Source organism: Ruegeria sp. THAF33, assembly GCF_009363615.1.
GTDB lineage: Bacteria > Pseudomonadota > Alphaproteobacteria > Rhodobacterales > Rhodobacteraceae > Ruegeria.
Map to the genome: position 1 here is coordinate 1442922 of NZ_CP045384.1, position 55558 is coordinate 1498479.

General features: G+C 57.6%; 62 protein-coding genes and 1 tRNA gene (2 of these 63 only partly in view). 35 read left to right on the forward strand and 28 right to left on the reverse strand.

Annotated features, from left to right (window positions below):
* From bamA to FIU92_RS07260, 8 genes are all read left to right on the forward strand, one after another.
* On the forward strand, positions 1–1306 hold the 3' portion of the coding sequence (gene bamA / locus FIU92_RS07225; RefSeq protein ID WP_371419737.1) for an outer membrane protein assembly factor BamA. 947 nt of this gene lie to the left of the window's left edge; the window shows 1306 of its 2253 coding nt (coding positions 948–2253); its start codon lies beyond the left edge, outside the window; it ends in the stop codon at positions 1304–1306.
* Between the two features lie 6 nt (positions 1307–1312).
* Positions 1313–1891, forward strand: a complete 579-nt coding sequence (locus tag FIU92_RS07230; RefSeq protein WP_152457927.1) for an OmpH family outer membrane protein — start codon at positions 1313–1315, stop codon at positions 1889–1891.
* A gap of 73 nt (positions 1892–1964) precedes the next feature.
* The gene (gene fabZ / locus FIU92_RS07235) at positions 1965–2438 is read left to right on the forward strand and encodes a 3-hydroxyacyl-ACP dehydratase FabZ (RefSeq protein ID WP_152457928.1); all 474 of its coding nucleotides are present in this window, start codon (positions 1965–1967) and stop codon (positions 2436–2438) included.
* Complete coding sequence (gene lpxA / locus FIU92_RS07240) at positions 2435–3220, forward strand: acyl-ACP--UDP-N-acetylglucosamine O-acyltransferase (protein WP_152457929.1); 786 nt, start codon at positions 2435–2437, stop codon at positions 3218–3220. Before fabZ ends, lpxA begins: the two co-directional genes overlap by 4 nt.
* 4 nt (positions 3221–3224) lie before the next feature.
* Positions 3225–4019, forward strand: coding sequence for an LpxI family protein (locus tag FIU92_RS07245; RefSeq protein ID WP_152457930.1), 795 nt, complete (start codon positions 3225–3227; stop codon positions 4017–4019).
* The gene (lpxB, locus tag FIU92_RS07250) at positions 4019–5185 is read left to right on the forward strand and encodes a lipid-A-disaccharide synthase (protein WP_152457931.1); all 1167 of its coding nucleotides are present in this window, start codon (positions 4019–4021) and stop codon (positions 5183–5185) included. The genes FIU92_RS07245 and lpxB overlap by 1 nt, the downstream gene beginning before the upstream one ends.
* A complete protein-coding gene (locus tag FIU92_RS07255; protein WP_152457932.1) occupies positions 5178–5753 on the forward strand; it encodes a hypothetical protein in 576 nt (191 codons plus the stop codon). Before lpxB ends, FIU92_RS07255 begins: the two co-directional genes overlap by 8 nt.
* A 99-nt stretch (positions 5754–5852) precedes the next feature.
* The gene (locus FIU92_RS07260; protein ID WP_152457933.1) at positions 5853–6398 is read left to right on the forward strand and encodes a carboxymuconolactone decarboxylase family protein; all 546 of its coding nucleotides are present in this window, start codon (positions 5853–5855) and stop codon (positions 6396–6398) included.
* Here FIU92_RS07260 and mnmA read toward each other — a convergent pair.
* Entirely contained in the window at positions 6395–7540 is a 1146-nt protein-coding gene (gene mnmA / locus FIU92_RS07265) for a tRNA 2-thiouridine(34) synthase MnmA (RefSeq protein WP_152457934.1), read from the reverse strand. The two genes, FIU92_RS07260 and mnmA, sit on opposite strands and share 4 nt — an antisense overlap.
* A 128-nt stretch (positions 7541–7668) precedes the next feature.
* Between mnmA and FIU92_RS07270 the strand changes: the two genes are divergently transcribed.
* The 5 genes from FIU92_RS07270 (at position 7669) to FIU92_RS23125 (ending at position 13463) form a co-directional block, all read left to right on the forward strand.
* Complete coding sequence (locus tag FIU92_RS07270; RefSeq protein WP_152457935.1) at positions 7669–7962, forward strand: DUF1153 domain-containing protein; 294 nt, start codon at positions 7669–7671, stop codon at positions 7960–7962.
* Between the two features lie 86 nt (positions 7963–8048).
* Positions 8049–8765 carry a response regulator transcription factor CtrA gene (gene ctrA, locus FIU92_RS07275; RefSeq protein ID WP_152457936.1) on the forward strand — a complete coding sequence of 239 codons (717 nt, stop codon included), beginning with the start codon at positions 8049–8051 and terminating at the stop codon, positions 8763–8765.
* A gap of 123 nt (positions 8766–8888) precedes the next feature.
* A complete protein-coding gene (ligA, locus tag FIU92_RS07280) occupies positions 8889–11141 on the forward strand; it encodes an NAD-dependent DNA ligase LigA (RefSeq protein ID WP_152457937.1) in 2253 nt (750 codons plus the stop codon).
* Entirely contained in the window at positions 11138–13228 is a 2091-nt protein-coding gene (recG, locus tag FIU92_RS07285; protein WP_152457938.1) for an ATP-dependent DNA helicase RecG, read from the forward strand. Before ligA ends, recG begins: the two co-directional genes overlap by 4 nt.
* A 112-nt stretch (positions 13229–13340) precedes the next feature.
* Positions 13341–13463, forward strand: a complete 123-nt coding sequence (locus FIU92_RS23125) for a hypothetical protein (protein WP_256367496.1) — start codon at positions 13341–13343, stop codon at positions 13461–13463.
* Positions 13464–13646: 183 nt separating this feature from the next.
* Here the strand turns inward: FIU92_RS23125 and FIU92_RS07290 are convergent, their stop codons facing one another.
* Positions 13647–14285 carry a MarC family protein gene (locus tag FIU92_RS07290; protein WP_152457939.1) on the reverse strand — a complete coding sequence of 213 codons (639 nt, stop codon included), beginning with the start codon at positions 14283–14285 and terminating at the stop codon, positions 13647–13649.
* Between the two features lie 59 nt (positions 14286–14344).
* On the reverse strand, positions 14345–14797 hold the full coding sequence (locus tag FIU92_RS07295; protein WP_152457940.1) for an iron-sulfur cluster assembly scaffold protein: 453 nt from the start codon (positions 14795–14797) through the stop codon (positions 14345–14347).
* Positions 14798–14845: 48 nt separating this feature from the next.
* Here FIU92_RS07295 and hisI point away from each other — a divergent pair, with 48 nt between their 5' ends.
* Complete coding sequence (gene hisI / locus FIU92_RS07300) at positions 14846–15235, forward strand: phosphoribosyl-AMP cyclohydrolase (protein ID WP_152457941.1); 390 nt, start codon at positions 14846–14848, stop codon at positions 15233–15235.
* A gap of 10 nt (positions 15236–15245) precedes the next feature.
* On the opposite strand, the gene gluQRS is transcribed toward hisI, so the two are convergent.
* The 4 genes from gluQRS to FIU92_RS07320 form a co-directional block, all read right to left on the reverse strand.
* The gene (gene gluQRS / locus FIU92_RS07305; protein WP_152457942.1) at positions 15246–16127 is read right to left on the reverse strand and encodes a tRNA glutamyl-Q(34) synthetase GluQRS; all 882 of its coding nucleotides are present in this window, start codon (positions 16125–16127) and stop codon (positions 15246–15248) included.
* Positions 16124–16738 (reverse strand): class I SAM-dependent methyltransferase, encoded by a 615-nt coding sequence (locus tag FIU92_RS07310; protein WP_152457943.1) that lies wholly within the window; start codon positions 16736–16738, stop codon positions 16124–16126. Before FIU92_RS07310 ends, gluQRS begins: the two co-directional genes overlap by 4 nt.
* Before the next feature lie 37 nt (positions 16739–16775).
* Positions 16776–18116, reverse strand: coding sequence for a methylenetetrahydrofolate--tRNA-(uracil(54)-C(5))-methyltransferase (FADH(2)-oxidizing) TrmFO (trmFO, locus tag FIU92_RS07315; RefSeq protein ID WP_152457944.1), 1341 nt, complete (start codon positions 18114–18116; stop codon positions 16776–16778).
* A 253-nt stretch (positions 18117–18369) separates the two neighbouring features.
* A complete protein-coding gene (locus tag FIU92_RS07320) occupies positions 18370–19155 on the reverse strand; it encodes an enoyl-CoA hydratase (RefSeq protein ID WP_152457945.1) in 786 nt (261 codons plus the stop codon).
* Between the two features lie 58 nt (positions 19156–19213).
* Here FIU92_RS07320 and FIU92_RS07325 point away from each other — a divergent pair, with 58 nt between their 5' ends.
* Positions 19214–19657, forward strand: a complete 444-nt coding sequence (locus FIU92_RS07325; protein WP_152457946.1) for a PaaI family thioesterase — start codon at positions 19214–19216, stop codon at positions 19655–19657.
* A gap of 61 nt (positions 19658–19718) precedes the next feature.
* Here FIU92_RS07325 and FIU92_RS07330 read toward each other — a convergent pair whose 3' ends face one another.
* A complete protein-coding gene (locus FIU92_RS07330; RefSeq protein ID WP_152457947.1) occupies positions 19719–19946 on the reverse strand; it encodes a DUF1127 domain-containing protein in 228 nt (75 codons plus the stop codon).
* 99 nt (positions 19947–20045) lie between these two features.
* Between FIU92_RS07330 and FIU92_RS07335 the strand changes: the two genes are divergently transcribed.
* Positions 20046–21449 carry a PLP-dependent aminotransferase family protein gene (locus FIU92_RS07335; protein ID WP_152457948.1) on the forward strand — a complete coding sequence of 468 codons (1404 nt, stop codon included), beginning with the start codon at positions 20046–20048 and terminating at the stop codon, positions 21447–21449.
* 3 nt (positions 21450–21452) lie between these two features.
* Here the strand turns inward: FIU92_RS07335 and FIU92_RS07340 are convergent, their stop codons facing one another.
* The gene (locus tag FIU92_RS07340) at positions 21453–21818 is read right to left on the reverse strand and encodes a nuclear transport factor 2 family protein (protein ID WP_152457949.1); all 366 of its coding nucleotides are present in this window, start codon (positions 21816–21818) and stop codon (positions 21453–21455) included.
* Positions 21819–22061: 243 nt separating this feature from the next.
* Here FIU92_RS07340 and rplM point away from each other — a divergent pair, with 243 nt between their 5' ends.
* Together rplM and rpsI are read left to right on the forward strand one after the other, a co-directional pair.
* Complete coding sequence (gene rplM, locus FIU92_RS07345) at positions 22062–22520, forward strand: 50S ribosomal protein L13 (RefSeq protein ID WP_152457950.1); 459 nt, start codon at positions 22062–22064, stop codon at positions 22518–22520.
* Between the two features lie 6 nt (positions 22521–22526).
* Positions 22527–23012, forward strand: coding sequence for a 30S ribosomal protein S9 (gene rpsI, locus FIU92_RS07350; protein WP_152457951.1), 486 nt, complete (start codon positions 22527–22529; stop codon positions 23010–23012).
* Between the two features lie 70 nt (positions 23013–23082).
* Here rpsI and FIU92_RS07355 read toward each other — a convergent pair whose 3' ends face one another.
* The 9 genes from FIU92_RS07355 to FIU92_RS07395 all read right to left on the reverse strand — a co-directional run bounded on the left by FIU92_RS07355 (position 23083) and on the right by FIU92_RS07395 (position 31880).
* A complete protein-coding gene (locus tag FIU92_RS07355) occupies positions 23083–24243 on the reverse strand; it encodes an ABC transporter substrate-binding protein (protein WP_152457952.1) in 1161 nt (386 codons plus the stop codon).
* A 25-nt stretch (positions 24244–24268) separates the two neighbouring features.
* Positions 24269–26155, reverse strand: a complete 1887-nt coding sequence (locus FIU92_RS07360; protein WP_152457953.1) for a long-chain fatty acid--CoA ligase — start codon at positions 26153–26155, stop codon at positions 24269–24271.
* 5 nt (positions 26156–26160) lie between these two features.
* Entirely contained in the window at positions 26161–26934 is a 774-nt protein-coding gene (locus FIU92_RS07365; RefSeq protein WP_152457954.1) for an ABC transporter ATP-binding protein, read from the reverse strand.
* A complete protein-coding gene (locus tag FIU92_RS07370; RefSeq protein ID WP_152457955.1) occupies positions 26931–27695 on the reverse strand; it encodes an ABC transporter ATP-binding protein in 765 nt (254 codons plus the stop codon). The genes FIU92_RS07365 and FIU92_RS07370 overlap by 4 nt, the downstream gene beginning before the upstream one ends.
* Positions 27692–28789: a branched-chain amino acid ABC transporter permease gene (locus FIU92_RS07375; protein ID WP_152457956.1), complete on the reverse strand. Its 1098-nt coding sequence runs from the start codon at positions 28787–28789 to the stop codon at positions 27692–27694. The genes FIU92_RS07370 and FIU92_RS07375 overlap by 4 nt, the downstream gene beginning before the upstream one ends.
* A gap of 3 nt (positions 28790–28792) precedes the next feature.
* Positions 28793–29668, reverse strand: coding sequence for a branched-chain amino acid ABC transporter permease (locus FIU92_RS07380; protein WP_152457957.1), 876 nt, complete (start codon positions 29666–29668; stop codon positions 28793–28795).
* Positions 29669–29743: 75 nt separating this feature from the next.
* Positions 29744–30772 (reverse strand): zinc-binding dehydrogenase, encoded by a 1029-nt coding sequence (locus FIU92_RS07385; protein ID WP_152457958.1) that lies wholly within the window; start codon positions 30770–30772, stop codon positions 29744–29746.
* A 200-nt stretch (positions 30773–30972) separates the two neighbouring features.
* The gene (locus tag FIU92_RS07390; RefSeq protein WP_152457959.1) at positions 30973–31530 is read right to left on the reverse strand and encodes a hypothetical protein; all 558 of its coding nucleotides are present in this window, start codon (positions 31528–31530) and stop codon (positions 30973–30975) included.
* 260 nt (positions 31531–31790) lie between these two features.
* Positions 31791–31880: transfer RNA gene (locus tag FIU92_RS07395), tRNA-Ser, on the reverse strand.
* Positions 31881–32003: 123 nt separating this feature from the next.
* Between FIU92_RS07395 and FIU92_RS07400 the strand changes: the two genes are divergently transcribed.
* The 9 genes from FIU92_RS07400 to FIU92_RS07440 all read left to right on the forward strand — a co-directional run bounded on the left by FIU92_RS07400 (position 32004) and on the right by FIU92_RS07440 (position 39458).
* Positions 32004–32846: a DUF2059 domain-containing protein gene (locus tag FIU92_RS07400; protein WP_152457960.1), complete on the forward strand. Its 843-nt coding sequence runs from the start codon at positions 32004–32006 to the stop codon at positions 32844–32846.
* A complete protein-coding gene (locus FIU92_RS07405; protein ID WP_152457961.1) occupies positions 32846–33646 on the forward strand; it encodes a DUF2059 domain-containing protein in 801 nt (266 codons plus the stop codon). The genes FIU92_RS07400 and FIU92_RS07405 overlap by 1 nt, the downstream gene beginning before the upstream one ends.
* Positions 33647–33865: 219 nt before the next feature.
* Positions 33866–34477 (forward strand): 50S ribosomal protein L21, encoded by a 612-nt coding sequence (locus FIU92_RS07410; RefSeq protein WP_152457962.1) that lies wholly within the window; start codon positions 33866–33868, stop codon positions 34475–34477.
* 11 nt (positions 34478–34488) lie between these two features.
* Positions 34489–34758 carry a 50S ribosomal protein L27 gene (gene rpmA / locus FIU92_RS07415; RefSeq protein WP_039535512.1) on the forward strand — a complete coding sequence of 90 codons (270 nt, stop codon included), beginning with the start codon at positions 34489–34491 and terminating at the stop codon, positions 34756–34758.
* 95 nt (positions 34759–34853) lie between these two features.
* On the forward strand, positions 34854–35462 hold the full coding sequence (locus FIU92_RS07420; RefSeq protein ID WP_152457963.1) for a LysE family translocator: 609 nt from the start codon (positions 34854–34856) through the stop codon (positions 35460–35462).
* Complete coding sequence (locus FIU92_RS07425) at positions 35459–35995, forward strand: GNAT family N-acetyltransferase (protein WP_152457964.1); 537 nt, start codon at positions 35459–35461, stop codon at positions 35993–35995. Before FIU92_RS07420 ends, FIU92_RS07425 begins: the two co-directional genes overlap by 4 nt.
* A gap of 38 nt (positions 35996–36033) precedes the next feature.
* On the forward strand, positions 36034–37068 hold the full coding sequence (gene obgE, locus FIU92_RS07430; RefSeq protein ID WP_152457965.1) for a GTPase ObgE: 1035 nt from the start codon (positions 36034–36036) through the stop codon (positions 37066–37068).
* Complete coding sequence (gene proB / locus FIU92_RS07435; RefSeq protein ID WP_152457966.1) at positions 37056–38162, forward strand: glutamate 5-kinase; 1107 nt, start codon at positions 37056–37058, stop codon at positions 38160–38162. Before obgE ends, proB begins: the two co-directional genes overlap by 13 nt.
* A 33-nt stretch (positions 38163–38195) precedes the next feature.
* Entirely contained in the window at positions 38196–39458 is a 1263-nt protein-coding gene (locus FIU92_RS07440; protein ID WP_152457967.1) for a glutamate-5-semialdehyde dehydrogenase, read from the forward strand.
* On the opposite strand, the gene FIU92_RS07445 is transcribed toward FIU92_RS07440, so the two are convergent.
* The gene (locus FIU92_RS07445) at positions 39455–40051 is read right to left on the reverse strand and encodes a histidine phosphotransferase family protein (protein WP_152457968.1); all 597 of its coding nucleotides are present in this window, start codon (positions 40049–40051) and stop codon (positions 39455–39457) included. The genes FIU92_RS07440 and FIU92_RS07445 overlap by 4 nt on opposite strands.
* A gap of 43 nt (positions 40052–40094) precedes the next feature.
* Between FIU92_RS07445 and FIU92_RS07450 the strand changes: the two genes are divergently transcribed.
* The 5 genes from FIU92_RS07450 to tsf all read left to right on the forward strand — a co-directional run bounded on the left by FIU92_RS07450 (position 40095) and on the right by tsf (position 43901).
* Positions 40095–40277 carry a DUF3553 domain-containing protein gene (locus FIU92_RS07450; RefSeq protein WP_050602459.1) on the forward strand — a complete coding sequence of 61 codons (183 nt, stop codon included), beginning with the start codon at positions 40095–40097 and terminating at the stop codon, positions 40275–40277.
* A 108-nt stretch (positions 40278–40385) separates the two neighbouring features.
* A complete protein-coding gene (locus FIU92_RS07455; RefSeq protein WP_152457969.1) occupies positions 40386–41141 on the forward strand; it encodes a GNAT family N-acetyltransferase in 756 nt (251 codons plus the stop codon).
* Positions 41128–41982 carry a 1-acyl-sn-glycerol-3-phosphate acyltransferase gene (locus FIU92_RS07460; protein WP_152457970.1) on the forward strand — a complete coding sequence of 285 codons (855 nt, stop codon included), beginning with the start codon at positions 41128–41130 and terminating at the stop codon, positions 41980–41982. The genes FIU92_RS07455 and FIU92_RS07460 overlap by 14 nt, the downstream gene beginning before the upstream one ends.
* A 166-nt stretch (positions 41983–42148) precedes the next feature.
* The gene (gene rpsB, locus FIU92_RS07465; protein WP_152457971.1) at positions 42149–42949 is read left to right on the forward strand and encodes a 30S ribosomal protein S2; all 801 of its coding nucleotides are present in this window, start codon (positions 42149–42151) and stop codon (positions 42947–42949) included.
* 76 nt (positions 42950–43025) lie between these two features.
* On the forward strand, positions 43026–43901 hold the full coding sequence (gene tsf, locus FIU92_RS07470; protein WP_152457972.1) for a translation elongation factor Ts: 876 nt from the start codon (positions 43026–43028) through the stop codon (positions 43899–43901).
* Positions 43902–44268: 367 nt separating this feature from the next.
* Here tsf and FIU92_RS07475 read toward each other — a convergent pair whose 3' ends face one another.
* Both FIU92_RS07475 and aroQ read right to left on the reverse strand, forming a co-directional pair.
* Complete coding sequence (locus tag FIU92_RS07475) at positions 44269–45024, reverse strand: autoinducer binding domain-containing protein (RefSeq protein WP_152457973.1); 756 nt, start codon at positions 45022–45024, stop codon at positions 44269–44271.
* A complete protein-coding gene (gene aroQ / locus FIU92_RS07480; protein WP_152457974.1) occupies positions 45021–45470 on the reverse strand; it encodes a type II 3-dehydroquinate dehydratase in 450 nt (149 codons plus the stop codon). Before aroQ ends, FIU92_RS07475 begins: the two co-directional genes overlap by 4 nt.
* Before the next feature lie 456 nt (positions 45471–45926).
* Between aroQ and FIU92_RS07485 the strand changes: the two genes are divergently transcribed.
* Positions 45927–46745: an SDR family oxidoreductase gene (locus tag FIU92_RS07485; RefSeq protein WP_152459854.1), complete on the forward strand. Its 819-nt coding sequence runs from the start codon at positions 45927–45929 to the stop codon at positions 46743–46745.
* 28 nt (positions 46746–46773) lie between these two features.
* Here the strand turns inward: FIU92_RS07485 and FIU92_RS07490 are convergent, their stop codons facing one another.
* On the reverse strand, positions 46774–47403 hold the full coding sequence (locus FIU92_RS07490; RefSeq protein ID WP_152457975.1) for a 2-hydroxychromene-2-carboxylate isomerase: 630 nt from the start codon (positions 47401–47403) through the stop codon (positions 46774–46776).
* A 217-nt stretch (positions 47404–47620) separates the two neighbouring features.
* Between FIU92_RS07490 and FIU92_RS07495 the strand changes: the two genes are divergently transcribed.
* The gene (locus tag FIU92_RS07495; protein WP_254705363.1) at positions 47621–48835 is read left to right on the forward strand and encodes a serine hydrolase; all 1215 of its coding nucleotides are present in this window, start codon (positions 47621–47623) and stop codon (positions 48833–48835) included.
* Positions 48836–48886: 51 nt separating this feature from the next.
* Positions 48887–49756, forward strand: coding sequence for an acyl-CoA thioesterase II (locus FIU92_RS07500; RefSeq protein ID WP_152457976.1), 870 nt, complete (start codon positions 48887–48889; stop codon positions 49754–49756).
* Here FIU92_RS07500 and FIU92_RS07505 read toward each other — a convergent pair.
* From FIU92_RS07505 to pstC, 6 genes are all read right to left on the reverse strand, one after another.
* Entirely contained in the window at positions 49753–50520 is a 768-nt protein-coding gene (locus tag FIU92_RS07505; protein ID WP_152457977.1) for an SDR family oxidoreductase, read from the reverse strand. The two genes, FIU92_RS07500 and FIU92_RS07505, sit on opposite strands and share 4 nt — an antisense overlap.
* Before the next feature lie 185 nt (positions 50521–50705).
* Positions 50706–51395, reverse strand: coding sequence for a phosphate regulon transcriptional regulator PhoB (gene phoB, locus FIU92_RS07510; RefSeq protein WP_152457978.1), 690 nt, complete (start codon positions 51393–51395; stop codon positions 50706–50708).
* 12 nt (positions 51396–51407) lie between these two features.
* Positions 51408–52109 carry a phosphate signaling complex protein PhoU gene (gene phoU, locus FIU92_RS07515; protein WP_152457979.1) on the reverse strand — a complete coding sequence of 234 codons (702 nt, stop codon included), beginning with the start codon at positions 52107–52109 and terminating at the stop codon, positions 51408–51410.
* Positions 52110–52125: 16 nt separating this feature from the next.
* Positions 52126–52923, reverse strand: a complete 798-nt coding sequence (gene pstB, locus FIU92_RS07520; RefSeq protein WP_152457980.1) for a phosphate ABC transporter ATP-binding protein PstB — start codon at positions 52921–52923, stop codon at positions 52126–52128.
* A gap of 12 nt (positions 52924–52935) precedes the next feature.
* Positions 52936–54267 carry a phosphate ABC transporter permease PstA gene (gene pstA / locus FIU92_RS07525; protein ID WP_152457981.1) on the reverse strand — a complete coding sequence of 444 codons (1332 nt, stop codon included), beginning with the start codon at positions 54265–54267 and terminating at the stop codon, positions 52936–52938.
* On the reverse strand, positions 54264–55558 hold the 3' portion of the coding sequence (gene pstC / locus FIU92_RS07530) for a phosphate ABC transporter permease subunit PstC (RefSeq protein WP_152457982.1). It continues 178 nt past the right edge of the window; the window shows 1295 of its 1473 coding nt (coding positions 179–1473); its start codon lies beyond the right edge, outside the window; the stop codon is at positions 54264–54266. The genes pstA and pstC overlap by 4 nt, the downstream gene beginning before the upstream one ends.

Consider the following 55558-nt stretch of genomic DNA (forward strand, 5'->3'; position numbering starts at 1 on the left):
CCGCGATCTGACTTTGGATGTCGAATTTGTTCTGACAAAAGGTCCTCGGATCTTTGTCGAGCGGATCGATATTGAAGGCAACACAACCACCCTGGACCGAGTGATCCGGCGGCAGTTTGACACTGTCGAAGGTGACCCGTTCAACCCACGCGAAATCCGTCAGGCTGCGGAGCGTATCAATGCCTTGGGCTTCTTTGCTGTTGCCGAAGTCGAACCACGCGAGGGATCGTCGCCAAGCCAGGTCATTCTGGATGTAGACGTTGAAGAACAACCCACCGGCTCCTTGAGCCTCGGAGGCAGCTACTCGGTTACGGACGGTTTCGGGATTGCAATTGGTCTGAACGAATCCAACTTCCTGGGCCGTGGCCAGAACCTTGGTGTCTCGATCTCCACCGCGCAGGACTCGGAACAATATACGCTCAGCTTTACAGAGCCCTATCTGCTGGGCCGCAAGCTGCGCTTTGATCTTGGTCTGGGGCTGTCGGCTACCAATTCCGGGTTTGCAAGCTACGACACAAGCAGTCTTTTCTTTGCACCGCAGCTGACCTACGCGATTGGTGAATTGTCGGCTCTGCGGGTTCGCTATGGCTGGGACCGCAGCGAGATGACGCAGCAGGACAATGAAGTTAACGGTGCGGTGATTTCTTCTGAAATTGCGCAGGGCAAACGGACGTCCAGTTCCTTGGGACTGTCCTACATTTATGACAGCCGTCTCGGCGGCCTGGACCCCAACACTGGCGTTCTGTTTGAAGTAGGTGTTGATGCTGCTGGGCTTGGTGGGGACAACAAATACTTCAAGACCACGGCGCGTGGTATCGCGCAAACCCGGGTTTGGAACGAAGAGGTGGTGCTTCGGGCAACGATGGAACTGGGCGCTCTGCACTGGCGCGGAAACGATTTCAGCCGTACCGTTGACCGGTTTGTGCTGGGCCCCAATACTTTCCGGGGTTTCGAACCTGCGGGTATCGGACCGCGTGACCTGTCCAACGGTCAGGATGACGCGATCGGGGGCAACTACTACTGGGTTGCCCGTTTCGAAACCGACTTCCCGCTGGGTCTTCCCGAGGAACTCGGTCTACGCGGTGGCTTGTTCTATGATGTTGGCAACCTCTACAACATCGACAACGTCAATACGGCAGGTGCAACTATTGTCGGTGCAAACGGATCGATCCGGCACGTGATTGGGATTTCGGTGCTCTGGGAAACTCCATTCGGGCCGTTGCAGTTCAACTTTTCGCAGCCTCTCAAGAAAGAATCTTTCGACAAGGAGCAGAACTTTGACTTCACGATCCAGGCCCGGTTCTGATCCGCGATGCTGAACAGATTGCTTGGCAGAACACGGGGCCCGCTTTGGGCCCTGTGTGCATTTGTGACGATGGTCTCGGCGCCTTTGGCAAATGCACAGCAGCTTGGTGTGCCACAAGCCAGTGTTGTCACCCTGTCCAGTGAAGAGCTGTTTGCCAAGTCCGCCTTTGGACAGCGCGTTTTTCGCGAAATTGAAAAGGAAAGCGCCTTACTGGCCGAAGAAAACCAACGGATTGTCGCGGAACTGAGCCGCGAAGAAAAGGAACTCACCGAGCAGCGCGCCACCATGTCGGCCGACGAGTTCCGCCCCCTGGCCGAGGCGTTTGATCTCAAGGTTCAGTCCCATCGCGAGGGGCAAAGGGCAAAGCTGGATGTTCTGGCCCGTCGCAGCGAAGAAGCCCAGCAGACCTTTTCCGAAATTGTGCGCCCGGTGCTTGTCGATCTGTTGCGCGAAATCGGGGCCAGCGTGATGATCGAGCGATCCAATGTCGTCGTCAGCACGTCCGACATCACCGAAGCCGCAATCATCCGAATAAACGCTGCGATAGGTGACGGAAGCGATTTACAAGAGGGTCAGGGCGAATAGGTTCGCTTGCCCTTGCAGTGCTGTATTGCTAACCACGCAAAAAAAGAAACATCCAAAACGGGATATCTGCATCATGAGCACTGAAACCAAAAGCGCAGACATTCAGCTGATCCAGAGGATCCTGCCGCACCGCTATCCGTTTTTGCTGGTCGACAAGGTGGTAGATATCTCGGGCTATCAGTCGGCGCGTGGAATCAAAAACGTCACCATGAACGAACCGCATTTTCAGGGGCATTTCCCCGGTACGCCTATCATGCCGGGTGTCACGATTGTCGAGGCGATGGCGCAGACCGCCGGTGTGATGCTGGGTGTGGGAATGGACGTCATCGACACCGAGTTGTTGATTTACTTCATGAGCATCGACAAGTGCAAATTCCGCCGCAAGGTTGTGCCCGGTGATGTGCTGGAAATGCATGTGGAAACCGTACGTGGGAAAAAAGGCGGAAAGCTGTTCAAATTCAGCGGCCGTGCAACTGTCGAAGGCGAAGTCGCCGCCGAGGCGGAATTCTCGGCCTATGTCGACTGGGATATGGAAAAAACAACATGAACGGAGTCCATCCCAGCGCAATTATTGAAGAAGGTGCGCAGATTGGGCAGGATTGCATCATCGGTCCATTCTGCCACGTGGGCCCACAGGTGAAACTGGGCGATCGGGTCGAGTTGAAATCGCATGTGGTCGTGACGGGCGACACCTCGATTGGCGAAGATACCGTTGTGTTCAATTTCTCGGTGATTGGTGAGATCCCTCAGGATCTGAAATTCAGTGGCGAAAACACCCGGCTTGAGATTGGCAAACGCAACCGCATTCGCGAGCATGTGACAATCAATACCGGGACGGAAGGTGGCGGAGGGGTCACGCGGATCGGTGACGACTGCTTGTTGATGGCGGGTGTTCACGTGGCCCATGACGTTCAGATCGGCAACCGTGTGATCATGGTGAACCATGCCGGCGCGGCGGGGCATTGCATCGTCGAAGACGACGTGATCGTCGGTGGCATTTCGGGGTTGCATCAATGGGTGCGCGTTGGACGCGGGGCCATTATTGGCGCGCTGACCATGGTGCCGAAAGATGTTATTCCTTACGGTCTGGTACAGGCGTCGAGGGGTGAGCTGGATGGCCTAAACCTCGTCGGTCTCAAGCGCAAGGGTGTATCGCGTGAAGATATCTCGGCGCTGCGTGCGGCCTTCAAGGAATTGTCCGACGGCGAAGGCACCTTTATGGATCGCGCCAGCCGGATCGGTGAAGGCAACGAAAGCGACTATGTGCAGCAGATCGTGGATTTCGTCACCGGCCACAGTGACCGATCCTTCCTGACCCCGAGGAAATAGGGTCATGCTTGCGTTGATTGCGGGAACCGGGGCGCTGCCGACCGAAGTTGTTGCGCAGTTGACAGAACGCCCTTTGATCTGCGCGATGGAGGGGTTTCTGCCGGACACCCTGAGTGCGGATGTCGTGTTTCCTCTGGAACAGCTGGGCAGTTTCATCGCTGACCTGAAGGCGCGGGGCGTGACCGATATCTGTCTGGCTGGCGCTGTTCGGCGCCCGCCAATCGACCCCTCGCGCATTGACGCCGCGACGCTGCCATTGGTTCCGATCATCCAAAAGGCCATCCTGTCCGGGGATGACGGCGCTTTGCGCGCCGTGATCGGAATTCTTGAAGGGGCCGGCCTCACCCTCAGGGCCGCGCATGAGATCGCGCCCGGTTTGTTGCCGCCTGTGGGATGTCTGACCGAAGCCCAGCCCTCGGACGCCGACATGGCCGACGCTGACCGCGGCGCCGGGATTCTTCGGGCAATGGGGGCGGCGGATACGGGGCAGGCCTGCGCCGTGTCCAAAGGTCAGGCGCTGGCCATCGAGGGGGTGTTCGGCACCGCGTGGATGCTGCAATCCCTGACCCAACGCCCCGACGCTGGCGGCGGCATTCTGTTCAAAGGTCCCAAACCCGATCAGGATCGGCGCGCCGATTTGCCCGCCATCGGGCCGGAAACTGTTACCGACACGGTTGCGGCAGGTTTGTCCGGGATCGTTTTGGAAAAAGGCGGTGTACTGGTTCTGGAAAAAGAGCGTGTCATCGCTGAATGCAACCGTCTGGGTCTGTTTCTCTATATCCGCGAGCGGGCGGTCTGATGCGTGTCTTTCTGGTCGCCGGTGAACCTTCGGGCGACCGGTTGGGCGGCGCGCTGATGGAGGGGTTGAAAACCCTGGTGCCCGAGGTTGAATTCGACGGTGTGGGAGGCCAGCTGATGCAAGCGCAGGGCCTGCGCAGCCGGTTCCCGATGTCCGAACTCTCGGTCATGGGGCTTGTCGAAGTGCTGCCGAAGTTTTTTCACCTGAAACGGCGGATATCCGAGACGGCACAGGCGGTGCTGGACACGATACCTGATGTATTGATCACCATAGACAGCCCGGATTTCAGCTTGCGCGTCGCCAAAATCGTAAAAGCCAACAGCAAAATCCGAACCGTGCATTATGTTGCCCCCAGCGTCTGGGCCTGGCGCCCCGGGCGTGCAGACAAGATGGCAAAGGTCATCGACCATGTGCTGGCGCTTCTTCCTTTTGAACCTCCGTACATGGAGCGGGCAGGGATGGAATGCGACTTTGTCGGCCATCCAGTGGTTGGCGAACCGATAGCAACACCTGACGAGATCGCCGCCTTCCGCCACCGCTTTGATCTGGGCAATGCGCCGATCCTGCTGGCCTTGCCAGGGTCTCGGCGGGGTGAGATTGAACGTCTGGCAGAGTCTTTCGGCGGCGCGTTGCGGTTGTTTTTCGATGACCACCCGAATTACCGCGTGGTGATCCCGACCGTAGGTGCGACAACCGATCTGATAAACGACCTGGTGCCAGAATGGCCAGGCACTCCCGTGGTGCTGGACCCCCGCCAGGTGGGGGCAGAGCAAGCCACGGCCGACAAACGAGCAGCCTTTGGCGCCGCAGATCTTGCGCTTGCTGCTTCGGGAACGGTCTCGCTGGAACTTGCGGCGCAGAATACACCGATGGTCATTGCGTACAAACTCAACTGGCTGACGCAGAAAATGGCGGAACGGATGGTCAAGCTGGACACCGTTACACTGGTCAATCTGGTTTCGGAAACACGCGCCGTGCCGGAATGCCTGCTGGATGACTGTCAGCCTCAAAAAATCGCCGAAGCCTTGCGAAAGGTGGCCGGCGCGCCCGATGCGCAACAGCATGCCATGAACCTGACCATGGACAGGTTGGGGCGTGGGGGCGAAGCACCCGGCTTGCGCGCGGCGCGGGCGGTTTTGAACAGAATGCAGCCACGCAATGCTTGATCACGCGCTGTTTGCAGTCTCTGCGGGGATCGCGATGATCTCTACCAATCTGGACAATCTGGCTGTCTTGTTGGGCTTGATTCTGGTGATGGAACAGCGCCGTGCGATCGTGGGCTTTGCCGTCGCACAGACGATCGTACTTTCCCTGGCCATGACCGTGGCCGTGGGCCTGAACCAGAGCGGCCTTCCGTTTTGGATCGGCTATCTTGGCCTTGTCCCACTGGTGTTTGGCTTGCGCGGAATCTGGCATCAGTTTCGTGAGGCGGACACCGAAGGTGCGGAGTCAAAAGGGGCGGTGACTTCGGTGGTGACGCTTTTCCTGAGCCTCTCGATAGACAGTTTTGCGGTAATGACCCCTCTGCTTGCGGATTCGGCGCCGTCCTATCGGGTTGTTGCGTTGATCGGTGCGGCCAGCGCAGCCGCCTTGCTGGTTGTTGTTGCGGCATGGGGGGCGCCCCACGCCAAAAGCCTTGGCCCACGCGTTGCCCGGCTGGATCGGATTGCGCCCTATATCATGGTCTGCGTCGGGCTTTATATTCTCTTCAATTCTCCAACCGATATGTTGTGACCCGGCGAAGAGAGCGCTTCGTCTCGCATATGTGACCTGCAAGGTCTGTTGCTGGGGCGCAGGTCCAAGGTATCGTGACCCAGAAAAGGAGCTTTCGACATGACCCGCATCCCCCCTTTGTCGGATCAGGAAATGACGGCCGACGCGCGCGCGTCCCACGCTGCATTGGGCGCCTACGGACCATTTGACAACTGGGCCCGCGTCGCAGCGTATTGCCCTCCGGTTCTGAACCACGTCACGGGAATGCTGACGACCCTGCGAGAGCAGGAGAACCTGCCGCGCCGTGCGTTGGAGCTGGCGATGGTGACGGTTTCAAAACTGAATGCCTGCGATTATTGCGTCTCGCATCACACACCGCTGCTGACCGTGGCGGGGCTGAGCCCCGAAGGGGCGGCGCGTCTGCCGGACGTCGAGGATCATCCGGAACTGGATGCCTGTGACAAGGCGGTCGTGCGCTATGCCGAAGCCGTGACGATCCGGTCGGGCCGTATGAAGGATGCCGAAGTGGCGGATCTGAGGGAATGGTTCACCGATGCCCAGATCGTTGAGCTGACCTGGCGCATCGCCTTGTGCGGTGCGTTCAATCGGTTCAACGATGCATTGCAGATTCAGATCGAACCCGAGGTCGAGCCGGTTTCAGCCTAATACCCACGCCAGATCCAGCCGCCGCCGAACACGCGGCTGCCTTCGTTTGCGTAAAATACGCAGGCCTGCCCTGGCGAGATTCCTTCCTCGGGGGTCAGCAGTTCGACCTCGGCCGTGGTGTCCGACAGCGGCCGAATGATTGCCTCGCGTGGCGGGCGGGTCGAGCGGACTTTGACGGACAGATGCCATTCATCGCGTGACGAGAAGGGTTCATCGCCCAGCCAGTTGATCTCGCGCACCGGAACGACGCGCGTTGCCAGCATCTCTTTCGGGCCGACAACGACCTGCTTTTTGTCGACGTCCAGTTTGACGACGTAAAGCGGCTCGCTGAGGCCGCCGATACCAAGACCGCGACGTTGCCCGATCGTATAGTGGATCACGCCGTTGTGCTGCGCCAGTACGCGGCCATCGGCGTGAACGATCTCGCCGGGTTCCGCGGCTCCGGGGCGCAGTTTTTCGATGACGCTGGCATAGTTGCCGTCGGGCACGAAGCAGATATCCTGGCTGTCGGGCTTGTCCGCCACCGACAGCCCATACTGCGCCGCCATCTCACGGGTTGCGTCTTTTGACGGCAGGTGGCCCAGCGGGAAGCGCAGAAAATTCAATTGCTCTGGCGTGGTCGAGAACAGAAAATAGGACTGATCGCGATTGGCGTCTTCGGCGCTGTGCAGTTCCGGTCCGTTGGCGCCCATCTTGCGCTGAATGTAATGGCCGGTGGCCATGCAGTCTGCCTCGAGATCCTTGGCGGTTTCCAGAAGGTCCTTGAATTTCACGCGCTCGTTGCAGCGGATGCAGGGAACCGGCGTCGCGCCGGCCAGATAGCTGTCGGCAAACTCGTCGATCACGGCATCCTTGAAGATGTTCTCGTAATCCAGAACGTAATGTGGAAATCCCCGTTCTTCCGCCACGCGTCGCGCATCATGAATATCGATTCCAGCGCAACAGGCACCTTTCTTGGCCAATGCCGCGCCGTGGTCATATAGCTGCAAAGTCACACCGACCACATCATAGCCCTGATCGGCCAGATAGGCCGCGACAACGGAACTGTCGACGCCCCCCGACATCGCCACAACGACCCGCGTTTCCGAGGGTGGTTTGGCAAAGCCAAGCGAGTTCAGCGGGGTCTCGGTATCGAGGGCCATTGCAGATTCCAGTCCGGGTTAAGAAAGACCGGCAGAATATAGGAAAATTCTACACACTCTCAAGGGGCGGTTTCACGCGACTTTAAGTAGGCTGAGGGCAGCTTTGGTGCAGCAAGAAGGGTAAAGCGATGTATTTGCACAAAGTTGAAGGGCCAAGGTCTGTTGCTCTGCCGGATGGATCCATTTTGACGCATGCGGATTTGCCGCCCGCGAACACAAGGCGATGGGTGGCGTCACGCAAGATTCTTGTCGTGCGTGGGGTGCTTTACGGGCTGATCAGCCTGTCTGACGCAAAAAAGAAATACGGCCTGAGCGACGAAGAATTCAACGGTTGGGTTTCTTTGGTCGCGGAACACGGCGCCGAGGCGTTGAAGGCGACGGCGCTAAAAAAGTATCGACAACCTAAAGGAGAGTGTGAATAAATGATTCAACGGTAACGTCAGATTAACCATTCTTGGTCAGGTTTAATTTTAATTGGAATTATTGACCCGAATTGGAGCAGTGAAAAATGCGCATACTTCTAGTCGAGGATGATCCGACCACGTCCAAAAGCATCGAACTGATGCTGACGCATGCGAACCTGAACGTCTATGCGACGGATCTTGGCGAAGAAGGAATCGATCTGGCGAAACTCTATGACTACGACCTGATCTTGCTGGATTTGAACCTGCCGGACATGAACGGGCACGAGGTTCTGCGCCAGTTGCGGATCGCCAGGGTGGAAACGCCGATTCTGATTTTGTCCGGTGCTGATGATACCGAAAGCAAGATCAAGGGATTCGGCTTTGGTGCCGATGATTATCTGACCAAACCCTTCCATCGCGAAGAACTGGTGGCACGCATCCATGCCATCATCCGCCGTTCCAAAGGGCATTCGCAATCGATCATTCATACAGGGCGAATTGCGGTGAACCTTGATGCAAAAACCGTGGAAGTGGATGGCAAGACGGTTCATTTGACCGGCAAAGAATACCAGATGCTCGAGCTGCTCAGCCTGCGCAAGGGGACGACTTTGACCAAGGAAATGTTTCTGAACCACCTGTATGGCGGAATGGATGAACCTGAACTGAAAATCATTGATGTTTTCATCTGCAAACTGCGCAAAAAGCTCAGCAATGCGACCGGCGGAGAGAACTATATCGAAACCGTCTGGGGCCGTGGCTATGTGCTGCGAGATCCGCAAAGCAACACGCTGGACGAAACACGGATGGCGGTCGGGCTTTGATTTGAACCACCCGTGCCGCCGGTGGTCCAGGGCGGCACATTGCACTCACGGCTCAGCACGTCTGGACCTGGCCATGGCCTCGCCCTATCACTGAGGTCCAAGTACGCGTGACAGGGCGAGGCCATGAGCAACTTAATTTCCATATCCGAGCTGACGGAAGATGAGGCGCGTGCCGAGCTTGCACGTCTGGCCGAACTATTGTCGAAAGCAAACACGCTGTATCACACGGCTGATGCGCCTGACATGTCGGATGCCGACTATGACGCTCTCAAACGGCGCAATGCCGAGATAGAAGCGCGCTTCCCTCATCTCAAGCGTCCCGACAGCCCGACGGATCAAGTGGGTGCAAAGCCTGCTGATGGTTTTTCGAAAGTCACGCACGCCGTGCGCATGATGTCGCTGGGCAACGCTTTCGATGATGACGACGTGGCCGATTTCGACAGGTCGATCCGGAAATACCTGGGCATTGGGGCTGGTGAAAGTCTGGCCTACACCGCCGAACCCAAGATTGATGGCCTGTCGCTGTCATTGCGGTATGAAAACGGACGGCTTGTTCAGGCTGCCACGCGCGGAGATGGTGAAGTCGGTGAAAGCGTAACTGCCAACGCCCGCACGGTATCCGATATCCCGCAGCACCTGAAAAACGCGCCCGAGGTTCTGGAAGTCAGGGGTGAGGTTTACATGTCTCACGCGGATTTCGAGGCGTTGAACGCGCGGCAGGCAGAGCGCGGCGGAAAACCCTTTGCCAATCCAAGAAACGCGGCGGCGGGGTCTTTGCGGCAACTGGATCCGGAAATCACGCGCGCGCGCCCGTTGCGTTTCTTTGCTTACGCCTGGGGAGAGGTTTCAGAGCCATTGTCTGACTCGCAGATGGGGGCGATCGAGCGGTTGAAATCACTTGGATTTTCGACGAATCCCCTGACCCGCTTGTGCAAAACGACGCAAGAGATGCTGGAGCATTACCGGGATATCGAAGCGCAACGTTCCACCTTGGGCTATGACATCGACGGGGTCGTCTACAAGGTGAATGATCTGTCGCTTCAGGCGCGTTTGGGGTTCCGCTCAACCACGCCGCGATGGGCGATTGCTCACAAGTTCCCGGCCGAACTGGCCTGGACGAGGCTGGAAGCGATCGACATTCAGGTCGGTCGTACAGGCGCGCTTAGCCCGGTTGCACGGTTGCATCCGGTGACGGTGGGCGGTGTTGTTGTGTCCAACGCCACCTTGCACAACGAAGACTATATCGCGGGGCGCGATGCCAAGGGCGGCGCGATCCGCGATGGCAAGGATATTCGTGTCGGTGACTGGGTTCAGGTATACCGCGCCGGGGATGTGATTCCGAAACTGTCAGATGTTGATCTGTCCAAGCGCCCGGCCGGTTCGCAGCCCTTTATCTTTCCGACGCGCTGTCCGGAATGTCAAAGCGAGGCGATCCGTGAAGAAGGTGATGCGGTCCGTCGCTGCACCGGTGGTTTGATTTGCCCCGCGCAGGCCGTTGAAAAGCTGAAACATTTCGTCTCGCGCAAGGCGTTTGACATAGAAGGCCTTGGCGCGAAACAGATCGAGATGTTCTATGATGATCCGATCCTTCCGATAAAGACTCCGGCGGATATCTTTACATTGGAACAGCGTGACAGGGCCAATCTGGCACGGCTGAAAAACCGGGATGGGTGGGGGGAAACCTCGGCCAGAAATCTGTTTGCCGCGATCGACGAAAAGCGGACTATTCCATTTGCGCGCCTGTTGTTCGCTTTGGGCATTCGACATGTCGGCGAGGTCGGAGCGCGCGATCTGGCGCTGTTTTACCGCGATTGGGAGACCATGACGCAGGCCCTGGACACCGCCCGCCCGGCAGCTCTGGCTCAGCGGCAAGCGGATGAGGCCGAGGATGCCGAACGGGCGGCCGCGCTGGCAGAAGGTCGTCGGGCACGTGTCAAGGAAGTGCGGGATGCGGCCATAACCGCGGCGCGCGTTCCGCCGGATGCCAATGCCGCCTGGGCTGAATTGATCGGAATAGACGGGATCGGCGCAACGCTGGGTCTGTCCCTGTCCGATGCGTTTTCGAACGTGGAAGAGAGGCGCGCGTTCAATACGTTGCGCAAGGAACTGACAATCGTCGCACCTGATGCGCCCGCCTCAGACAGCCCGGTGGCTGGCAAGACGGTCGTGTTCACCGGCACTCTGGAAAAGATGACCCGCGCCGAGGCAAAGGCACGGGCCGAGGCGTTGGGTGCGAAGGTTTCCGGTTCCGTCAGCAAGAAAACAGATATTCTGGTCGCCGGGCCCGGTGCGGGTTCGAAAGCCAGGAAAGCGGCAGAGCTGGGTATCGAAACCCTGGATGAGGATGGCTGGTTGCAGCTGATCGAAGGCGCATGAGCGGGAGGCCGGAACAGCTGTTCCCGCTGTTTGCGGGGCTTGAAACACTCGAGGGCGTCGGCCCCAAGACCGCGCAAGTTCTGGAACAGGCCGGCGTTGAGAGCCCACGCGACGTTCTGTTCGGCCTACCTTATGCCGTCGTCGACCGACGTCGGCGAGAGACGATTCAGGGCGTCGATCTGCCTGCGACGTTGACGGTTGAAGTGACGGTCGGCCCACACAGGCCGCCTCGAAACAAGGGTGGCGCATACCGCGTGCATGTCGAAGACAGCCAGGCCGATTTTCAGCTGGTTTTCTTTCACGCGCGCGGGGACTATCTGAAGAAAGTACTGCCTCAGGGCGCGCGCCGTGTGATATCGGGCAAGCTGGAGCTGTTCGACGGCATGGCTCAGATGGTGCATCCGGATCATATGTTGCCGGTCGAGCAAGCCAGTGAAATTCCGGAATTCGAACCGGTATATCATCTGACACAGGGGCTGACTCAAAAAACGGCCTTCAAGGCCACCCGCAGCGCATTGGCGCGGGCGCCAAAGCTGGCGGAATGGATCGACCCGGCGCAGATGGCACAGCAAAACTGGCCGGATTGGATCTCGGCAATTCGTGCCGGTCACAATCCTCAGGGGGCTGATGATGTCTCACCATTTGCGCCCGCGCGTCAGCGCCTGGCCTATGACGAGTTGTTCGCCCATCAGATGACGCTGGCTCTGGCGCGTCAGCGAGAGCGGAAATCCCGTGGTGTCGTCAGCGTAGGGACAGGCGCGTTGCAATCCAGGGTGTTGGCCAGCCTTCCTTATCGTCCGACCAGCGCACAAAGCCGCGCGATCGAGGAAATCGCGGCCGATATGGCATCGGATTCCCGCATGAACCGATTGTTGCAGGGTGATGTGGGGGCCGGCAAGACATTGGTGGCCTTCATGGCCCTTCTGATTGCAGTCGAGGCCAAAGGGCAGGGCGTGATGATGGCCCCGACCGAGATACTCGCCCGCCAGCACCTAGAAGGGTTGCGACCGCTGGCGGAAGAGGCCGGAGTGGTGCTGGAACTGCTCACCGGGCGTGACAAGGGCGCAGAGCGGCGCGCCAAGCTTGAGGCTTTGAAAAATGGCAATATCCAAATTCTGGTTGGCACCCATGCCGTGTTTCAGAGTGATGTTGAATTCAAAGCGCTGTGCTTGGCCATAGTTGATGAACAGCACCGGTTCGGCGTGCGCCAGAGGATGGAGCTGTCGGAAAAAGGGCAGGGCGCGGATGTTCTGGTGATGACCGCCACCCCGATTCCACGCAGTCTGGCGCTGGCGCAATATGGCGATATGGATGTCTCGGTGCTGGACGAAAAGCCGCCGGGGCGCAAACCGATCAAGACAGCGATTGTCAGTACGCAGCGCATGGACGAGGTCGTGTCGCATCTGCGTCGGGCGATTGATGAGGGGCGGCAATGTTATTGGGTCTGCCCTTTGGTCGATGAATCAGAGGTTTCAGATCTGACGGCAGCTGAAGAACGGTTCAAACGCTTGCGTGCCATATTGGGCGAAGGTGTGGTCGGGCTGGTTCACGGGCAAATGCCGCCGTCGGAAAAAGACGCGGCAATGTCCGCATTCCAGAACGGGGACACCAAGGTTCTTGTGGCCACGACCGTCATAGAAGTGGGGGTCAATGTGCCCAATGCCACGATCATGGTCATCGAACGGGCCGAAATCTTTGGTCTGGCCCAACTGCATCAATTGCGCGGCCGCGTGGGCCGGGGTGATGCGGAATCGACGTGTTTGTTGATGTATCAGCCGCCGCTCAGCGAGGGGGGGCGCAAAAGGCTGGAGGTTCTGCGTGAAACCGAAGACGGGTTCCGTATTTCGGAAACCGATCTGGAGATGCGCGGCGCCGGGGATCTGATCGGAACTGCGCAGTCCGGTCTGCCAAAGTTCCGCATTGCGGATCTCGAGCGTCAGGCCGGCTTGATGGCCGTGGCCCAATCCGATGCCCGGGCATTGCTGAATGCGGATCCCAAGCTGACCTCGGCCCGGGGGCGCGCGGCGCGCGTACTTTTGTGGCTGATGAAGCAGGATCAGGCGATCCGTTTGATTTCAGTAGGTTAGGCAAAAAGTTCCGGAAAGTTCACAAATGTTCTTAAAAAGTTCTTTACCGACTCGGATAAATATGAGAACAAAAGGTCAACAAAGGATTAAAGCTCTGACCGGAGGTGATACTATGCTGACCCAGATCAAGACCGTATTCAGCCGCTCACAATCGACGATCCTACAGGATGCCGTGGGCGTGATGTCTCTGGTCGTGATCCTGATGGTCGCCTTGCACCTGCCGGTTGGCTTCTAAACCTTTCTGCCTGCGATCTCGTGCCGAAAAAACCGCGCTGTCATCCCCATTTCAGTCAAGGGTGACCTGCCTGTCCCAAACCCCTTGAGGGGCCTTGCCTCGGCCCCGTGCGGTAATCCGGACCCCACGCGAGACACGCAATGCCTACCGCCGCCCTTTCGCCCGGAAGGTGCGGCGGTTTTTTTACAACTGGCCGGTTTTGAAAATCTCAAGCAATGCGGACAGGACCGAATTGACCGCGACCGAGGCTAGGATCATCCCCATGATACGGCTGATGATCGCTGCTCCTGAATGGCCAATCAGGCGGATGATCGGTTCGGCCAGAAGCATGAGAACGAAGGCAACTACTAAAACCGACAGCATGACCAATGCGGTAATCCCCTGATCGGCTGCACTGTATCTATGGTTGTCCGTCAGGATCACCACTGCAAGCATCGCGCCGGGCGAGGCCAGAGACGGAACCGCAAGAGGAAATATCGCGGGATTCTGCTTGTGATACTTATCTTCCTGATCCTCTTCGGCCTGACGCTGTTCTATGTCTTGTTTGCTTTCGCCAAAGATCATGGTCAGAGCGAACAGAAACAGGATGATGCCGCCTGCGACCTGAAATGAATTCAGTCCTATATCCAGCGCTTCGATCAGCAATTGCCCAAACACGAGAAAGAACAAAAGGACACCGGCGCTTATTATCGATGCCAACAGCGCTGTTTTGCGACGCGCGGCGGCCTCCAGCCCCGCAGTGACGGCAATGAAAACGGGAATAGTTCCAATCGGGTCAATCACGACCCAAAGAGTTACAAAATGCTCGAGTAGATTTTCCAAAACCCATCCCTCCTTAAATTTAAGCGGAAGGTAAACGGGTTTACATCAAATAGCTATGATCAGGCGCAATCTGCCTGTTCGGCCTGCGCCATGGCTTCGGCGGCGGCATCCAGCGCCAGCAGAATTGACGCGTGGCGGTTCTTGTAGTCCCGCGCCGGCATCAGGACCTCAAGACCGTCAAACGGCGCATCCGGGGCGGGGCCGTCCTTTTTCAACATGGCAGCAAGCTGATCGCGCGCTGCTTCGACCTGCGCGCGCGTGGCACCAATGATCGCGTCGCCAACCACCGAAGCAGAGGCCTGCCCCAGCGCGCAGGCTTTGACATCCTGCCCGAAGGCGCTGACACGTCCATCCTGAACCTTCAGATCAACCGTCACGGTAGAGCCGCAAAGAGGCGAGCGTTTCTTGACCGTTGCATCCGGGTTTTCCAACCGATCCAGATGCGGGATGTCCGCCGCCAACGCCAGAATGCGTCCGGAATACAGCTTGATCAGGTCGTTTTCGCCGCTCATGGCTTTCCCTCGTCGTGTGTTCCTCATACATAGTGGCCAGCCCAACGGATGCAAAAGGTTTTTGTCATGTCTCACCCCGTCGCGTTTGATCCATCGACTCTGAAATATAACGAGGCGGGACTGATTCCGGCAATTGCGCAGGATGAGGTGTCGGGCGAAGTTCTGATGATGGCATGGATGAACGCACAGGCCATTGAAAAGACGCTGGAAACGGGCAGGGTGACCTATTGGTCGCGCTCGCGCCAGTCTTTCTGGATCAAGGGCGAAACTTCGGGCCATGTGCAGGAACTGGTGGATTTCCGCATCGACTGTGACCGCGATTGCCTGTTGGTTCTGGTGCGTCAAACCGGTGCTGCCTGTCACACCAATCGCCGGACGTGCTTTTATACTGCGGTGCGGGACGGAGCCGAGACCGAACTGATGGCCCCGATGGCGTAACCGAGCCAGATCAAAGTCCCACCATATGCCGGATGTCTGCCGGGCTGGCACCATCGGCCCGGTATTTCGCGATGGCACGCGCATCGTCGCGTTTCGCCAGCCGTTTGCCGGCGTCATCGCGGATCAGATCGTGATGATAATACGCAGGCGTCGGCAAATCCAACAGCACCTGAAGCAGCACATGGATGCGGGTGGCTTCGAACAGATCCTGACCTCGGACTACATGGGTGATCCCCTGGGCAGCGTCGTCAAGAACGACGGACAAATGGTAGGACGTGCCCATGTCGCGGCGGGCCAGTACGATATCGCCGACATTGGTTTCCAACTCATCCGGGGTGAAAGAAATTGTTCCTGTTTCGCCACCGGGGCCGGAGCCCAGTTCCAAGAATTGGAATTTGGCCGGATCGTGGATTGTTCGACAGGCCTTGGTAACATCCAGTCGCAACACCTGGTCCCTTGGGTGAGGGTTTTGACTTAAGTCTGTGCCCTGGTTAATTTTTCGACACGTACCGGGATAGATAATTCCGTCTGGACCAAACAAGGGCGCGCCTTCCTGGGGCGCGCTTGCGGCGGCGGCAATATCTTTGCGATTGCACAGGCAAGGATACAGAAGACCTTTCATCCACAACCGCTCCAACGCGCGATCATAGATACTCAGCCGATCTGATTGACGCAGCACCGGTTCCGGCCATGTCAGCCCCAACCAATTGAGGTCATCATAGATCTGATCCTCCCAATGCGGACGCGAGCGGGACCGATCGATATCTTCGATGCGAAGCAAGAACCGGCCGTGTTCGGATCTGGCCATGTCGCTGGCGATCATCGCAGAATACGCGTGCCCAAGGTGAAGCGGGCCAGTCGGGGATGGCGCGAAACGCGTTACGAAAGTCACGCTTTTTCTATAACATACACGTCAGAGTTAAGGTTGATGCCGGGCAAGTGCGGCCCGTGTTCACGAAATAGCAAACGTGCGGCACCCATGTCGACCCAATCCGTCAGTCGGCAGGTGAATTTGTGATCTGACAGCGCATGGTCGTTCAGGGAAAACGCCAGCAACCCACCTTTGGGCAAGGCGTGCATCAACTGGTCGAATGTCTCGGGCGGGGCCGCGCCCTGACCGATGACACCGATGGCGGTGATCACCGAATACGTGCCGCGCCTGAGCGGGGCCGGTTTGGTGATGTCAAACCCGGTCAGGGTTCTGTAAACACCCTTGGCCTCTGCCTCTTCCAGCATTTTGGGGGTGGGGTCGATGCCATCGATGACCTCAAATCCCGCCGCCCGCAAGGCGAGACCGGAAAGCCCCGTTCCGCAGCCGAAGTCCAGAATCGGCGTTTGGGGGTGAGGGTGGAATTGCCACAAAGCCGCGGCCACCCGTCCCGGGGTTGCATATCCCTGTTCCGCGACCTCTTCTTCATAGGTCGCGGCCCAGTTCTGATAATGCGTTTCAGTGTCTTCAGGTGTGTCGAGATTGTAGGTGCTGTCCAGGAACTTGTCGCTCATCCGGTCATGCTAGGCCGAGATCACGCCGCGCGTCCAGTCAGCATTGATCCAACCAGGTTTGCCATTCAGTCTTGGCACGATCGGTATAGGCCTTGTACCGGTCTTTCCGGCCGCGCCGCCCGCCTTTCAGGCCGTCCACGGGGCGAAACAGGCCAAAGTTTACGTTCATCGGCTGAAACGTCTTGGCTTCGGCCCCGCCGGTAATGTGATGGATCAACGCACCCATTGCACTGTCTTTGGGCACTTCGGGCAAATCACGACCCTGTATTTCGGCGGCGGCCATGCGACCGGCAAGCAATCCCATCGCGGCGCTTTCAACATAGCCTTCGACGCCCGTAATCTGCCCGGCAAAGCGGATGTTGGGCTTGGATTTCAAGCGCATCTGTGCATCGAGCAGGGTAGGAGAGTTGATGAACGTGTTGCGGTGGATGCCGCCCAGCCGGGCAAAGCTGGCGTTTTCCAAGCCGGGGATCATGCGGAACACGTCGGTCTGGGCGCCGTATTTCATCTTGGTCTGAAACCCCACGATGTTGAACAATGTGCCCAACGCGTTATCGCGCCGCAACTGAACCACGGCATGGGGTTTGACGTCAGGCGCATGGGGGTTTGTCAGCCCAACAGGCTTCATCGGACCGTGGCGCAAGGTTTCGCGCCCGCGTTCGGCCATGACTTCAATGGGAAGGCAGCCATCAAAATAGCCTGCGGTCTCACCTTCGTGAAACTCGGTTTTGTCCGCTGCCAGAAGGGCGTCGATGAAAGCCTCGTACTGATCACGGTCCATCGGGCAGTTCAGGTAAGCCGTGCGTTCTTCCTCGGTCTCGCCTTTGTCATACCGGGATTGCATCCACGCTTTGCTCATGTCGATGCTGTCGGCATAGACAATGGGTGCGATTGCATCGAAGAAGGCCAGCGCGTCCGATCCCGTTTCCGCCCGGATGGCTTCTCCCAATGCGGGTGAGGTCAACGGGCCGGTCGCAAATATCCAATGGCCGTCATCAGGCAGCGAGGTGACTTCCTGATCGGTGACGCTCACGCGTGGGTGGGCGCGGAGTTTCGCGGTGACCGTTTCGGCAAACGGGTCGCGATCCACGGCCAGAGCCCCCCCGGCAGGAAGCCTGTGTGCGTCGGCTGTTCTCATGATCAGCCCATTGGCTGCCCGCATTTCCCAGTGCAGCAGACCGACGGCATTCTGTTCATCATCATCCGATCGGAACGAGTTCGAACACACCATTTCCGCCAGGTTTCCTGTCTGATGTGCGAAGGTGCCAACGGTGGGGCGCATTTCATGAATGATCACTTCAACGCCCATTTCAGCGGCTTGCCAGGTCGCTTCGGACCCGGCCATTCCACCGCCGACGATATGCAAAACTTGTGTCATGTGCAGCCACATAGGGCACCGCACACACAGGCGCAACTGCCGTATTGTATGTGACTGATTTGGTGGAGGGGTCTTGGGGTCGCCGCTGCGGGAATGTCAGCGCTGGTGAGAGAGACCAGCTGGAGGGACCTTCCGCCCACGGCGACCCAAAAGTGTCTTGAGGCCTTGGCCTCGACCCAGCTTTGCCACAGAGTTGCCCTTTTGAAAAGTGCAAAAATGAAGACAGTGGCAAAAAATGTTCAAAACAATTGCGTCATTGGGTCCAATTCGGGGGGCGCTTTTCAATAAAGGCGGAAATGCCTTCTTCTGTATCGCGGTACAACATATTCTGCGCCATTGCGTCTCCGGTATAGGCATAAGCCTGGTCCAAAGGCATTTGCAGTTGTTGATAGAACGCTTCTTTGCCGATCTTCACGGCCACGCCAAGCTTGGATGCGACCAGTTCCGCAAGCCCGTTGGCTTCTTGTTCCAGCAGCGCTTCTGGAACGACGCGATTTACCAGCCCCAATTCGGCGGCGCGCTCTGCTGAAATGAATTCGCCGGTGGTCAGCATTTCAAAGGCCTGCTTTCTGGGGATGTTGCGGCTGAGAGCCACCATCGGCGTGGAACAGAACAGGCCGATATTGACCCCGTTTACACCAAACCGTGTTCCTTCCGCCGCCACTGCCATGTCGCAGGTTGCAACCAGCTGACACCCGGCGGCGGTCGCAATGCCATGGACTTGCGCGATAACGGGTTGCGGCAGGGACTGGATCGACATCATCATCCGGGCGCAACGGGAAAAGAGATCCTGAAAGTAGGCCTTGCCGCCATCTTCGGATTGGCGTCCGGCCGTCATCTGCTTCAGGTCATGCCCGGCGCAAAACGCCTTTCCCGACCCTGACAGGACCACGGCCCGGATCGAGCCGTCGTCGCGCAGCGCATCAAGTTCGGCTTGCAGCGCAGCCAGCATCTCATCACTTAGTGCGTTCAGCCGGTCCGGGGCGTTCAGTGTCAGCCGTGCCACCGCGCCCGTGTCGTAACGTTCCAGAATTGCCATCTTGCCCTCCGTTCCCAAGTTGGGCCAACTCTAGGTCGGCAAGAGCAGGAGGGGAAGTATGGCTTTGGCAATGAATCGGGACGAACTGTCACAATACCTCAAAGAGGTGTTCCCGCAGGTGCACAAGGATTTCGTCGTCGAAGATTTGACCGAAGACACGATCACCATGCGCCTTGTGGTTCAGGAGCAGCATCTGCGGCCCGGGGGCACGGTATCGGGCCCGTCGATGTTCGGGCTTGCCGATGTCAGTGTCTATGCGATGGTTCTGGCACGAAAAGGGCGTCAGTCACTGGCCGTCACCACCAACAGTTCTTTTGATTTCCTGCGCAAGCCGGAAGGCGGCGCCGATATGATTGCGGCCTGTCGTTTGTTGAAGCTGGGAAAAACACTGGCCGTTGGGGATGTGCTTTTATACTCGGAAGGCAGTGATCTTCCGGTTGCGCGGGCAACGCTGACCTATTCCCTGCCGCCAGCAGGGTCCGCCGCCGCGAATTTCGGATAAAAAAGGCCGGGGACAGGCCCCGGCCCAGGAAGAGGTCCCAATAATTGGGACTGGGGATCAGTCAGGGCTGCCAGAAAAAGCGCTTTGTTTCCCGGCCAGCCTGATGGCGGGTCAGCCCGACGTCCTGAAGCAGACGGTCATCCAGATAGCTCAGATTGACGCGACTGCGGCGACGGCGTTCCCATTGAGTGACCGCCGCCGCAAACCGCACGGCCAGAGCCGCGAGCAGAGGCAGCCGTGGGCTGTCGTTCAGCAGCAGAAGGGCGGGGGTGTGCATTGTGCGTGTCATCTCGGAATTCCTTTCAAATTGTATTGACACAAAACAGTATTGCTTGGTACATAAATTTGATACATTCGAAATTGTGTCAAAGGCAAAGGAAGAATTGTAATGGATACAATTTGGCCGGAGGCTCTGCCAAAATCCAAGGGTCCGAAATACACATTGGTTGCTGACGCAATAAGAAAAGCCATTGGTGACAAGAAATTAGATGTTGGCGCCAAGCTTCCGCCGGTTCGTGAACTGGCGTATCGCCTGCAAATCACACCTGGTACAGTCGCACGTGCCTATACGATCCTGACTGACGAAGGCTTGCTCCACGCCGAGGTTGGGCGTGGTACATTTGTGGCCCCGCCGAAATCACCGATTCTAGATGATGTCTGGGCCAGGCAACTGCATCTGAGGGAAGACAAGTACAACGCCAATGTCAGCCTGTTCAGCCCGCGTTTGCCGGATGCGGGGCAGGTCGCGCTTATCCGGGAATGCCTGCAAAAGGTTTCGCAAGCTGATCCCGGGCTATTTCTGAATTACCCCACGCGGGACGCGTATATACCCATGAGGCAATCGGTCGTGGATTGGCTGTCGGATCTGCCGCTGGGCCCGCTGACCCATGACGACATCGTCTTGACCCATGGCGGGCAGAACGGATTGTGTCTGGTGTTCCAGACCATCCTGCGCGGACCCAAACCAATCGTGTTGGTTGAAGACCTCTCTTACGCCGGGTTCCGTCGGGCCGGAGAGTTGATGCGCGCCGAAGTCATTGGCGTCAAGATGGACAAATGGGGCATCGATCCGGCGTCGATGGAGCATGTTTTGCGGCAAACCAATGCTCAGGCCGTTTGCGTCTCGCCAGAAGTTCAGAACCCCACCGGCATCCACACGCCGCTGGCACGCAGGAAAGAGGTCGTGGACGTCGCCCGGCGCTTCGACCTTCAGATCGTGGAAGACGATTGCTATCGCATGGGGGAGGCGCGCGAACCCAGTTATCGCGCGCTTGCACCCGAGCGGGGCTGGCACGTGTCGTCCATTTCAAAGATACTCACACCGGCTTTGCGCGTGGGCTTTGCCATTGCCCCAAAGGATCGCAGCGTCGATCTGCGCCGATCGGCCGAATATGGGTATTTTGGCCTGGCTCAACCCTTGGCCGAACTTACCCGGTTGCTGCTGTCGGATCCGCGTACCCGCCAGATTGCACAGGATGTTCGCAAACGGATGGGCGATTATGTTCGGATCACCGTCAATGCGCTGGGTGGTTTCGATCTGAACTGGGCATCGGATGTGCCTTTCGTCTGGCTGAACCTGCCATCGGGGTGGCGGTCTGCCGCGTTCAGCCGCGCGGCAGAGCGGGAAGGCATTCAACTCAGATCAGCGGATGAGTTCGCCCTGCGCGACGGGCGCGCCCCAAACGCCGTACGTATCGCAATGAATGGCCACGTTTCGTTGGAACGGTTCGAGGACGCAATGCTGAGGTTGCGCGCTTTGCTGGACAATCCGCCTGAACAGATCAGCGTCTAGCATTCAACTCAGCGGCGGCGGGTCGCCAAAGAATCCGGCCAGATGGGCAATTTTTCCGTCCTCGTCCAATCGAATGAAATCATGCCCGGCCACCATGATTTCGCCGTCGGGGGCCACCATATGCCACTTGAAGTGGACGACATCATGGTGCGACACAGGACTGCTGGTGATTTCGACACGCCCATTCGAAGTCAAAAGGACTTCGCCGATATGTGCACTCAACTGCTCTCGGCCTGAAACATCGGCTGTCGGATCCACGTAACGACCGTTTTCCGCAAAGCACCGGGTCAGAAGCGCAAGCCGTTTTTCGGCGGACTCTTCCTGCCAGGCCGCGCCATAGTTTTCAATCGTGCGCATCAATTCCTGCATGCGACCCTCCGTGGTTGAGCATGATCAATTCCAACCGAGTGTATCAGAGTGTCGAAATTGGGGCGATTTCCGTGCTGAAAACGTGGGGTAAAATAATACCTATTTAACAAGCCATTGTTTTAAAACATTTTAAATGGCGTTTGGTCGCTTGACGTGGCGGTCACGGGTGTCTAGATACGCATCCATCGAATTCGGGCCGCCTCGCTTGGGGCGGTCTTTCACATCAAACAGGACTATCCTGCCATGAAAACCTTTTCTGCAACACCTGCAGACATCGACAAGAAATGGATCCTGATCGACGCCGAGGGCGTTGTTCTGGGCCGTCTTGCGTCGATCGTCGCCATGCGTCTGCGTGGCAAGCACAAAGCGTCGTTCACCCCGAACATGGACATGGGCGACAACGTCATCGTGATCAACGCTGACAAAATCCAGATGACCGGCAAGAAGCGCGAAGAAAACTTCTACTGGCACACTGGCCACCCGGGCGGCATCAAGTCGCGCACCAAACAGCAGATCCTGGAAGGTGCTCACCCCGAGCGTGTCGTGACCCAGGCGGTCAAGCGCATGCTGCCGGGCAACCGCCTGTCGCGCAAGCAGATGACCAACCTGCGCGTTTATGCCGGTGCCGAGCATCCCCACGAGGCGCAAGCGCCCGAAGTTCTGGACGTCAAGTCCATGAACAAGAAAAACACCCGGAGCTAATGACCGATGGCTGATCAGATCAATACTCTCGAAGAGCTGAGCGCCGTCGCAGGCGTTGAAACCGTGGCCGAAGAAGTCATCGTGCGTGAACCCGTACGTGACGAGCTGGGCCGTTCCTATGCCACCGGCAAGCGTAAAGACGCTGTTGCCCGCGTTTGGATCAAGCCGGGTTCCGGCAAGGTCACCGTGAACGGCAAGGATCAGGACGTCTATTTTGCACGCCCCGTTCTGCAACTGATCCTGCGCCAGCCGTTTCAGGTTGCTGGTGTAGAAGGCGAGTTCGACGTTGTCGCCACGGTCAAAGGCGGTGGCCTGACCGGTCAGGCCGGTGCGGTCAAGCACGGCATCTCGAAGGCGCTGCAACTGTACGATCCCAACCTGCGCGGCGCTTTGAAAGCTGCTGGCTTCCTGACCCGCGACAGCCGCGTTGTGGAACGTAAGAAATTCGGTAAGCGCAAAGCCCGCCGTTCGTTCCAGTTCTCCAAGCGTTAATTCGCCGGGGACACCCAACAAAGAAAGGGCTCGCAATTGCGAGCCCTTTTGCATTGTTTTGCGGGAGATCTTATTCTTCGTAAACCAGTTTCCACGCGCCGTTTTCAACGACATTGACGAAAACCGTATCCGCCCCCTGGTGATCATCCGGGCCATAGGTAATGTGGTTGCCGACCAGGTCATCCTGATAATCCAGTGACTCCATCGCTTCGATAAAGCTGTCATGGGTCAGGTCAGGGCCCGCGGCCTCAAGCGCCTTGACCATCATTTCGGCAGCGGAATAGCCCAACATGGCAAATCCAACCGGATCTTCGCCAGTCGCGGCCTTGTATTCTTCGATAAATGCCGCCGGGGCAGGTTGATCCGCACGCGCCCAAAGATCCTGCCACGAGGCTGCTGCATAGAACCCGTCAGTCACCCCACCGGGAACCTGCGCCACGACAGTCAGGAAACTGGCCGAAGTGCCCAGGAACTTCATGTCCGTCAGGCCCATCTTCTTGGCGGTGCCAACTACGGTGATCGCTTGTCGCACGCCAAGCGCCATGGTGACGATATCGCAGCCTTCTTCCTTGAGCTTGCTGAGCGACCCGACAAAATCCGTCTCATCCGGCTTGTGGGTCGTTTCAGATCCAAAAGCGATCCCGGCTTCTTCGGCGCCGGCCTTGCTGCCTTCAAGAATTTCCTCGCCGAAATCTGTCGGCAGATACATGGTGCAAACCGTCTTTGATCCAAATTCGCCGGCCAGATATTTCACACCGACACGCGCCTGATCATAGTAGGTCGAGAAAGACGTGAACTTGTTTCGCATCGGTTCCTGCAACATCTGACGCGCAGCGGTCAGAGGTGCCACGTTGGGAATGCCCTTGGGATCCAACAACTTGAACCCAGCCATGTTCATCGGCGTGCCAAGCGATTGCAGCATGGCGAACACCTTGTCGCGGTTCAGCAGTTTGTTGTAGCCCTGCATCGCACGCGGCATCTGGTATCCGTTGTCCTCGACCACATAGCGGATTTTGCGCCCGTGTATGCCACCGGCTTCGTTCACCCGGTCGAATACCACGTTGGCACCTTTGGTCGCCGGGACACCCACCGCGGCAAAAATGCCGCTCAGGTCGTTGACGGACCCGATGACAATCTCATCATCCGTCACGCCCTGCGTCTGAGCCCAACCGATGCTTGCCGAGGCGGTCAACGCCGTGGCGGCGGCCAGCCATTTGAATGACTTCTTCATCTTTCTCCTCCCGAAAACTCTTTGGCTAAGTGTACATGTCTTCAATCAGATGTCCGTGTTTCTTTTCGACCAGGCCGCGTTTCAGCTTCATTGTGGCGGTAAGCTCGTCATCCTCGGCGGTCAGCAGAACGTCGATCAGGCGAAAATCCTTGATCTGCTCGACCCGTGCGAATTCCTTGTTCACCGCGGCCACTTCGGCGCCGATCAGCTCCTTGACTTCGGCCGCGGCGCAAAGCGAGGCAAAGTTCGAGAAAGGGATTTTCTGGTCTTGCGCATATTTTTCGACATTTTCCTGATCGATCATGATCAGCGCCGTGAGGTATTTGCGCCGGTCGCCGATGATCACCGCGTCCGAGATGTAATGGCTGAACTTCAGCCGGCTTTCGATTTCGGCCGGGGTTATGTTCTTGCCACCGGCGGTGATGATGATGTCTTTCAACCTGCCGGTGATGGTAACGTACCCGTCCTTGTCGATACGTCCCATATCGCCGGTGCGCAGCCAGCCATCGGCAGTAAAACTTTCCGCCGTCTTTGCGTTGTTGCGCCAATAGCCCTGAAAGATGTTCATGCCTTTGAGTTGAATTTCACCTTCATCCGAGATGCGGATGTCGCACCCCGGGACGACCTTGCCGATGGTTCCGATCTTGTTGCTTTCCACGGTGTTGAGTGTGGCAAGGCCGGACGTTTCGGTCATGCCGAAGCCCTCGACGATCGGCACGCCGATGGCCCAGTACCATTTCAACAAATCCGCCGAAATAGGCGCAGCACCCGTGCCACCCCGGCGCAGTTTGTCCAAACCGAGCATCCGGCGCAAATTCTTCAGAACCAACTGATCCCAAAACCAGAACCGGGCTGCGATGGCGGCGGGAACGGGTTTTCCTGAACTCACGTAATCGGCCCGCCGTGCGCCGGCCTTCAGGGCAAGACCGTATGCCATTCGACCCAACGGCGTTGCATCCTGCGCCAGGATTTGCACATGCGCATAGATCTTTTCCCAAACTCTCGGCACCGCCGTGAAGGTCGAAGGCGAGACCTCTTGCAGATTTGCAAAGACCGTCTCGGGGTTTTCCGCGAAATTCACGGTGCAGCGGGCGGCCAGCGGGAAATAGACGGATACGTCGCGTTCCAAGATATGGCAGAGGGGCAGGAAACACAGTTGTTCGTCACTGGACTGCGTCGGCAATGTCCAGGCACCGGCCTCGATGCCGGCCAGGATGTTTTCATGGCTCAACATCGCACCCTTGGGCTGGCCGGTGGTGCCGGATGTATAAACCAGCAAAGCTGTATCCTGAGGTTTGGCCAATGCGATTTCGGCTTCGAACCGTCCCGGATCTTCCTGTTCGGCCTGCTGGCCCAAAGCGTAAAGATCGTCGATCATCATGCAGCGCGGATGGGTCAGGTCATGCAAGCCTTCGTCTTCCAGAATGATCACCTTGATCAGATCCGGAACTTGATTTTCGACTTCCAGAAACTTGTCCAGATGCTCTTCGTCCTCGACGATGAGGAACTTGCTGCCACTGTTGTTGACCAGATATTGCAGTTGATTGGCCGAATCCGTCGTGTAGACGCCAGAAGAAATACCCCCGACGCACTGAATACCCATATCGAACCACATCCATTCCTTGCGGTCCTCGGACAGGATCGAAACAACGTCGCCGCGTTCCAGGCCCAGCTTGCGCAGGGCAAGCCCGATCCACTTGGCGTGCTGCCAGTAGTCGGCCCAGGAATATGACTTCCAGATGCCTAAATCCTTTTCGCGATGGGCTGTACGATCCCCCAGTTCCGCGCAACGGTGTTGAAACAGCATGCTGATGGTGGTGCACCCATCCACGCGCAACGGGCGTTGTCCGGGGGTTGCATTCAGTTCAACGCCGTTGATCTTGACCTGCAAGGCGAGGGGCGTGGCATCCATCTTGCTTACCTCCACGTCTTCTTGCGTTTCCACCGGCGGCTTTCGCGTGCGCCTTCTTCCTGCACGCCAAGATAGAAGTTCTGGATGTCTTCGGATTTCAGCAACGTATCCGCAGCGCCGTCCATGACGATGCGGCCTACCTCCATCACGTATCCATGATGCGCCAGCCGCAACGCCGCATTGGCGTTCTGTTCGACCAGCAGCATCGTCATATGCTGTTCTTCGTTCAGACGTTTCAGAATGGCGAATATTTCCTGCACCAAAAGCGGTGACAGACCCAGCGACGGCTCATCCAGCAGCATGATGCGGGGACGGGCCATCAGCCCCCGTCCGATTGCCAGCATTTGTTGCTGCCCGCCCGAAAGGGTGCCGGCCTCTTGCGTGCGACGATCTTTCAGAACGGGAAAGTAACTGAAAACAAGCTCGCGATCCTGGTCGATCTGCACTTTGTCCGTTCGGGTATACGCGCCGAGGCTCAGGTTTTCATCGACGGTGAGCAGAGGAAACACCTCGCGCCCTTCGGGTACATGCACGATCCCGCGCTGGACGACGGTATGCGGCTCGGCCCCCTGAATGTCGTCTCCATCAAAGGTGATCGTGCCTTTTTCCGGGTCCATCACCCCCGAGACGGTTTTCATCAACGTCGTCTTGCCGGCACCGTTTGCGCCAAGGATCGAAACAATCGTACCTTCGTGAACGTCCAGCGAAACACCGCGAATGGCCATGATCGGGCCATAAAAGCTTTCGACATTTCGGATTTTCAGGATTGGCGCGCTCATGAAGCCTTCCCAAGATAGGCTTCGATCACTGCCGGGTGCGATTGAACTTCGGCCGGGGTCCCAAGCGCCAGTTTTGCGCCGTCTGCCATGGCCAGAACCCGGTCTGACACGCCCGAGACCAGGCCCATGTCATGTTCTACCATCAAAACGGTGATGCCCATCTGCCGTCGGATATCATCGATCCACCAACGCATGTCCGTTGTTTCTTCCACGGACAACCCCGAGGCCGGCTCATCCAGCAGCAAGAGTTTTGGGTCAGTTGCCAAAGCCCGTGCAACTTCGACCACTTTGCGCACGCCGTAGGGCAGCCCCGATATCATCTTGTCGCGATAGGCTTGCAGGTCGAGAAAGTCGATGATCCGTTCGACTTTATCGCGGTTTTCCAGTTCCTGTCGTTTTGCCGACGGGGTGAACAGAATCTCGGAAATCAAGTTTGTCCTGCGGTGGCGATGCCGTCCGACCAGCAGGTTTTGCAGAACGGTTGCGTGTTCGAACAGCTCGATGTTCTGAAATGTCCGCGCTACGCCATAGGCGGCGACACCGGACGGTTTGACCCGAAGCAGATCATGACCGTCATACCGGATCGCCCCGTCAACGGGATCGTAGAACCGGGAAATCAGGTTGAAAACAGTGGACTTGCCCGCACCGTTTGGACCGACGATAGCAAAGACTTCACCTTCCCGAACGTCGAATGACAGGTCATCCACCGCCGTCAGGCCGCCGAACTTGAGGGTGACATTTTCGAACTCCAGCAAGCTCATCTCAGACGCTCCGTCTTGAGATAGGATTTCTGCCGTTTGAACATGTCTTTTCGATAGAAGGGGAACAGCTCGAACCACGTGCGGATCTTCAGCCAGCGGCCATAGATGCCCATGGGTTCGAACAGGATGAAGGCGATCAGAATCATGCCGAAGATGCCGAACTCCAACCCCGGAATGGCGACTGTATTGCCGCCGAACAGGGCACCGGCATATTCTTTTGAGATCGACAGAAACTGCGGCAGGAACCCGATCACGATCGCGCCCAGAAATGCGCCATGGATCGATCCCAGCCCGCCGATGACGATCATCATAAGCAGTTGGATCGAGATCAGAACACTGAAGGTTTCGTTGTTGAACGCTCCGGCGAACAACCCCATCAGCGCCCCGGCCCAGCCCGTCACCGCGCAGGACAACGCGAATGAGATCATCTTTGTCCGCGCGATGTCGATGCCCATCGCCTGGGCCGAAACCTCAGAGTCGCGCACCGCGATGAAGCTGCGCCCCAAAGGCGCGCGCAGCAGGTTGATATATCCCAGTGTGACCAGAACGGCGACGGTCAGGACCAGCCAGAAAAACTGATCGGGCGTTCCCCAGCGGTCCACCAAATGGCCGAAGATTTCGACCCCGCCGACATATTTGCCCGCAACGCCGCCGGTGATGGGTTCGGACAGAACGATGATGTCGTCCATCAGGATCGAAAGAGCCATGGTGAAGATGGCCAGATAGATGCCATGCAGGCGCAGGGCAGGGATCGCAACGGTCACGCCCGCGATCCCCGTCAGGATGCCGGCCAGCGGAAAGGCGAGAAGAAAGGGCACCCCGGCCTCAATCAGGGCAACGTTGGCATAGCAGCCAAAAGCCAGAAAGGCCGCGTGGCCCAGACTGACTTGCCCTGTATGCCCGGTCAGGACCATCAGACCCAACCCGGCGATGGCCCAGATCAGGACGTTGGTCAGCTCGCCGAGATAGAACTCATCCAGCCACCAGGGGGCTGCGGCAACCACCGTCAGAAGGATCAGATACAGGACAAGCTGGTAACGGTCTTTCCACGGGCGGATATCCTGCATGTAGTCGGTTTTGAAGATGATCCGCATGGCTCAGACCTTTTTGACCCGAACCTGACTGAACAACCCGTTGGGGCGAAAGATCAGCACGGCAAGCAGCAGGGCGTATGGCGCGATCTGGCTGTAACCCGCCGCGATATAGCGGCTGGCGAAAGGCTCGATCACCCCGACGACAAGACCACCGGCCAGCGCCCCGGGCAGGCTTCCGAACCCGCCGATGACGGCGGCGGCAAATGCCTTGATGCCCAGCAATCCCGTTGTCGGATCCACGGCGCCCTTGGCGGCGAACAGAATGCCTGCAATCCCCGCCACGATCCCGGCCAGCGCCCAGATGAACCCCTGAACCCGCTTGACAGGCACGCCCATGTAATACGCCGCCAGCTGGTTTTGCGACGCCCCCTGCATAGCCAGCCCGAGCTTGGAACGGTTGAAAAAGACGTAAAGGCCCCATGTCAGCAGGATGGTGACGACGATAACGGCGACATCCTCCAGCCCCAGCACAAGGCCGCCAAAGCGCAGCTCTTTCCCCGCAAGCGGGTTTTGCAGCGTTTGCGGTTCGTGCCCCCAGATCAATCCGGCCACGAAACGGATCACGAAGCCCAGTGCGATGGTCAGGATAACGACGGCGGTCTGACTTTCGCCAAACAGGCGACGGATGATCAGGCGATCCAGAAGATATCCCAATGCCCCCATGATCCCCAGCGAGATCGGCAGGGCCTGCCAGAACGGCAGGCCCATATATTCGGTATTGGTCAGGCCGATGGTGACAAAGGCCCCCAGCATCATGAAATCGCCCTGCGCGAAATTTACCGCTTCGGTCGCCTTGTAGATCAGAACAAAGCCAAGCGCGATCAGGCCATAGACACACCCGTTTGCCAGTCCGCTGATCAGCAGCTGCGCGTTATCCAAACTGTCCTCCCTCGACCGGTTTGCCGGTGTCGCGTTCCGCCCGCGCGCATCCTCCGGTGACGCGGGTTTGTTCTACTATGGCGTTATTATCACCTTGCCGTCACTCTTTTTCAGCGCATCAGCCAGGTTTGGCACAAGATTTCTGAGTGTAAGGTGTTCAGAAACATCCGTTTTCCAGCGCCCATCGGCAAACCGGGCCTGAACCTCGGCCACGACACGCATCTGATCGGCGGGCGGGGTCGACATCATCCAGCTTGTCAGCCAGAACCCTTCGATCCGCTTTCCCATGAAAATCAACTGCCCTGTCTGAGTCAGCGACGGCGCCTCGGTAGACAGCTTGCCATAACTGATCCAGCGCGCCCGGTTGGGCATGGCACAGAACAATTGTTCGGACAATTGGTCCGTTACGGCATCTAGAAACACGCGCGGTTTCAGCTGCGCGCTCAGATCCGCAAACTTTGCGACAATGTCTTCGTCGGTTGTCACAAGCACTTCGGCAGCGCCAAGGTCTTTCAACATCTCTGCGGTCTCGGCCCGACGCACCAAAGCGATCGGCTTCAAACCCAGATCCCGACCAAGGCTGCACATCAGCTTGCCCAACTGGCTGGTCGCGGCTGATACGACAAAGGCATCGCCGTCGGCCTTGGCCATATCCACCATGGCCATCGCCGTCATTGGATTGACGATCTGGGCGGCCCCGTCATCGTCCGAGATATCAGGGCGCAGAGGGATGCACATCTGCATCTGCGTGACGACATACTCCGCCCAGGCCCCCGATCCGGCGGCGACGAACGCGACGCGTTGCCCTTGCAGGGCCTCGGCGCCCTTGCCGGCGGCTACGACGTCTCCGCATCCTTCAAAGCCGGCGGGGGATCCCTTGACCCTAGGCTGCCCGTATTCCCCCTTGATGAAATGCAGATCGGACGGATTGACCGAAGCCGCGCGCAACCGGATCAGCACCTGGCCCGGGCCGGGTTCCGGCTTGGGAACTTCTGCTTCTTCCAACCAGTCGGCGGCGTTTTCAATGGCCGGTCCGGTGGCGGTACCGGAATACCCGTCATGCTTTAGGATTGCGGCGAACATAGTCTGGGGCAGGTCGGTCATCGGTTGATCCTCGAATTTGGCTGAATCAAAGCGCGCCCCTTGTCCGAAAAGCCTCAGACCAGTCGGGCAGGGCGCGGGCTTTTTGTCAGGCACAGCCAATCAAAAGCCGTGCAGGAGGTCAATTCAACGACACCGTAACGTAGGGGCAGCGCAAATGCGCCCTTGGGAAAAGGCCGACCGGTGGATCGGCCTTCAACACTTTACTGTTGGGTCAGCAGGTTGGTCAGTTCCTGAATTTTCTGAACAATCGTTTCAGGCGAGTCCTTGATATCATTCACAATTTTGATCGCCTGATCTTTCAGATCGGTGGCCAGAGTGCTGTCCTGAAGGGATGTCATAATGCCATCATAGTCGAAGTTGGTCGGGTCCAGCTTGCCTTCCTGAATCCACGAGTTCAGCAACTCCTGCCCTTGACCGGCCAGCGCGGCCACCTGATCGCTGGCCTCCTGAGCCGCATCGGAGGCCTGATCCGCCACCGATGACGCCGCTTCGCTAGCCTGATCTGCAACCGATGACGCCGCTTCTGTCGCTTGGTCCGTCAGCGACGAAGCTGCTTCGGCGGCTTGTTCGGTCGCTGCATCGACAGCGTCAGAGGCAGCGTCCTGTACAGATGAAGCCGCGTCTGTCACAGCTTCGGCGGCTTCTTCTGCCGCGGTTTCCAAACGCTCGGCGGGTGTGGGTTCGGGTTGATTCAGGTAATAGTATCCGCCGGCGCCAATTGCGGCGATGACGATGGCAAGAATAAGAGTACGCGACATGGGTGTCTCCTTTGGAAATTGTGTCGCCGGAATGCGCTAAAAATAACTCAGGTACAAAGGGGAATTCCCGATAATTCTCAGCAGAATAGAGTATAAGCCGGGCTATGCTCATTGTCCTTTGAAACGCGGCAAGAACACGCCGGCACAAAGATGTCGCGCCCTGTTTTGGCGGCGATCCGCCGGGAATGGCCCGCAGCCGCAACCAATTTTCGGGCGCTTCTTGTGGGCCAAAAGGCAGCATTGAGCCTGCGTTGGGATAGTGGCGGAGAGACAGGGATTCGAACCCTGGGTGGGCTTGCACCCACAACGGTTTTCGAGACCGCCCCGTTCGACCACTCCGGCACCTCTCCGCGGGGGTCTGTGAGGGGGGGATTTAGTGAGGAACGGGCAGGGGTGCAAGCAGAAAATTCGGGAATTGAAGAAACCCGGGATTTTCCGTTGCCTGCCAGCGCAAAACTCCTAGTCTGATATCCATGATACAGTTTGTACGCCGCTCCGCCTTTTGGTTTCTGGCCCCGCTCTTTGCGCTTGTTCTAATCCCTTTGGAACTTTCCGCCGCCAGCCGTGATCGGATAGAGGCCTTTCTGACCACAACCGGGTTTGATGTTGCCCTGGAAAGCATCGCGCTGAGCTCGAGGTCTGCCCCTCAGATGCTGGGGATTGATCCCGATGGCTTCGGATCGGACTGGACGCGTCTGGCAAACGAAGTTTTTGACGTCGGTGCCATGCACGAAACCGCGGTTTCCATCCTCGAACAAACCTTGAGTGATGAGGCCCTGACACACGCGGTTGACTTTTATGCATCGGATCTGGGTCAGCGCTTGGTAGAGGCCGAAAACGCCTCGCATATGCTCGAGGACGATGAGGCCAAGCAACTGGAAGGCCAAAAAATCATCGCAGACCTGATCAAGGACGGATCGCAACGGGTCGAGAGTTTCAAGCGTATGAACAAGGCGATCGATTCGACCGGTACCGCAGTACGGGCCCTGCAAGAAATTCAGGTGCGTTTTCTTCTGGCAGCCAGCGCATCAGGTGTCATTGACCTGCAACTTGATGCGGATGAATTGCGTGCGCTGATGAAGCGGAACGAAGCCGGTATGCGCCAGTCGCTGCAACTGTCCAGCCTTGCGGGGGCAGCGTATACCTATCAGGACTTTTCCGATGCGGATGTCGACTCGTATGTCGAGGCGCTGGAACAACCCCTGATGCAGGAAGTGTATGAACTGCTGAACGCGATCCAATACGAAATCATGGCCATGCGGTTCGAAGTACTTGCGGCCCGAATGGCCGAACTGCATCCCGCGCAGGATATTTGATGCACCGCGTTTTTCTGGCGATTGCGTTTGTTCTGTGGGGCGCTCAATTGCTGGCCGATCAAAGGGTCGACCGGCTGGCGCAGGCCATGCATCTTTCGCATGTGATGGAAATTCTCGTACAGGAAGGTCAAGGGCACCGCGAGGAACTTGACGAAACGCTGTTGGACAATACCGGCGGCGCGTTTTTTGAAGCGCAGGTCAAAGACATTTACGAACCGGTCTGGATGCAGAAATTCCTGACGGATGCCTTTGAGGCGGGTCTGTCCGTTGCGCAGCTTGATCAGGCGATCCTGTTTTTCGAAAGCGATCTTGGTCAGACGATCGTGTCGCTGGAAAACTCGGCCCGGCAGGCGATGTCGGACCCGGCCATCGAGGACATGGCCCGCGAAGCTTACGAGTCCGTTGAGCGCGACTCGACTCGTTTCGAGTTGGTCGATGAGTACATCCAGGCAAATGACCTTGTCGAAAAGAACGTTCATGGGGCGCTGAGTTCCGACTACAGCTTCTTTCAGGGTCTTGATGTCGACGCGCAAGGCGACGATCAGGAATTGCTGGCCGAACTTCTGTCACAGAAAGAAAGCCGCGCAGCGGAAACCGAGGCGTGGCTTTATTCCTTTCTTCTGATGGCCTATCGGCCGTTGGACGAGACCCAGATGCGTGAGAATATTGCGTTCTCCAGAACCGAAACCGGGCGCGCCCTGAATGAGGCGCTGTTCGACGGCTTTGACCGCATGTTCAACGATATCTCTTTCCGGTTGGGGCGGGCGGTCGCACAGACACTTAGGGCGTCTGATCTCTGACGACGCTTTGGTGTTGACTTTTCCCGGCGATCTATGGATAAGCGCGCATCCCGGCCGGTTTTCCGTGCCGGGTATCGTTATTATTTGACCCTTGGGATGTCCTGATGGTCATTCACACAGCCCGAAAAGGGCGCGCTGTTCGAGGTGGCTTTCAAGTGTCTTGGAGCCGGAAACTCCCGAAAGGGGACCACAGAACGCGGTTAGACAAAGGAAAGACGCATGTTTGCGGTCCTCAAGACTGGCGGCAAGCAGTACAAGGTTCAGGCGGGTGATATCCTCCGCGTTGAAAAGCTGGCTGCCGACGCAGGTGAAAAAGTTCAATTCAACGATGTTCTGATGCTGGGTGGCGACGCTCCGGTCGTTGGCGCACCGTTCATCGAAGGCGCGGGCGTTCAGGCCGAAGTTATCGAACAGATCAAAGGTGACAAGGTCATCAAGTTCGTCAAGCGTCGTCGTAAGCACAGCTCGAAGCGTACCGTTGGCCACCGTCAGAAGCTGACACTGGTCAAGATCACCGACATCCTGTCGTCGGGCGCTGACAAGTCGGGCATCAAGGCTGCAACCGGTTCGGCTCCGGCTGGCGAAGCGGCACCTGCTGCAAAGCCTGCCAAGAAAGCCGAAGCCAAGGCAGAGGCACCTGCCGCTGCTGCTGCGGACGATCTGACCAAGCTGAACGGCGTCGGCCCTGCCGCTGCCAAGAAGCTTGCCGAAGCCGGTATCGAGAGCTTTGCCGCTCTGGCCGCCTTGTCGGACGAGCAGATTGCTGCTATCGAAACGGTCAAAGTGAAACCCGAATGGGTTGAGCAGGCCAAAGAGCTGGCCAAAGGCTAAGGAGAGAGAGAATGGCACATAAAAAAGCTGGCGGTTCCTCCCGTAACGGCCGCGACTCAGCGGGTCGTCGCCTTGGCGTGAAACTGTATGGTGGCCAGGCTGCCATCGCAGGCAACATCATCGTGCGTCAGCGCGGCACCAAGTTCTGGCCGGGCGAAGGCGTCGGTATGGGCAAAGATCACACCATCTTTGCAACCACTGATGGCGCCGTGAAGTTCCACAAGGGGCTCAAAAACCGCACCTTCATTTCGGTCCTGCCAGTGGCGGAGGCCGCAGAGTAAGCCGAAACCCAGAAGGTTTAAGAAAAATTCATGGGGGACCGGCACAAAGTGCCGGTCCCTTTTTCGTTTTAACGCAGTCGTGATCAAACAAACCGATGACAGTCGCAACCACCAGTTTCCTGATCTTTGCCGCCAGCCAGGTCGGCACGCCAGGACCGGCCAACATGGTCCTGCTGGGTACTGGTGCGCGTTTTGGATTTCGCGCCGCGTTGCCTTTTGTCGGGGGTGTTATCCTTGGGAAGCAGTTGATCATTTGGCCGGTCGGCTTTGGATTGCTGCATCTCGCGGATCAGGCACCCGCGGTGTTTACGGTGCTTAAATACGCGTCAGCGGCCTATATTTTTTGGCTGGCGTGGAAGATCGCCAACACGCGTTTGTCGCGACAACAGGCTGAAGGGAACGCCCCCGGCTTTCTGGCCGGGCTGATTGTTCATCCGCTCAACCCCAAGGCCTGGGCCATGATCATTGCCGGTTTCACCGGGTTCGTGGCTGCGGGCACCCCCAGTTTCGAAGCGACGGTTACGATTGCTCTGTGTTTGTTGTTTTGCCAGGTGATCCTTCATCCGATCTGGACTTTTGCGGGCGATAGAATTGCCCATGCGGTTGAAGGACGACCCGTTGAAAAATATCTGATGTGGACGTTGGCAGGCCTTACGGTTGCGTCCGTACTTTTCGTGTTGTTCGGAGGAGGAACACACCCATGAAACTTGAAACAATAATAAATCAGCCGGTCATAGAAACCGAGCGGTTCGATCTGCGCCCTCTGCGTCGGTCGGATATGGGGCTGATCGAGCACTATGCCGGTGATGAGCGTGTGGCGCGCATGACGACGAGTATCGCACATCCTTTGGCCCCCGGCTCGACCGAGGCCTTTGTGACGCGCTCGATGGCCGAAGACCGGGACGAGGACGTCTGGGTCATGGATGCCACCAAGGACGGCGGTCCGGAACTGATTGGTCTGATCACGCTGAAGCGGCTGGATCGGAACCAGTCCGAAGTGGGCTATTGGGTGGCGCCGATCTACTGGAACACCGGCATTGCGTCGATGGCTGTCGAAGCACTGGTAAATGCTAACCCGCTGAAAAACGCGACGATGTTTGCCAGCGTGTTTCAGGACAATCCGGCATCGGCCCGGGTCCTGACTCATTGCGGGTTCCAGTATCTTGGCGATGCAGAAAGCTATTCGGTGGCGCGTGATGCGAATGTGCCCACCTGGACATACAGTAAAAAACTCTGACTTGTGGCCGATGGGGCCTTTGCAGTAGGGGACAGACCATGAAATTTCTCGATCTTGCAAAGGTCTACATCCGGTCCGGGGCCGGCGGTAGCGGCTGCGTCAGCTTCCGACGCGAAAAATACATCGAATACGGCGGCCCTGACGGTGGGGACGGCGGCAGGGGCGGGTCTGTCTGGGCCGAAGTCGTGGACGGGCTGAACACCCTGATCGACTTCCGGTATCAGCAGCATTTCTTTGCCAAGAACGGCCAGCCGGGCAGGGGCCAGCAACGTACCGGCAAGGATGGCGATGACATTGTCCTGCGCGTGCCTGTCGGCACCGAGATCCTGGATGAGGATGAAGAAACCGTTATCTGCGATCTGACTGAGGTGGGTCAGCGCGTTCTGCTGGCAAAAGGGGGCAATGGCGGCTTCGGCAATCTGCACTTCAAGTCAGCCACCAACCAGGCCCCCCGGCGTGCAAATCCGGGGCAGGCCGGCATTGACCGCACGATCTGGCTGCGTCTGAAGCTGATCGCCGATGTGGGCCTGCTGGGCATGCCAAATGCAGGCAAATCGACCTTTCTTGCAGCCACGTCAAACGCGCGGCCCAAGATCGCGGATTATCCGTTTACCACGCTGCACCCAAATCTGGGTGTCGTGGGGGTCGACAATGTGGAATTCGTGGTGGCCGACATCCCCGGCCTGATCGAAGGCGCGCATGAGGGCCGCGGGATCGGAGACCGCTTTCTTGGTCATGTTGAGCGCTGCGCCGTGCTGCTGCATCTTGTCGATGGTACCTCGGAAACGGTTGCCGATGACTACCGCACGATTATCCACGAGCTTGAGGCCTATGGCGGCGAGCTGGCCCAGAAACCCCGGATCACCGTCCTGAACAAGGTCGATGCACTGGATGACGAAGAACGTGATTTGGCCAAAGCCGAGCTTGAAGAGGCCGTTGGCGGCCCGGTGATGATGATGTCCGGTGTTGCTCATCATGGTGTAACCGAGGTTTTGCGCGCGTTGCGCGGCCAGATCGATGACAATCGTGTGCGTCAGAAACCCACTGAGGAGGCGCAGCCTTGGCAACCCTGACTTCAGCGCGCCGATTGGTTGTCAAAATCGGGTCGGCTTTGCTGGTTGATCGCGAAACCGGCTTGTTGCGCAAGGAATGGTTGTTTTCGTTGGCGCAGGATGTCGCATGGCTCAAGGGGCAGGGGACAGATGTAATCCTCGTCTCCTCCGGATCGATTGCACTGGGCCGCGGCGTTTTGGGTCTGTCCATGGCGACATTGCCGTTGGAAAAGTCGCAAGCTGCCGCCGCAGTCGGGCAAATTCGTCTGGCGCGCGCGTATGAAGAGGCGTTGACACCTCATGGGATCACCACGGCGCAGGTTTTGGTGACATTGGAGGACAGCGAGGATCGCCGCCGCTATCTGAATTCACGCGCGACCCTGGAAACGCTGCTGGGTTTGGGTGTCGTGCCGATCGTCAACGAAAACGATACCGTGGCAACGGATGAGATCCGGTATGGCGACAATGATCGTCTGGCCGCGCAAATTGCCGTGACCGTGGGGGCGGATCAGTTGATCCTGCTGTCGGATGTCGATGGCTTCTATTCGGGCAACCCCAACGAGGACGCCTCGGCCACGCGTTTCGAAACGATCGACACGATCACGCCCGAGATCGAAGCCATGGCGGGCGATGCGGGCTCTGGCCTGTCAAAGGGCGGAATGAAGACAAAGCTGCTGGCCGCCAAGATGGCCACCGGGGGCGGATGTGCGATGGCGATCACTGAAGGATCGGTTCTGAATCCTCTGAAAACGCTGGAAAATGGCGCGAACTCGACGTGGTTTACCGCAACGCTGGACCCGCATGCTGCGCGCAAACGTTGGATTTCGGCCATGAAACCGCGTGGCGAAATCACCATCGATGAAGGGGCTGCCAATGCGCTGGCAAATGGCAAAAGCCTGTTGCCCGCGGGTATTGTTGAAGTGACCGGCGATTTCGGGCGCGGCGACCCCGTTGCGATCCTTGACCCCAAGGCCCGCCGGCTGGCGCAGGGGATCAGCCGTTACACCGCGCGGGAGGCTGACGCGATCAAGGGGCGCAAGTCGTCCGAGATCGAGGCGACACTTGGATATCCCGGCCGTGCGGCCTTGATTCACCGGGATGATCTGGCCCTGTAAATACTGAAAAAGATGACCTGAAAGGCACGCGACATGAAAGACTTCGACAGCATTCCCGCTCTGATGGCTGATCTTGGGAAACGTGCCAAAGCGGCATCGCGCGATCTGGCTTTTGCAAACCCAGAACGCAAACATGCCGCCCTGATTGCAGCGGCCGACGCGGTTTGGGCCAATCGGGCGCAGATCATCGAAGCCAACCAGAAGGATCTGGAGTTCGGCCGCGAGAAAGGTCTGAGCCCGGCGATGATGGATCGGCTGATGCTGGATGAGGCGCGTGTTCAGGGCATGGTCGATGGTCTGCGCGCAGTGGCTGATCAGACCGATCCGGTGGGCGAAGTGCTGGCCGAATGGGACCGCCCGACGGGATTGAAAATCCAACGCGTACGCACCCCGCTGGGTGTGATCGGCGTGATCTATGAAAGCCGCCCCAATGTCACGGCCGACGCAGGTGCGCTGTGTCTGAAATCCGGAAATGCCGTCATTCTGCGTGGCGGCTCCGAGAGCTTTCATTCTTCGACAGCAATTCATGCCTGCCTGGTCGAGGGGCTGAAGGCCGCCGATCTGCCGGAAGATGCGATTCAACTGGTGCCGACACGTGACCGTGCGGCGGTTCAGGAATTGCTGACCATGACCGACTATGTCGACGTCATCGTTCCGCGCGGCGGCAAGGGGTTGGTCGGGCTGGTCCAGCGTGAGGCCCGTGTGCCTGTTTTTGCCCATCTTGAAGGCATCGTGCACATCTATGTCGACAAGGCCGCTGATCCGCAGAAAACGCTGGACGTGGTGTTGAATGCCAAGACGCGTCGTACCGGGATCTGCGGCGCTGCCGAATGCCTGCTGATCCACCAGGACATCGCCGAAACGCTGGGGCGTGACGTGATCGCCGCGCTGCTGAAAGCAGGGGTCGAGGTTCACGCCGAAGGCGCACTTGCGGTCGAGGGTACAATTTCCGCGACGGAGGAGGATTGGGGAAAAGAGTTTCTGGACAGCGTGATCGCGGCCAAACCCGTCGCCGATATCGATGCAGCCATTGCGCATATCCAACATTACGGGTCGAACCATACCGATTGCATCATGACCGAGGATGACACGGCCGTGGCCCGTTTCTTTGAGCGCTTGGATAGCGCGATCCTGATGCACAACGCTTCGACTCAGTTCGCCGATGGTGGCGAGTTCGGGATGGGCGCCGAGATCGGTATCGCCACGGGCAAAATGCATGCCCGCGGCCCGGTGGGGGCCGCCCAATTGACCAGTTTCAAATATCTGGTGCGCGGGAACGGAACGATTCGGGATTAAAAACGCAGCAAAATGCGGGTCGCGGCGGTTTCCACCGCAACGCGCCGACCCATCGCATGTGCCGTTTCCGGCAGCAGAGCGAACTGGACCTGCGCGGGGGTAATCTTGTTGGGAAACCGGCCGGTTGCGACGTGTTTCCATAAGGTATTGTCTACGTTCAACTTGTCGGCAGTTCCGGTCACTGTCCAATTGGTGCCTTGGTTCTCGATCTCAACCTCTCCGCCCATCGGCATGGCACTTTCGCAGCACATGAGCGCAAGGAACGCCAGCTTGATTTGGTTGCGCGGCATGGGCTCGGTCATATACCAGTTTACCCGCACCCGTCCGGTGCGTTCGATGTCCTTGAGCAGTTCGGCCACTTCGGCCCGGCCCAGCGGCTGTTCTCCTGCTGATCCGAAGGCAACCCGGAAAAACCGGATACGCGCGCCCGCACTGCCGACGCTGCCCGAGATCAACTCCATCTCGGGGCCCTGGACAGCACCAACCATGTCCAACAGCTCCAGCCCGTTGGTGATCGCCCCGATCGGGCTGATCAGATCGTGGCAGATCCGTGAGCCGATCAATTCAGCCAGGTTGACGTTCGTGTTGCCCATGCGTACCTCCTGCGGTATCTGCCGCAGGAACCGGAAGCCCCAAATGACAGACATGAATGCTATTCTTGCACCGGGCATGTTTGTTCGCCACCCGGATTTCCCCGAATGGGGTGTCGGACAGGTTCAGTCCAACATCGCAGGCAAGATCACCGTTAACTTTCGCGAGCAGGGGAAAGTGGTAATCGACGGAACACGCATCGCCCTGATGCCGGTCTTTGATCCGTGAAACTGGTTTAAGAAGAGTTAACGGAAAAGACCAGATCTCCACTTGTTGCCTTCCCCCGAAGAACTGAGGTATCAGCCGCGTTGATAAAACAGGATTGATAAGTCTGACATGCCGGACGCTGGCCCCTCGTTCACGATCAAACTGGCGGAAACCCAGGACGAACTGCGCGCAGCGCAGCGGTTGCGTTATGACGTATTTGTGCGCGAACTCGGCGGCGGAGGGGCTCTGGTCGATCATGTGGCCAGGCTGGAACGGGACCGGTTTGATCCTTATTTCGATCACATGCTGGCCATTGATGATGCGACCGGAGAAGTTGTCGGCGTTTACAGGCTGTTACCGGGTGATCGCGCCGCTGAATTGGGGCAGTTTTATTCCGAAGACGAATACGATCTGAGCGTTCTCAAGCAAAGTGGCCGCAAGTTGCTGGAACTGGGCCGGTCGTGCCTGCACAGGGACTACCGGGGCGGTACGGCCATGTATCATCTCTGGAATGGTCTCTCTCGCTATGTGGCCGAACGCCAGATCAAAGTTCTGTTTGGCGTCGCCAGCTTTCACGGCACGGATGTTCAGGAACTGGCCCAGCCGCTGTCGATGCTGCATCACAATCATCTGGCGCCGCCAGACCTGCGGGTGCGCGCCCAGCCGAGCGTGTTTCAGACCATGGATCTTGTCGCACCGGACGCGCTGGATCGTCGCCGTGCCATGGTACAGGTTCCGGCCCTGATCAAAGCCTATCTGAGGCTTGGCGGGTTTGTGGGTGAGGGGGCGTTTATCGATCATTCCTTCAACACCACCGATGTGTGCCTGATCCTGGATACGACCCGTATGAACGAGCGGCAGAAGCGCATCTATGGCGGAGCTTGATCCGGTGAATGATCCGCTTTGGAACAGTGAGGATGCACCGGATCCGATCGAACTGGGTTTTGTCGGCTGGATTCTGGTGATCCTGAGGGGCTTGCCCTTGGCCATCCTTGTGTTCGGTGGGCTGCTTGTTCTGTTGGCCATTCGATTGATCGAGTTGCCGCTTTTCGGTGTTCGTCGCCCCGTTACACCGTTCATCAGCCAGTTCGTGTGTCGAAACGCGTTCCGGATCCTAGGAATCGGATTTCGCTGCTCGGGCGCGTTGATGAAGGAACACGGTGCCGTTGTCGCCAATCACACATCCTGGCTGGATATCTTTGCCCTGAACGCCCGAAAAAGGGTCTACTTCGTGTCCAAGGCAGAAGTTGCAACCTGGCCGGGTATCGGGTGGTTGGCACGGGCCACCGGGACCGTATTCATCGAAAGGGATCGCAAAAAGGCGCGCGAGCAGACGGCGATCTTCGAAGAACGCCTGAAGGCCGGACACAAGCTGTTGTTTTTTCCCGAGGGCACTTCGACCGATGGATTGCGAGTTTTGCCATTTAAAACAACGCTCTTTGCCGCTTTCTTCGCAGACGAGCTGCGGGATTTCATGTATGTCCAACCGGTCTCGGTGGTGTTTCACGCGCCGAAAGGTCAGCCTGACCGGTTCTATGGCTGGTGGGGCGATATGGATTTCGCGCCTCATCTGCTCAAGACATTGGGCGCGCGCAGGCAGGGGGCCGTTGAACTGATCTATCACTCTCCCGCCCGGGTCAGGGATTTCGCCAACCGCAAGGAACTGGCGGCCCATTGCGAGGCGGCAGTGCGCCACGCGCATGCATTGGCGCGACTTGAAAAATAAGGCTTTGACCCTTGCACTGCCTTCAAACCTGCCGTATACGCGCGCCATTCAAACCCGCAGGCGGGGTTTGGGCCTTGTAGGGGAGACATCCCTATCTGGCCCGCCGGTTGGAGCATTTGCTTCTTTCACCCCCGCCGAGGCGTAAACCGGAAAAGGAAAACACAGCATGGCTCTTCCCGAGTTCACCATGCGTCAGCTGCTGGAAGCTGGCGTTCACTTCGGCCACCAGACACAGCGTTGGAATCCCCGCATGGGCCCGTTCATCTACGGCTCGCGCAATGGCATCCACATCATGGACCTGACCCAGACCGTTCCGATGCTGGACCAGGCTTTGCAGGCCGTTCGTGACACCGTTGCCAAAGGTGGCCGCGTTTTGTTCGTTGGTACCAAGCGTCAGGCTGCTGGCCCGATCGCAGAAGCGGCTGAAAAGTCGGCTCAGTACTACATGAACCACCGCTGGCTGGGCGGCACGCTGACCAACTGGAAAACCGTTTCCCAGTCGATCAACCGTCTGAACCAGATCGACGAAGCGATGGAATCGGGCGCCGAAGGCCTGACCAAGAAAGAGCGTCTGGGCATGGAGCGTGACCAGGCCAAGCTGCAGGCTTCGCTGGGCGGTATCCGCGAGATGGGCGGCGTACCTGATCTGCTGTTCGTCATCGACGTCAAGAAAGAAGCACTGGCCATCGCCGAAGCCAACAAGCTGGGTATCCCGGTTGTGGCTGTTGTCGACACCAACTGCTCGCCCGACGGTGTTGATTACATCATCCCTGGCAACGATGACGCAGCCCGCGCGATCTCGCTGTACTGCGATCTGGCCGCACGTGCCGCTCTGGACGGCATGACCGCTCAGCTGGGTGCCGCTGGCGTTGATTTGGGTGAATTCGAAGAAGCGCCGGTTGAAGAAGCCGTTGCGGAAGAAGCACCCGCTGAAGAAGCTGCTCCGGAAGCCAAAGCCGAAGCGTAAGCTGCCCGTCACGTAAATGACATATGGGGCAGGGTAGACCTGCCCCAATTCCATTTGAATTGAGGAGAGCCTAAAGATGGCAATCACAGCAGCAATGGTTAAAGAACTGCGCGACTCGACCGGCGCAGGCATGATGGACGCGAAAAAAGCGCTGACTGAAACTGGCGGCAACATGGATGAAGCCGTTGACTGGCTGCGCACCAAAGGTTTGGCCAAGGCGGCCAAGAAATCGGGCCGTACCGCAGCTGAAGGTCTGGTTGCAGTGCATGTCGATGGCGGCAACGGTGTTGCTGTTGAAGTGAACTCGGAAACCGACTTTGTCGCGAAAAACGCCGAGTTCCAGGAAATGGTCGGCAAGATTGCATATGCGGCTGAAGGCGTCGACAATGTAGAGGAACTGTTGGCAGCAGATCTGGGCGGTAAGTCCGTCGCGGACACCCTGACTGACAAAATCGCCACCATCGGTGAAAACATGTCGGTGCGTCGCATGGCGAAACTGTCGGGCGACACCGTTGTGTCCTATGTCCACAATGCGGCCACCAACGGCATGGGCAAAATCGGCGTTCTGGTTGCTTTGACCGGTGGCGACGAAGCGATTGGCAAGCAGGTTGCAATGCACATCGCGGCTGTGAACCCGGCGGCCCTGTCCGAAGCAGACATGGACCCGGCGGTTGTCGAGAAAGAAAAGCAAGTCCAGATGGACATCGCCCGCGAATCCGGCAAGCCGGAGCAGGTGATCGAAAAGATGATCGAAGGCCGCATGAAGAAATTCGTCGCGGAATCGACTCTGCTGAACCAGCAATTTGTCGTGAACCCTGACCTGACCGTCGAAGCAGCGGCCAAGGAAGCAGGCGCGACCATCACCGGCTTCATCCGTCTGGAAGTTGGCGAAGGCATCGTGGTTGAAAAAGAAGATTTCGCCGCCGAAGTCGCCAAAGCCGCGCAAGGCTAAAAGGGCACAGGGAAAGTGCCAGCAACGGCCTTTCCCAACAAACCTAAAGGGTTACGCACTGCGTAACCCTTTTTTTCTGCCATCGGCGGATTTCAAAATTCTGAAATGTAGAGAAGAATTGGAGGGCCCCGCATGATGGGGATGGTCGAGGCCCCCCAAAATTCCGACACCGGTACGCGGACAAATAGGCGCCCCCTTGTCAGAGTGATCGGAGAGCTTTGTTATTGCAAAGATCCAATCCAATGTTCCCTGGCTAAAGCCACCACTCACGGAACACTCTCACTTTGCAACTTTTCCGATTGGTTTGAAAAGTAGTGATTTCCTTACCTAGGGTAAACTGACGCGGGATAGCGTCAAAATATTGCGGTTATGCTTCCATAATGAACATCTGGTTGTGCAGTGACGCCTTGAGAACCGCTTGCGCCGTCGTTTCGACCGAAAGCGCCTCGCGCGCGAGTCGCAGGTGCTTTTCCACCGTTGCAGATGTCAGACCCATCAGCAGCGCGATGTCCTGAGTGGTTTTCCCGTCACCAACCCACTGCAAAGCTTCGCGTTGGCGTTTGGTAAGTGCCCGGTTCGGCGGATGGAACGGCAATGTCAGGATTTTCAGGTGGGCGACATTGTTCATAAGTAGAATGTCGTCGCCGTGCTCTTCCCAGACCGCATCCACATCCTCCTGGCTCAACCCATTATTGGCCGACAGGGAAATCGCCCCTTTCGAGCGCATGGAAACCGAGTTGAAGCTGACGGTATAACCGGAAACCACGCCCATGGATTTGTTGAACTCGAAAACTTCGCGTTCCTTTGCGGTCATCGTCCCGCCCGAGTTCATGTCCTGCAACATTTTCCAGCTGGCGGCGCCTTCGTTGTCCAAGGCCCACTTCAACATCGGAGCGTGAAAATACAGTCCATCCTTGATGAATCCGTCCACATAGGCCCGCTTGTGGTTCGTCAGGATTACGAAATCTTCTGGATCACCCAGAGACGTGGCCGTCCGGAATTGCGTGTACCCATAGATCAGGCGGGTAAAACCAAATTCGGCCATTTGGCGGCAATGTGCATCCCACAGGTCTTCCAGGGTTTTGGCGTAGCTGACAAACCGAAGATATTCCTTGAGCTTCATGTCGTGCTGCCTGCTTTCAGATGAGCCGCGAGCGCATCCAGCGCGAGGATATAGCTGTGGGCACCGAATCCACAGATCTGACCCAGTGCGACAGGGGCTATGTAGGACCTGTGCCGAAACGTTTCCCGGGCATGAATGTTGGAAAGATGCACTTCAACAACCGGCAGTTCCACCGATGCAATCGCATCCATAAGGGCAATCGACGTATGCGTGAACGCGCCTGCGTTCAGTATCAGCCCGCTTTGTACACCGCGGGCCGCGTGAATGGCGTCAAGCAGCACACCTTCGTGATTGGATTGCAGGTGGGTGACGTCCAGCCCAATGGAGGCGCCATGCTGAACGCAACGATCCTCGATCATATGTAGTGTCGTGCTGCCGTAAACCTCGGGCTGCCGTGTGCCAAGCAGATTGAGGTTTGGGCCATTCAATACCAAAACGTTATGCATGTTTTCACGATCCCCATACTTGGTTCATAGACGCGAAAAGGCCGGGTTGTCTACCTGACTTTGGTGGATTGAATACAGACAGTTGCCCTGAAAACAGACCTTGAGATGGAAGAGGAAACCAAGTTCAGTCCTTCGACATGACGACACAGCGCGTCCGTTTGGACTTGGGCCGTGCATTTACGTCCGTTTTTCGATTGCCAGAAAACAGGTTTTCGGGCGCATCGTCGTCGGTATCAGTATCGGAACATTGGAACTATCCGGGCTTACCAGCCGGCGCTTTGCGACGCTGAGTAATCCTTGCAAACCGTCTCTGATGCGATTGAAGATTGTCATGTGGAGTTTTGGTGCAACCCGGTTTCGTGCCAACGCAGCGGGCGGCTGATCGCCGCAAAGACAACAAGGCTTTGAACCGGGCCGGAATGCAACCGAAATCAGATTTAGCAGAGGAACATGACAATGACCCCCGATACCCTTTTCTCGCTGCCCGGCAAAACCGCATTGGTCACCGGAGGCGCCACGGGTATCGGTCGGATGGCCGCAGAGGCGTTGGTCAGGGCCGGCGCGCGCGTGTTGATTGCTTCTCGAAACGGGGACGCCTGTGTCGCGGCCGCCGCTGAGCTGAATGCACTGGAGGCACCGGGAAGTGCCGAAGGGTTTGCCGGAGACATCAGCAGCGAGGCAAGTATCGCTAAACTGGTTTCGGACATTCAGGAACGGACGGAAGGGATTGATATTCTTATGAATAACTCTGGCGTGACCTGGGGGGCACCCTTGGGCCAGTTTCCGTATGACGCGTGGGACAAGGTGATGTCGGTCAACGTGGCCGGGGTATTCGAGCTTACTCAGAGGCTGCTGCCGATGTTGATGCAATCCGGAACCGCAGACGATCCGGCCAGGGTCGTGAATGTTGGATCCGTGATGGGAGAGGTTCCCATGGGGGATGGCGCCTATAGCTATTCAGCCTCGAAAGCTGCGGTTCTGCATTTGACAAAAATCATGGCCAAGGAACTGTCGCCTTACCACGTGACGGTCAACGCGCTGGCTCCGGGGCCGTTCGTATCGCGGATGACAGCCTTTGCTACGGCGGATGAGGACAAGCGCGAAAAGGTCGGCAAGTCAGTGCCTCTTGGGCGCGTCGGCCGTGATGAAGATATAGCGGGGTGCGTGCTGTTTCTGTGTGGACGCGGCGGCAGTTATGTAACCGGTTCGATCATCCCGGTTTCTGGTGGGATCAACGTTGTAACGTCGGGCAATATCTTTGCCGAAGCGTTCTGAGACGCGCTGCGATCAAAACCGATCCTGTTCACAACGTGTTGGATTTGTGTCGTTTCTTGTTTTTCGACAGTTCAATTTCCAGGTTCGGCAAGCTGTTCTTGCCAAAGAACATTTCAGATCCGTAAAACAGGCTGGGAACGCCAAAAACGCCGCGGCGCACGAACGATTTGGTCTGATCCTTCAGGTCCTGTTTGATTTCAGGGCTTGTCATGGCCTCGCGCAGCTTGCGAACCGGCAGTTCATTTTCCTGTAGAATGTCAATCAGAACGGCCAGTTCATCCGCCTTTTGGCCATGCACCCATATGGCATCAAAGATGGCGTTTATGTATTTGATTTCCCATGATTTACCACTAGCGAACCGGGCGCCGCGCATCGCAAATTTCGTATTGATCGGAAAATGCGGGCTCATGTGAAAGCTCAGCCCGCGACGCCGCGCGAACCGATGCAAGTCATGAGTAAGATAGGCGGTTTTCTGGCGGTTTTCGGAAAACGCCTGAAACGGGCTCTGGTTGTGCGTTGCCTTGAAAACAACGGGCAGAAGGACAGGGGAATACCTGATCTTGGCATTATGCCGCGCGGCCAGCTCTGGCAGCATCTTGTGGGCCAGAAAGGCATTTGGGCTGCAAAAATCGTAAACGAAATCTATGCTTTGCGTCATGCTATTCCTCCAGGCCAATCCGGCACGTCGCCGTCCAACAATTTACAAGCGAATCTGTGACGGTTTCACTGTATCACTTGGATTTAAGGCGTGCCTCTTGGCCCTGCTTGTATAACCATTCATTTCAGCCCGGGTTTTGCTGTTGTTTCAGGCCCTACGCGTACACGAAATTAGTCAACTTCTGGTGGAACTCAAAAAAATGCTTCGAAAACAAGTCATGTTCGATGAAATGCGCCTGAACCGGATTCGCCTCTGGATGGACCGCTATGTTGAGCAGCGCAAATACGCGGGTTCGTCCTTTTTGCTGAAGCACAAGGGGGATGAGGTCTTTTTCCACGCCAGCGGCCTGCGAAATCTTGAAGAGGACTTGCCGTTCCAACGCGACACGCTGGTGCGCATCTACTCGATGACCAAACCCGTCACGTCTGTTGCCTTGATGATGCTGGCGGAACGTGGGCTGTTTCACCTCGACGCGCCGCTGTCGGATTTCCTTCCCGAGTACAAACAGATGCAGGCTCTGGTACCCGGCGCGGACAAGCTGGATCAAACCGAGGACGCGGCAAGCCCGACCCTTCATCAGTTGCTGACCCATACCAGCGGTTTCAGCTATCCGTTCAACCCCGGGATACTGCCGGAGGCGATGGATGAAAAGGACCTTATATTCAAACCAAATCAGGGCCTTCTGAACGATCGCGTACGTGAACTGGCAGAGTTTCCCTTGGCTTTCCAGCCCGGAACACGGTGGGAATATTCGGTTGGAACCGATGTGCTTGGGCGCGTTGTCGAGGTCGTCTCGGGACAGACCCTGGAACAATTCTTCCGGCAGGAAATCTTGGCGCCCCTCGAGATGCGCGAAACCGGGTTTTCCGTGCCCGACGGGGCAGGGGACCGGTTCGCCTCGCTTTATACGCCGCTGGCCGGCGATGCGATGGCGTTGAATTCCGCGGAACAGGGAGGCGATACCTTGCGTCTGGTGGATGCCCACGAAACCTCTCCATTTGCGAATGCGACAACGTTCTCGGGCGGCGGCGGGCTGGTTTCCACAATCGATGACTATGTCAAATTCGTCGACATGCTTCGCAATCGCGGGTCCGGCAACGGGCATCAACTGCTTGGCCCGAAAACGGTGGACTTCATGATGCGCAACCACTTGCCGGGCGATATCGCTTCGATGGGACCAAAGAGCTTTGCAGAACAGCCCATGGAAGGCATGGGATTTGGCCTTGCAGGGTCGATTGTCCTCAACCCGGGTCGGGTGCGCGTGCCCGGATCCGTTGGTGATTTCAGCTGGGGTGGCATGGCCTCGACCTATTTCTGGATCGACTGGCAGAACGATCTGACGGCTGTGTTCTTCACGCAATTGTCGCCGTCCAGTTCCTACCCATCCCGGGCTGAACTCAAGGCCTTGGTGCACGCCGCCATTATTGAATGATTTTGCTCAGGCTGATACCCGGGTTTCGATCAATTAGCCCATGAGCAGACAATGACCGAAGCGGAACGCATCTTACTGGACCTTCTGGATATCGAACGACTTGAAGTCGATCTTTTCCGCGGCACAGGATCGGGTGGAGAAACACCGACCCGAATTTTCGGCGGTCAGGTCATTGCACAGGCCCTAGCCGCGGCATACAGAACCGTGGAAGACCGGTTGTGCCATTCCCTGCACGCCTATTTCATCCGCCCCGGGAATCCAGATAAACCTGTTATTTATCAGGTGGATAGGGCGCGTGACGGTGGGTCGTTCACAACCCGTCGCGTTGTTGCCATTCAAAATGGCAAGCAGATCCTGAATATGTCAGCTTCCTTTCACGTTCAGGATGAAGGTTGGGATCATCAGCATCCGATGCCAACCGTGAATCCTCCACAGACATACCCATCACGTTCCGAGCTTCGACACGCATATGTGGATCGCGTGCCCGAAGGTTTTCGCGGTGAGCTTCTGCGTGAACGCCCGATCGAAGTCCGCGAGGTGGACCATCTGGATCCGTTCAACCCCGAAGTGTCGGACGACCGCAATAAAACCTGGTTTCGCATGGCGGCTGCCGCGTCTGCGGACGCAAAAACTCAACATCTGCTTTTGGCCTATGCGTCAGATATGAACCTGATGTCGTCAGGTTTGCGACCGCACGGGCTGAGCTGGTTTTCCGGAGAGTTCAACGGCGCCAGTCTGGACCATGCTTTGTGGTTTCATGCACCTGTGAAATTTCAGAACTGGCATCTGTATGTGATGGATTCTCCGTGGACGGGGCAGGGACGCAGCTTCAATCGCGGATCAATCTATTCAGAAGACGGAACCCTGGTCGCGTCGGTGGCTCAGGAAGGTCTTATGAGGAAGGTTCAGAAAAAACGTTAGGTATCTGGCGTAAAATGTTGATTCAACTTTCGCATCCCGCCCAGCCAGCGATCGTAGTCAGCCGCTTTGAGTTGCAGATAATCCAAAACCTGCGGATGCGGAAGAACCAGAAATCGTTCTTCCCGGATGGCTTGTACGCAGGTTTCAGCGACGTCTTCCGGCTCCAGCATTCCGTCGATCGATGCCACTGAAACCTCATGTCCTTCAGTCATTTTTGACCGAACCGCCTGAGGACAAAGAACCGAAACCCGCAGACCTTTGGCGCCATATGTCAGCGACAGCCACTCGGCAAATCCAACTGCCGCGTGTTTCGTGACACCGTATGGCGCCGCACCCGGTTGGTTCAGTAAACCCGCCGCAGAGGCCGTCGTCAGAATATATCCGCCGCCGCGACCGATCATACGAGGCACCAAATGGCGCGCGGTCCACACGTGCGACATCACGTTGATTTTCCAAATTTTTTCCCATTGATCATCGGGAACATCCAGACCGCCAAGCGTCAGGATGCCGGCATTTGCGCAGAACAGATCAATTGGGCCAACAGTATCTTCGGTGAAATCAATCAACGCCTTGATCTGTTCCTCATCCGAAACGTCACATGTGAACGCAACACCGCCAGTTTGGGTTGCGACTTCACGGGCTCCGGCTTCGTCAATATCCGAACAGATGACGCGCGCACCTTCCTGAGCAAAACGTTCCGCCAAACCCCGGCCAATGCCATCTGCGGCACCGGTCACGATGACAGTTCTATTTCTGAGCTCCATGGCGCGTTCCAAAACTAGTATTGCGTGTTCTGGGCAGAGTGTTCACTTTGCGGCCAAGTTACAAGTGACCTGAAATTACCATAATACCGATTATGCGAATACCGACTACCGCCACGGGGCGCCACCCACAAATACGGCTCCTGTCAAAATTCAAACGCCTTTGGCGCCATATACGCAGGATGTGGTTATCCCAAGGCGTATCCCGCGCCTCGGACGGTTCGTACTGGATCGGTCCCGCCATATTGCGTCAGGGCTTTGCGCAAACGCCCGATATGAACATCGACGGTTCGGGTATCGACATAGATGTCGCGTCCCCAAACCCGGTCCAGCAATTGCTCGCGGCTCCAGACCCTGCCCGGCTTTTCCATGAATGTGCTGAGAAGCCGGAACTCGGTCGGCCCAAGCTTCAGGGGTTTGTTGTCCCGGCTGACCTTGTGCGTCTCGGAGTCAAGAATGATGTCATCGAATTCCAGGCGCAAACCAACGGTCGAAGGACGGACGCGGCGCAATTGCGTGCGAACGCGCGCCATCAGCTCGACCACGGAATATGGCTTGACCACGTAATCATCCGCGCCGGTTTCAAGACCGCGAACTTTGTCGACTTCCTCGGTCCGGGCCGACAACATGATAATCGGGATTGAACGCGTGTCCGGGCGGCTTTTCAGGCGTCGGCAGACCTCGATACCGCTCAGATTGGGCATCATCCAGTCCAGGACAATGATGTCCGGGCAGTCTTCGTCTACCAACAGCATGGCTTCTTCGCCGTTGCCAGCCTTGGAAACCCGAAACCCTTCAGCTTCCAGATTGTAGGCCAAGACTTCACGTTGGGCCATTTCATCCTCTACAACCAAAACGGTAGGTTGATCTGCTGACATCTCGCTCGTCTCCTACACGGTTTGCGACGTGTTGTCAGCCTTGGGCCGGGCTTCGGCCGGGCGGTCGCCGGTGACCAGATACACGACCTGCTCGGCGATCGAGGTTACGTGATCGCCCATGCGTTCGATGTTCTTTGCGATGAAATGCAGGTGCATGCAGGCCGAGATATTGCGTGGATCTTCGGCCATGAACGTCAGAAACTCCCGAAACAGGCCGTTATACATCTGGTCCACCTCTTCATCGCGGTTGATGACGTCTGTGGCCAGTTCCGCATCGCGTTGAATATAGGCGTCCAGCGCATCACGCAGCATCCGTTCGACCTCGCGTGCCATACGGCGCAAGGCCGCAGCGCTTCCGTTGATCTCGCTGGCATTGACCAGAACCGTGGTTCGTTTGGCGATATTCTTGGCATAGTCGCCAATGCGCTCAAGGTTGCCGGACACCTTCAGAACCGACAGGATCAGCCGCAAGTCACTTGCCGTGGGTGCCCGCAGCGCAATCAACCTGGCCGTTTCTTCGTTGATCAGCTCTTCAAGCGCGTCGATGGCCTTGTCGCCTTTTCGCACCTCTTGCGCCAACTCTTCATCGCGGGTTTCCAGCGAGCGGGCCGCGCCTATGATGGCGGCCTCGACCAGCCCGCCCATCTTCATGATATGCGCTTGGATCGCTTCGAGGTCGCGGTCAAAAACAGATGCAATATGTTGTTCGCTCATTGTCAGATACCTGTGATTAGCCGATGCGGCCTGTAATGTAGCTTTCCGTGCGCGGATCTATCGGATTGGTAAAGATCTGGCCGGTTTCACCGAATTCAACCAGATTGCCCAAGTGGAAGAAGGCCGTTTTCTGACTGACCCGCGCCGCCTGCTGCATCGAGTGGGTGACGATCACAACCGAAAACCGCGACCTCAGTTCATCGATCAACTCTTCGACCTGTGCGGTCGCGATCGGATCAAGGGCCGAGCACGGCTCGTCCATCAACAGAACTTCGGGTTCGGTGGCGACGGCCCGGGCGATGCACAAACGCTGCTGCTGGCCGCCGGACAGGCCGGTGCCAGGTGCATCCAGTCGATCCTTGACCTCATCCCAGATCGCGCCGCGACGCAGGGATTTTTCCACGATTTCATCCAGTTCCGCCTTGTTGCGGGCCATGCCGTGAATGCGCGGGCCATAGGCCACGTTGTCATAGATCGACTTCGGGAACGGGTTGGGTTTTTGGAACACCATTCCGACCTTGGCGCGCAACTGGACCGGATCGACACGCTTGTCATAGATGTCTTCACCATCCAGCAGGATGTCGCCTTCGACGCGGCAGATATCGATGGTGTCATTCATTCGGTTCAGGCAGCGCAGGAAGGTGGACTTGCCACAACCAGATGGCCCGATGAAGGCCGTGACAGTCTTGTCTTCGATCTCAACGCTCACGTCCTTGATGGCATGGGTTTCACCGTAGAAAACCTGTACGTTCTTGGCGTTGATCTTGATGTCTTTGGAGTCCACGGTTCTCTCCACTCGTGTCATGTCGTTCATTCCAGCCCCCATTTACCAGCGACGTTCAAAGCGGCGGCGCAAGATGATTGCGATGATATTCATGGTCAGCAGGAACATCAAAAGTATGATGATCCCACCCCACGCCTTCTCGTAAAAGCCGACGTCAGCGCGTGCGGCCCATGTATAGATCTGGGCGGGCATGGCCGAATTCGGCTCGGTAAAGCCTGCAAGAAAGCCGTCGGGATATCCGCGTGCGACAAACCCCACCATGCCGATCAGCAAAAGAGGTGCGGTTTCACCCAAGGCTTGCGCCAGACCGATGATGGTACCTGTCAGAATGCCCGGCGCAGCCAGCGGCAGCACGTGGTGAAACACCGCCTGCATTTTCGACGCCCCTACCCCAAGCGCCGCGTCGCGTATCGACGGAGGCACGGCCTTCAAGGACGCGCGGGTCGAGATGATGATCGTCGGAAGCGTCATCAGGGTCAGAACCAGACCGCCGACCAGCGGTGCCGATTGCGGCAGATGCATGAACTGAATGAAAACGGCCAGGCCCAGAATACCGAAGACGATGGACGGAACCGCGGCCAGGTTCGAAATGTTCACTTCGATCAGGTCAGTCAGCTTGTTCTGCGGCGCAAATTCTTCGAGATAGATCGAAGCTGCAACGCCAATCGGCAGAGACAGACACAAAACGACCAGCATCATGAAGAATGATCCCACAACCGAGACACCGATGCCTGCGCCGCCGGGGTTGTCCACGCCTGCGTCCGCGCCGGTGATGAAGGGCCAATTGAATGCCTGCTTGATGATGCCAGCCTGTTCCAGCGCATCGACCAGATCCAGATCGCTTTTTTGCAGAAACCGGCTGTCCTGTATCGTGTCGCGGGAAACGCGGCCTTTGAAGTATCCGTCCACCCGGCTGGATGCTGCCAGATCGAATTGGACCGGCTCACCCAGCTTGTCGGGGTTTTCGGTGTAAAAGGTCCGGATCGTCCCGCCGACTTTACCCAAAAGACGCTCGATCGCGGCCTCATCAAAATCAACGCTGATCCCGCGTTCAGCAAGTTCACTGTTCAACTGAGCGACGAACAGGTTGGAATAGACTTTTGTCTTGAACAGGGCTCCTTCGGCCTCGTCCCGCTGCGGTTCGGTCAGTGTGAATTCAATGCTGACGACCGTGCGTTGGAAGGCCGGAATCCCCTGCGACAGGATCGAAGCGAACAGAACAACCAAAAAGAACAGACCGGTTGCGATTGCGGCGATGCCATAAGCACGGAACCGTTTCTCGGCTTTGGCACGTTTCTTCGTGCGTTCATCCGAAGCCGTGAGCGAGATCGTATGGCGACCGGATTGGGGGCTTTGCATACTGGTGTCGGTCATTCGTACTGCTCCCGGTACTTGCGCACGATATAAAGGGCACACACGTTGAGCCCCAAGGTGAGAATGAAAAGGGTCATGCCAAGTGCGAAGGCGACCAGCGCCTCGGGTGAGGCAAAGTCGGCGTCCCCCGTCAACTGGCTGACGATCTTGGCTGTCACGGTTGTCATGGCTTCGAACGGGTTCAGGCTGAGGCGGGCTGCGGCCCCTGCCCCGAGAACCACGATCATGGTCTCGCCGATGGCGCGCGATGCCGCCAGAAGGATCGCGCCGACGATACCGGGCAACGCGGCGGGCAGAACGACCTGACGGATGGTTTCGGATTGCGTGGCGCCAAGGCCATAAGAACCGTCGCGCATGGCCTGCGGCACCGCGTTGATAATGTCGTCAGACAGTGATGAGACAAACGGGATCAACATGATCCCCATCACCAGACCCGCAGTCATGACGGCAGTGCCGGCTTTCATCCAGCCCAGGCCACTTTCACCAAATACGTCCAACAGCAGCGGGCCAACGGTCAACAAGGCGAAGAGACCGTAAACGATGGTCGGAATCCCGGCCAGCACCTCAAGCAGCGGCTTGGCGACAGAGCGCAAGCGGGACGAAGCGTATTCGCTGAGATAGATCGCGGCGAACAATCCGATCGGCACTGCAACCAGCAGCGCCACGACAGAGATGTAGAGCGTCCCCCACAGCAGCGGCAAGATACCGAGTTCGGACAACCCGCCGCGGCCCGAAAAGCTGGGTGCCCAGGTCATGCCGAGAAAGAAATCTGACGCCGGGTACAGTTTGAAGAATTCCCAGGTGTTGAACACAAGAGACAGGACAATGCCCACCGTTGTGAGGATTGCAACCGACGCGGCCGCCAGAAGCAGGACATGAACCCCCTGTTCCACAACGTTGCGCGCACGGTATTCGGCGTTGGTTTGCAACCAGCCCGCTACGGCACCGATCAAGGCAACCGCGACAACGGCAACGGACATGATTGCGTACCCGGTCGAGCTCATGGCGCGGTAGCTCTGCGCAGCGCGCAGTACCGGTTGGGTGATGTCCGAAGTCACAACCTGCCCCGCGTCCTTCAAAAGCTGGGTGATCTCGGCGACATTTGCATCGGCATCACTGGCGGCGTTCTGGGTCAGAGTGCCTTGCGCAACCGCGTTGTCCAGCCCGGCGGCGGTGCGGCGTACTTCGGCCATCACCAGGCTGCGGGAGGAACCTTCCTTTATCACAGAGTCCGGTATCATGTCCGACACCTGCGCATTGAGGAAGAAAGGCTGCGCCAACAGCCACACGA

Coding starts and splice junctions, on each gene's coding strand:
- trmFO (WP_152457944.1), bottom strand. CDS start 18,116: ATGACACAAGTTTTGCATATCGTCGGCGGTGGAATGGCCGGGTCCGAA.
- rpmA (WP_039535512.1), top strand. CDS start 34,489: ATGGCACATAAAAAAGCTGGCGGTTCCTCCCGTAACGGCCGCGACTCA.
- FIU92_RS07375 (WP_152457956.1), bottom strand. CDS start 28,789: ATGCGGATCATCTTCAAAACCGACTACATGCAGGATATCCGCCCGTGG.
- ligA (WP_152457937.1), top strand. CDS start 8,889: ATGAGCAACTTAATTTCCATATCCGAGCTGACGGAAGATGAGGCGCGT.
- rplM (WP_152457950.1), top strand. CDS start 22,062: ATGAAAACCTTTTCTGCAACACCTGCAGACATCGACAAGAAATGGATC.
- FIU92_RS07245 (WP_152457930.1), top strand. CDS start 3,225: ATGCTTGCGTTGATTGCGGGAACCGGGGCGCTGCCGACCGAAGTTGTT.
- hisI (WP_152457941.1), top strand. CDS start 14,846: ATGCAAAAGGTTTTTGTCATGTCTCACCCCGTCGCGTTTGATCCATCG.
- FIU92_RS07390 (WP_152457959.1), bottom strand. CDS start 31,530: ATGTCGCGTACTCTTATTCTTGCCATCGTCATCGCCGCAATTGGCGCC.
- recG (WP_152457938.1), top strand. CDS start 11,138: ATGAGCGGGAGGCCGGAACAGCTGTTCCCGCTGTTTGCGGGGCTTGAA.
- FIU92_RS07450 (WP_050602459.1), top strand. CDS start 40,095: ATGACAGACATGAATGCTATTCTTGCACCGGGCATGTTTGTTCGCCAC.
- lpxB (WP_152457931.1), top strand. CDS start 4,019: ATGCGTGTCTTTCTGGTCGCCGGTGAACCTTCGGGCGACCGGTTGGGC.
- FIU92_RS07230 (WP_152457927.1), top strand. CDS start 1,313: ATGCTGAACAGATTGCTTGGCAGAACACGGGGCCCGCTTTGGGCCCTG.
- FIU92_RS07405 (WP_152457961.1), top strand. CDS start 32,846: ATGCACCGCGTTTTTCTGGCGATTGCGTTTGTTCTGTGGGGCGCTCAA.
- pstA (WP_152457981.1), bottom strand. CDS start 54,267: ATGACCGACACCAGTATGCAAAGCCCCCAATCCGGTCGCCATACGATC.
- FIU92_RS07500 (WP_152457976.1), top strand. CDS start 48,887: ATGACCGAAGCGGAACGCATCTTACTGGACCTTCTGGATATCGAACGA.
- fabZ (WP_152457928.1), top strand. CDS start 1,965: ATGAGCACTGAAACCAAAAGCGCAGACATTCAGCTGATCCAGAGGATC.
- FIU92_RS07365 (WP_152457954.1), bottom strand. CDS start 26,934: ATGAGCGCGCCAATCCTGAAAATCCGAAATGTCGAAAGCTTTTATGGC.
- FIU92_RS07320 (WP_152457945.1), bottom strand. CDS start 19,155: ATGGCAATTCTGGAACGTTACGACACGGGCGCGGTGGCACGGCTGACA.
- FIU92_RS07385 (WP_152457958.1), bottom strand. CDS start 30,772: ATGACCGACCTGCCCCAGACTATGTTCGCCGCAATCCTAAAGCATGAC.
- FIU92_RS07485 (WP_152459854.1), top strand. CDS start 45,927: ATGACCCCCGATACCCTTTTCTCGCTGCCCGGCAAAACCGCATTGGTC.
- FIU92_RS07410 (WP_152457962.1), top strand. CDS start 33,866: ATGTTTGCGGTCCTCAAGACTGGCGGCAAGCAGTACAAGGTTCAGGCG.
- FIU92_RS07310 (WP_152457943.1), bottom strand. CDS start 16,738: ATGAGCGACAAGTTCCTGGACAGCACCTACAATCTCGACACACCTGAA.
- phoB (WP_152457978.1), bottom strand. CDS start 51,395: ATGTCAGCAGATCAACCTACCGTTTTGGTTGTAGAGGATGAAATGGCC.
- FIU92_RS07360 (WP_152457953.1), bottom strand. CDS start 26,155: ATGGATGCCACGCCCCTCGCCTTGCAGGTCAAGATCAACGGCGTTGAA.
- FIU92_RS07370 (WP_152457955.1), bottom strand. CDS start 27,695: ATGAGCTTGCTGGAGTTCGAAAATGTCACCCTCAAGTTCGGCGGCCTG.
- FIU92_RS07475 (WP_152457973.1), bottom strand. CDS start 45,024: ATGAAGCTCAAGGAATATCTTCGGTTTGTCAGCTACGCCAAAACCCTG.
- FIU92_RS07495 (WP_254705363.1), top strand. CDS start 47,621: ATGTTCGATGAAATGCGCCTGAACCGGATTCGCCTCTGGATGGACCGC.
- aroQ (WP_152457974.1), bottom strand. CDS start 45,470: ATGCATAACGTTTTGGTATTGAATGGCCCAAACCTCAATCTGCTTGGC.
- FIU92_RS07255 (WP_152457932.1), top strand. CDS start 5,178: ATGCTTGATCACGCGCTGTTTGCAGTCTCTGCGGGGATCGCGATGATC.
- phoU (WP_152457979.1), bottom strand. CDS start 52,109: ATGAGCGAACAACATATTGCATCTGTTTTTGACCGCGACCTCGAAGCG.
- FIU92_RS07460 (WP_152457970.1), top strand. CDS start 41,128: ATGGCGGAGCTTGATCCGGTGAATGATCCGCTTTGGAACAGTGAGGAT.
- FIU92_RS07420 (WP_152457963.1), top strand. CDS start 34,854: ATGACAGTCGCAACCACCAGTTTCCTGATCTTTGCCGCCAGCCAGGTC.
- rpsI (WP_152457951.1), top strand. CDS start 22,527: ATGGCTGATCAGATCAATACTCTCGAAGAGCTGAGCGCCGTCGCAGGC.
- FIU92_RS07270 (WP_152457935.1), top strand. CDS start 7,669: ATGTATTTGCACAAAGTTGAAGGGCCAAGGTCTGTTGCTCTGCCGGAT.
- FIU92_RS07295 (WP_152457940.1), bottom strand. CDS start 14,797: ATGAGCGGCGAAAACGACCTGATCAAGCTGTATTCCGGACGCATTCTG.
- mnmA (WP_152457934.1), bottom strand. CDS start 7,540: ATGGCCCTCGATACCGAGACCCCGCTGAACTCGCTTGGCTTTGCCAAA.
- rpsB (WP_152457971.1), top strand. CDS start 42,149: ATGGCTCTTCCCGAGTTCACCATGCGTCAGCTGCTGGAAGCTGGCGTT.
- FIU92_RS07490 (WP_152457975.1), bottom strand. CDS start 47,403: ATGACGCAAAGCATAGATTTCGTTTACGATTTTTGCAGCCCAAATGCC.
- FIU92_RS07355 (WP_152457952.1), bottom strand. CDS start 24,243: ATGAAGAAGTCATTCAAATGGCTGGCCGCCGCCACGGCGTTGACCGCC.
- FIU92_RS07325 (WP_152457946.1), top strand. CDS start 19,214: ATGGCTTTGGCAATGAATCGGGACGAACTGTCACAATACCTCAAAGAG.
- tsf (WP_152457972.1), top strand. CDS start 43,026: ATGGCAATCACAGCAGCAATGGTTAAAGAACTGCGCGACTCGACCGGC.
- FIU92_RS07505 (WP_152457977.1), bottom strand. CDS start 50,520: ATGGAGCTCAGAAATAGAACTGTCATCGTGACCGGTGCCGCAGATGGC.
- FIU92_RS07400 (WP_152457960.1), top strand. CDS start 32,004: ATGATACAGTTTGTACGCCGCTCCGCCTTTTGGTTTCTGGCCCCGCTC.
- ctrA (WP_152457936.1), top strand. CDS start 8,049: ATGCGCATACTTCTAGTCGAGGATGATCCGACCACGTCCAAAAGCATC.
- FIU92_RS07330 (WP_152457947.1), bottom strand. CDS start 19,946: ATGACACGCACAATGCACACCCCCGCCCTTCTGCTGCTGAACGACAGC.
- obgE (WP_152457965.1), top strand. CDS start 36,034: ATGAAATTTCTCGATCTTGCAAAGGTCTACATCCGGTCCGGGGCCGGC.
- FIU92_RS07335 (WP_152457948.1), top strand. CDS start 20,046: ATGGATACAATTTGGCCGGAGGCTCTGCCAAAATCCAAGGGTCCGAAA.
- FIU92_RS07445 (WP_152457968.1), bottom strand. CDS start 40,051: ATGGGCAACACGAACGTCAACCTGGCTGAATTGATCGGCTCACGGATC.
- FIU92_RS07455 (WP_152457969.1), top strand. CDS start 40,386: ATGCCGGACGCTGGCCCCTCGTTCACGATCAAACTGGCGGAAACCCAG.
- FIU92_RS07425 (WP_152457964.1), top strand. CDS start 35,459: ATGAAACTTGAAACAATAATAAATCAGCCGGTCATAGAAACCGAGCGG.
- lpxA (WP_152457929.1), top strand. CDS start 2,435: ATGAACGGAGTCCATCCCAGCGCAATTATTGAAGAAGGTGCGCAGATT.
- FIU92_RS07260 (WP_152457933.1), top strand. CDS start 5,853: ATGACCCGCATCCCCCCTTTGTCGGATCAGGAAATGACGGCCGACGCG.
- FIU92_RS23125 (WP_256367496.1), top strand. CDS start 13,341: ATGCTGACCCAGATCAAGACCGTATTCAGCCGCTCACAATCGACGATC.
- FIU92_RS07340 (WP_152457949.1), bottom strand. CDS start 21,818: ATGCAGGAATTGATGCGCACGATTGAAAACTATGGCGCGGCCTGGCAG.
- pstB (WP_152457980.1), bottom strand. CDS start 52,923: ATGAACGACATGACACGAGTGGAGAGAACCGTGGACTCCAAAGACATC.
- FIU92_RS07440 (WP_152457967.1), top strand. CDS start 38,196: ATGAAAGACTTCGACAGCATTCCCGCTCTGATGGCTGATCTTGGGAAA.